At 68.8% G+C, this 50,416-nt stretch carries 74 protein-coding genes and 1 pseudogene; 15 read left to right on the top strand and 60 right to left on the bottom strand.

The window, feature by feature from the left end; all coding sequences use genetic code 11:
• The 44 genes and pseudogenes from V7Q42_RS05090 to V7Q42_RS04875 form a co-directional block, all read right to left on the bottom strand.
• A pseudogene (locus tag V7Q42_RS05090) lies at positions 1-535 on the bottom strand (hypothetical protein); the annotation flags it as partial.
• Positions 532-828, bottom strand: a complete 297-nt coding sequence (locus V7Q42_RS05085; RefSeq protein WP_333822863.1) for a DUF1799 domain-containing protein — start codon at positions 826-828, stop codon at positions 532-534. The pseudogene V7Q42_RS05090 and the gene V7Q42_RS05085, both read right to left, overlap by 4 nt.
• A gap of 80 nt (positions 829-908) precedes the next feature.
• Entirely contained in the window at positions 909-1,265 is a 357-nt protein-coding gene (locus V7Q42_RS05080) for a hypothetical protein (protein ID WP_333822862.1), read from the bottom strand.
• 10 nt (positions 1,266-1,275) lie between these two features.
• Positions 1,276-2,214, bottom strand: a complete 939-nt coding sequence (locus V7Q42_RS05075; protein ID WP_333822861.1) for a phage tail tube protein — start codon at positions 2,212-2,214, stop codon at positions 1,276-1,278.
• 3 nt (positions 2,215-2,217) lie between these two features.
• The gene (locus V7Q42_RS05070) at positions 2,218-2,460 is read right to left on the bottom strand and encodes a hypothetical protein (protein WP_333822860.1); all 243 of its coding nucleotides are present in this window, start codon (positions 2,458-2,460) and stop codon (positions 2,218-2,220) included.
• Positions 2,457-2,888: a phage tail terminator protein gene (locus V7Q42_RS05065; RefSeq protein ID WP_333822859.1), complete on the bottom strand. Its 432-nt coding sequence runs from the start codon at positions 2,886-2,888 to the stop codon at positions 2,457-2,459. The genes V7Q42_RS05070 and V7Q42_RS05065 overlap by 4 nt, the downstream gene beginning before the upstream one ends.
• Positions 2,888-3,313: a gp436 family protein gene (locus V7Q42_RS05060; protein ID WP_333822858.1), complete on the bottom strand. Its 426-nt coding sequence runs from the start codon at positions 3,311-3,313 to the stop codon at positions 2,888-2,890. Before V7Q42_RS05060 ends, V7Q42_RS05065 begins: the two co-directional genes overlap by 1 nt.
• A 10-nt stretch (positions 3,314-3,323) precedes the next feature.
• Positions 3,324-3,521, bottom strand: a complete 198-nt coding sequence (locus V7Q42_RS05055) for a hypothetical protein (protein WP_333822857.1) — start codon at positions 3,519-3,521, stop codon at positions 3,324-3,326.
• Positions 3,522-3,642: 121 nt separating this feature from the next.
• Positions 3,643-4,578 carry a major capsid protein gene (locus tag V7Q42_RS05050; RefSeq protein WP_333822856.1) on the bottom strand — a complete coding sequence of 312 codons (936 nt, stop codon included), beginning with the start codon at positions 4,576-4,578 and terminating at the stop codon, positions 3,643-3,645.
• Between the two features lie 37 nt (positions 4,579-4,615).
• Positions 4,616-4,981, bottom strand: a complete 366-nt coding sequence (locus V7Q42_RS05045; protein ID WP_333822855.1) for a hypothetical protein — start codon at positions 4,979-4,981, stop codon at positions 4,616-4,618.
• A 3-nt stretch (positions 4,982-4,984) separates the two neighbouring features.
• On the bottom strand, positions 4,985-6,139 hold the full coding sequence (locus V7Q42_RS05040; RefSeq protein WP_333822854.1) for a peptidase: 1,155 nt from the start codon (positions 6,137-6,139) through the stop codon (positions 4,985-4,987).
• Positions 6,140-6,343: 204 nt separating this feature from the next.
• Entirely contained in the window at positions 6,344-6,868 is a 525-nt protein-coding gene (locus V7Q42_RS05035) for a phage virion morphogenesis protein (protein WP_333822853.1), read from the bottom strand.
• A 115-nt stretch (positions 6,869-6,983) separates the two neighbouring features.
• Positions 6,984-8,231 carry a PBECR2 nuclease fold domain-containing protein gene (locus V7Q42_RS05030; protein ID WP_333822852.1) on the bottom strand — a complete coding sequence of 416 codons (1,248 nt, stop codon included), beginning with the start codon at positions 8,229-8,231 and terminating at the stop codon, positions 6,984-6,986.
• On the bottom strand, positions 8,221-9,708 hold the full coding sequence (locus V7Q42_RS05025) for a DUF935 domain-containing protein (RefSeq protein WP_333822851.1): 1,488 nt from the start codon (positions 9,706-9,708) through the stop codon (positions 8,221-8,223). The genes V7Q42_RS05030 and V7Q42_RS05025 overlap by 11 nt, the downstream gene beginning before the upstream one ends.
• On the bottom strand, positions 9,708-11,390 hold the full coding sequence (locus V7Q42_RS05020) for a hypothetical protein (protein WP_333822850.1): 1,683 nt from the start codon (positions 11,388-11,390) through the stop codon (positions 9,708-9,710). Before V7Q42_RS05020 ends, V7Q42_RS05025 begins: the two co-directional genes overlap by 1 nt.
• Complete coding sequence (locus V7Q42_RS05015; protein ID WP_333822849.1) at positions 11,387-11,959, bottom strand: phage protein Gp27 family protein; 573 nt, start codon at positions 11,957-11,959, stop codon at positions 11,387-11,389. Before V7Q42_RS05015 ends, V7Q42_RS05020 begins: the two co-directional genes overlap by 4 nt.
• Before the next feature lie 3 nt (positions 11,960-11,962).
• Positions 11,963-12,268 (bottom strand): hypothetical protein, encoded by a 306-nt coding sequence (locus V7Q42_RS05010; protein ID WP_333822847.1) that lies wholly within the window; start codon positions 12,266-12,268, stop codon positions 11,963-11,965.
• Positions 12,261-12,665, bottom strand: a complete 405-nt coding sequence (locus tag V7Q42_RS05005; RefSeq protein WP_333822846.1) for a hypothetical protein — start codon at positions 12,663-12,665, stop codon at positions 12,261-12,263. Before V7Q42_RS05005 ends, V7Q42_RS05010 begins: the two co-directional genes overlap by 8 nt.
• Positions 12,665-12,934, bottom strand: a complete 270-nt coding sequence (locus V7Q42_RS05000; protein ID WP_333822845.1) for a hypothetical protein — start codon at positions 12,932-12,934, stop codon at positions 12,665-12,667. The genes V7Q42_RS05005 and V7Q42_RS05000 overlap by 1 nt, the downstream gene beginning before the upstream one ends.
• Positions 12,931-13,230 (bottom strand): hypothetical protein, encoded by a 300-nt coding sequence (locus V7Q42_RS04995; RefSeq protein ID WP_333822844.1) that lies wholly within the window; start codon positions 13,228-13,230, stop codon positions 12,931-12,933. The genes V7Q42_RS05000 and V7Q42_RS04995 overlap by 4 nt, the downstream gene beginning before the upstream one ends.
• 173 nt (positions 13,231-13,403) lie before the next feature.
• A complete protein-coding gene (locus V7Q42_RS04990; protein ID WP_333822843.1) occupies positions 13,404-13,583 on the bottom strand; it encodes a hypothetical protein in 180 nt (59 codons plus the stop codon).
• Positions 13,584-13,599: 16 nt separating this feature from the next.
• The gene (locus tag V7Q42_RS04985) at positions 13,600-14,322 is read right to left on the bottom strand and encodes an NlpC/P60 family protein (protein WP_333822842.1); all 723 of its coding nucleotides are present in this window, start codon (positions 14,320-14,322) and stop codon (positions 13,600-13,602) included.
• A 127-nt stretch (positions 14,323-14,449) separates the two neighbouring features.
• The gene (locus tag V7Q42_RS04980) at positions 14,450-14,857 is read right to left on the bottom strand and encodes a hypothetical protein (RefSeq protein WP_333822841.1); all 408 of its coding nucleotides are present in this window, start codon (positions 14,855-14,857) and stop codon (positions 14,450-14,452) included.
• Positions 14,854-15,162: a hypothetical protein gene (locus tag V7Q42_RS04975; protein WP_333822840.1), complete on the bottom strand. Its 309-nt coding sequence runs from the start codon at positions 15,160-15,162 to the stop codon at positions 14,854-14,856. The genes V7Q42_RS04980 and V7Q42_RS04975 overlap by 4 nt, the downstream gene beginning before the upstream one ends.
• A gap of 36 nt (positions 15,163-15,198) precedes the next feature.
• The gene (locus V7Q42_RS04970; RefSeq protein ID WP_333822839.1) at positions 15,199-15,399 is read right to left on the bottom strand and encodes a hypothetical protein; all 201 of its coding nucleotides are present in this window, start codon (positions 15,397-15,399) and stop codon (positions 15,199-15,201) included.
• Entirely contained in the window at positions 15,392-15,982 is a 591-nt protein-coding gene (locus V7Q42_RS04965; protein WP_333822838.1) for a helix-turn-helix domain-containing protein, read from the bottom strand. The genes V7Q42_RS04970 and V7Q42_RS04965 overlap by 8 nt, the downstream gene beginning before the upstream one ends.
• Positions 15,983-16,219: 237 nt before the next feature.
• Positions 16,220-16,873, bottom strand: a complete 654-nt coding sequence (locus V7Q42_RS04960; protein ID WP_333822837.1) for a hypothetical protein — start codon at positions 16,871-16,873, stop codon at positions 16,220-16,222.
• Between the two features lie 48 nt (positions 16,874-16,921).
• Entirely contained in the window at positions 16,922-17,329 is a 408-nt protein-coding gene (locus V7Q42_RS04955) for a gp16 family protein (RefSeq protein WP_333822836.1), read from the bottom strand.
• Positions 17,326-17,529 carry a hypothetical protein gene (locus V7Q42_RS04950; RefSeq protein WP_333822835.1) on the bottom strand — a complete coding sequence of 68 codons (204 nt, stop codon included), beginning with the start codon at positions 17,527-17,529 and terminating at the stop codon, positions 17,326-17,328. The genes V7Q42_RS04955 and V7Q42_RS04950 overlap by 4 nt, the downstream gene beginning before the upstream one ends.
• Positions 17,526-17,744 carry a hypothetical protein gene (locus tag V7Q42_RS04945; RefSeq protein WP_333822834.1) on the bottom strand — a complete coding sequence of 73 codons (219 nt, stop codon included), beginning with the start codon at positions 17,742-17,744 and terminating at the stop codon, positions 17,526-17,528. The genes V7Q42_RS04950 and V7Q42_RS04945 overlap by 4 nt, the downstream gene beginning before the upstream one ends.
• On the bottom strand, positions 17,731-18,180 hold the full coding sequence (locus V7Q42_RS04940) for a hypothetical protein (protein ID WP_333822833.1): 450 nt from the start codon (positions 18,178-18,180) through the stop codon (positions 17,731-17,733). Before V7Q42_RS04940 ends, V7Q42_RS04945 begins: the two co-directional genes overlap by 14 nt.
• Before the next feature lie 125 nt (positions 18,181-18,305).
• The gene (locus tag V7Q42_RS04935; RefSeq protein ID WP_333822832.1) at positions 18,306-18,746 is read right to left on the bottom strand and encodes a helix-turn-helix domain-containing protein; all 441 of its coding nucleotides are present in this window, start codon (positions 18,744-18,746) and stop codon (positions 18,306-18,308) included.
• A gap of 29 nt (positions 18,747-18,775) precedes the next feature.
• On the bottom strand, positions 18,776-19,117 hold the full coding sequence (locus tag V7Q42_RS04930; protein ID WP_333822830.1) for a hypothetical protein: 342 nt from the start codon (positions 19,115-19,117) through the stop codon (positions 18,776-18,778).
• Positions 19,114-19,350 carry a hypothetical protein gene (locus V7Q42_RS04925; protein WP_333822828.1) on the bottom strand — a complete coding sequence of 79 codons (237 nt, stop codon included), beginning with the start codon at positions 19,348-19,350 and terminating at the stop codon, positions 19,114-19,116. The genes V7Q42_RS04930 and V7Q42_RS04925 overlap by 4 nt, the downstream gene beginning before the upstream one ends.
• Positions 19,343-19,624, bottom strand: coding sequence for a host nuclease inhibitor protein (locus tag V7Q42_RS04920; protein ID WP_333822827.1), 282 nt, complete (start codon positions 19,622-19,624; stop codon positions 19,343-19,345). Before V7Q42_RS04920 ends, V7Q42_RS04925 begins: the two co-directional genes overlap by 8 nt.
• A gap of 11 nt (positions 19,625-19,635) precedes the next feature.
• Positions 19,636-20,277 carry a DUF3164 family protein gene (locus V7Q42_RS04915; RefSeq protein WP_333822826.1) on the bottom strand — a complete coding sequence of 214 codons (642 nt, stop codon included), beginning with the start codon at positions 20,275-20,277 and terminating at the stop codon, positions 19,636-19,638.
• Position 20,278: 1 nt separating this feature from the next.
• On the bottom strand, positions 20,279-20,914 hold the full coding sequence (locus V7Q42_RS04910; RefSeq protein ID WP_333822825.1) for a helix-turn-helix domain-containing protein: 636 nt from the start codon (positions 20,912-20,914) through the stop codon (positions 20,279-20,281).
• The gene (locus tag V7Q42_RS04905; protein WP_333822824.1) at positions 20,911-21,168 is read right to left on the bottom strand and encodes a hypothetical protein; all 258 of its coding nucleotides are present in this window, start codon (positions 21,166-21,168) and stop codon (positions 20,911-20,913) included. The genes V7Q42_RS04910 and V7Q42_RS04905 overlap by 4 nt, the downstream gene beginning before the upstream one ends.
• Positions 21,165-21,566, bottom strand: a complete 402-nt coding sequence (locus V7Q42_RS04900; protein ID WP_333822823.1) for a hypothetical protein — start codon at positions 21,564-21,566, stop codon at positions 21,165-21,167. The genes V7Q42_RS04905 and V7Q42_RS04900 overlap by 4 nt, the downstream gene beginning before the upstream one ends.
• The gene (locus V7Q42_RS04895; RefSeq protein WP_333822822.1) at positions 21,563-21,958 is read right to left on the bottom strand and encodes a transcriptional regulator; all 396 of its coding nucleotides are present in this window, start codon (positions 21,956-21,958) and stop codon (positions 21,563-21,565) included. Before V7Q42_RS04895 ends, V7Q42_RS04900 begins: the two co-directional genes overlap by 4 nt.
• A complete protein-coding gene (locus tag V7Q42_RS04890) occupies positions 21,955-22,521 on the bottom strand; it encodes a hypothetical protein (RefSeq protein ID WP_333822821.1) in 567 nt (188 codons plus the stop codon). The genes V7Q42_RS04895 and V7Q42_RS04890 overlap by 4 nt, the downstream gene beginning before the upstream one ends.
• The gene (locus tag V7Q42_RS04885; protein ID WP_333822820.1) at positions 22,521-23,276 is read right to left on the bottom strand and encodes an ATP-binding protein; all 756 of its coding nucleotides are present in this window, start codon (positions 23,274-23,276) and stop codon (positions 22,521-22,523) included. The genes V7Q42_RS04890 and V7Q42_RS04885 overlap by 1 nt, the downstream gene beginning before the upstream one ends.
• A complete protein-coding gene (locus V7Q42_RS04880; RefSeq protein ID WP_333822819.1) occupies positions 23,273-25,201 on the bottom strand; it encodes a Mu transposase C-terminal domain-containing protein in 1,929 nt (642 codons plus the stop codon). Before V7Q42_RS04880 ends, V7Q42_RS04885 begins: the two co-directional genes overlap by 4 nt.
• A gap of 170 nt (positions 25,202-25,371) precedes the next feature.
• A complete protein-coding gene (locus tag V7Q42_RS04875; protein WP_333822818.1) occupies positions 25,372-25,812 on the bottom strand; it encodes a hypothetical protein in 441 nt (146 codons plus the stop codon).
• A gap of 177 nt (positions 25,813-25,989) precedes the next feature.
• Here V7Q42_RS04875 and V7Q42_RS04870 point away from each other — a divergent pair, with 177 nt between their 5' ends.
• A complete protein-coding gene (locus V7Q42_RS04870; protein WP_333822817.1) occupies positions 25,990-26,487 on the top strand; it encodes a hypothetical protein in 498 nt (165 codons plus the stop codon).
• A gap of 171 nt (positions 26,488-26,658) precedes the next feature.
• Here V7Q42_RS04870 and V7Q42_RS04865 read toward each other — a convergent pair whose 3' ends face one another.
• From V7Q42_RS04865 to V7Q42_RS04855, 3 genes are read right to left on the bottom strand one after another with little or no spacing between them, the layout of a single operon-like run.
• On the bottom strand, positions 26,659-27,108 hold the full coding sequence (locus tag V7Q42_RS04865; protein WP_333822816.1) for a hypothetical protein: 450 nt from the start codon (positions 27,106-27,108) through the stop codon (positions 26,659-26,661).
• The gene (locus V7Q42_RS04860) at positions 27,105-27,395 is read right to left on the bottom strand and encodes a hypothetical protein (protein ID WP_333822815.1); all 291 of its coding nucleotides are present in this window, start codon (positions 27,393-27,395) and stop codon (positions 27,105-27,107) included. Before V7Q42_RS04860 ends, V7Q42_RS04865 begins: the two co-directional genes overlap by 4 nt.
• Position 27,396: 1 nt before the next feature.
• Complete coding sequence (locus tag V7Q42_RS04855; RefSeq protein WP_333822814.1) at positions 27,397-27,729, bottom strand: helix-turn-helix domain-containing protein; 333 nt, start codon at positions 27,727-27,729, stop codon at positions 27,397-27,399.
• Between the two features lie 147 nt (positions 27,730-27,876).
• Between V7Q42_RS04855 and V7Q42_RS04850 the strand changes: the two genes are divergently transcribed.
• From V7Q42_RS04850 to V7Q42_RS04840, 3 genes are all read left to right on the top strand, one after another.
• The gene (locus V7Q42_RS04850; RefSeq protein ID WP_333822813.1) at positions 27,877-28,581 is read left to right on the top strand and encodes an XRE family transcriptional regulator; all 705 of its coding nucleotides are present in this window, start codon (positions 27,877-27,879) and stop codon (positions 28,579-28,581) included.
• A gap of 5 nt (positions 28,582-28,586) precedes the next feature.
• Entirely contained in the window at positions 28,587-28,820 is a 234-nt protein-coding gene (locus tag V7Q42_RS04845; protein ID WP_333822811.1) for a hypothetical protein, read from the top strand.
• A gap of 472 nt (positions 28,821-29,292) precedes the next feature.
• Complete coding sequence (locus V7Q42_RS04840; protein ID WP_333822810.1) at positions 29,293-30,459, top strand: vWA domain-containing protein; 1,167 nt, start codon at positions 29,293-29,295, stop codon at positions 30,457-30,459.
• A 67-nt stretch (positions 30,460-30,526) separates the two neighbouring features.
• Here V7Q42_RS04840 and V7Q42_RS04835 read toward each other — a convergent pair whose 3' ends face one another.
• The 5 genes from V7Q42_RS04835 to V7Q42_RS04815 all read right to left on the bottom strand — a co-directional run bounded on the left by V7Q42_RS04835 (position 30,527) and on the right by V7Q42_RS04815 (position 33,834).
• Complete coding sequence (locus tag V7Q42_RS04835; RefSeq protein ID WP_333822809.1) at positions 30,527-30,862, bottom strand: hypothetical protein; 336 nt, start codon at positions 30,860-30,862, stop codon at positions 30,527-30,529.
• A 73-nt stretch (positions 30,863-30,935) separates the two neighbouring features.
• Positions 30,936-31,439, bottom strand: coding sequence for a xanthine phosphoribosyltransferase (gene gpt, locus V7Q42_RS04830; protein ID WP_333822808.1), 504 nt, complete (start codon positions 31,437-31,439; stop codon positions 30,936-30,938).
• An 8-nt stretch (positions 31,440-31,447) separates the two neighbouring features.
• Positions 31,448-32,215 (bottom strand): competence/damage-inducible protein A, encoded by a 768-nt coding sequence (locus V7Q42_RS04825; protein ID WP_333822807.1) that lies wholly within the window; start codon positions 32,213-32,215, stop codon positions 31,448-31,450.
• Between the two features lie 115 nt (positions 32,216-32,330).
• On the bottom strand, positions 32,331-33,533 hold the full coding sequence (locus V7Q42_RS04820; RefSeq protein WP_333822806.1) for an FAD-dependent monooxygenase: 1,203 nt from the start codon (positions 33,531-33,533) through the stop codon (positions 32,331-32,333).
• A 52-nt stretch (positions 33,534-33,585) separates the two neighbouring features.
• Positions 33,586-33,834, bottom strand: coding sequence for a zinc-finger domain-containing protein (locus V7Q42_RS04815; RefSeq protein WP_333822805.1), 249 nt, complete (start codon positions 33,832-33,834; stop codon positions 33,586-33,588).
• Between the two features lie 272 nt (positions 33,835-34,106).
• Here V7Q42_RS04815 and V7Q42_RS04810 point away from each other — a divergent pair, with 272 nt between their 5' ends.
• Positions 34,107-34,868, top strand: a complete 762-nt coding sequence (locus V7Q42_RS04810; protein WP_333822804.1) for an alpha/beta fold hydrolase — start codon at positions 34,107-34,109, stop codon at positions 34,866-34,868.
• Positions 34,869-35,262: 394 nt separating this feature from the next.
• On the opposite strand, the gene V7Q42_RS04805 is transcribed toward V7Q42_RS04810, so the two are convergent.
• Complete coding sequence (locus V7Q42_RS04805; RefSeq protein WP_333822803.1) at positions 35,263-36,093, bottom strand: enoyl-CoA hydratase; 831 nt, start codon at positions 36,091-36,093, stop codon at positions 35,263-35,265.
• Positions 36,094-36,256: 163 nt separating this feature from the next.
• Here V7Q42_RS04805 and cysE point away from each other — a divergent pair, with 163 nt between their 5' ends.
• Entirely contained in the window at positions 36,257-37,078 is an 822-nt protein-coding gene (cysE, locus tag V7Q42_RS04800; RefSeq protein ID WP_333822802.1) for a serine O-acetyltransferase, read from the top strand.
• Between the two features lie 363 nt (positions 37,079-37,441).
• Positions 37,442-37,654, top strand: a complete 213-nt coding sequence (locus V7Q42_RS04795) for a DUF3126 family protein (protein WP_333822801.1) — start codon at positions 37,442-37,444, stop codon at positions 37,652-37,654.
• Between the two features lie 97 nt (positions 37,655-37,751).
• Here the strand turns inward: V7Q42_RS04795 and V7Q42_RS04790 are convergent, their stop codons facing one another.
• Positions 37,752-38,408 (bottom strand): hypothetical protein, encoded by a 657-nt coding sequence (locus tag V7Q42_RS04790; RefSeq protein ID WP_333822800.1) that lies wholly within the window; start codon positions 38,406-38,408, stop codon positions 37,752-37,754.
• Positions 38,409-38,548: 140 nt separating this feature from the next.
• On the opposite strand from V7Q42_RS04790, the gene V7Q42_RS04785 reads away from it, so the two are divergent.
• From V7Q42_RS04785 to V7Q42_RS04775, 3 genes are all read left to right on the top strand, one after another.
• Positions 38,549-38,878: a DUF6949 family protein gene (locus V7Q42_RS04785; protein WP_333822799.1), complete on the top strand. Its 330-nt coding sequence runs from the start codon at positions 38,549-38,551 to the stop codon at positions 38,876-38,878.
• A gap of 196 nt (positions 38,879-39,074) precedes the next feature.
• The gene (locus V7Q42_RS04780) at positions 39,075-40,442 is read left to right on the top strand and encodes a methyl-accepting chemotaxis protein (protein ID WP_333822798.1); all 1,368 of its coding nucleotides are present in this window, start codon (positions 39,075-39,077) and stop codon (positions 40,440-40,442) included.
• A gap of 104 nt (positions 40,443-40,546) precedes the next feature.
• A complete protein-coding gene (locus V7Q42_RS04775) occupies positions 40,547-41,074 on the top strand; it encodes a gamma carbonic anhydrase family protein (protein WP_333822796.1) in 528 nt (175 codons plus the stop codon).
• A 501-nt stretch (positions 41,075-41,575) separates the two neighbouring features.
• On the opposite strand, the gene V7Q42_RS04770 is transcribed toward V7Q42_RS04775, so the two are convergent.
• Positions 41,576-42,190, bottom strand: coding sequence for a PilZ domain-containing protein (locus V7Q42_RS04770; protein WP_333822795.1), 615 nt, complete (start codon positions 42,188-42,190; stop codon positions 41,576-41,578).
• Positions 42,191-42,277: 87 nt separating this feature from the next.
• Positions 42,278-42,973 carry a PAS domain-containing protein gene (locus tag V7Q42_RS04765; protein WP_333822794.1) on the bottom strand — a complete coding sequence of 232 codons (696 nt, stop codon included), beginning with the start codon at positions 42,971-42,973 and terminating at the stop codon, positions 42,278-42,280.
• 320 nt (positions 42,974-43,293) lie between these two features.
• Here V7Q42_RS04765 and V7Q42_RS04760 point away from each other — a divergent pair, with 320 nt between their 5' ends.
• Positions 43,294-43,989, top strand: coding sequence for a rhomboid family intramembrane serine protease (locus V7Q42_RS04760; RefSeq protein WP_333822793.1), 696 nt, complete (start codon positions 43,294-43,296; stop codon positions 43,987-43,989).
• Positions 43,990-44,216: 227 nt separating this feature from the next.
• Positions 44,217-44,648 (top strand): CBS domain-containing protein, encoded by a 432-nt coding sequence (locus tag V7Q42_RS04755; protein WP_333822791.1) that lies wholly within the window; start codon positions 44,217-44,219, stop codon positions 44,646-44,648.
• A gap of 176 nt (positions 44,649-44,824) precedes the next feature.
• Here the strand turns inward: V7Q42_RS04755 and V7Q42_RS04750 are convergent, their stop codons facing one another.
• The 3 genes from V7Q42_RS04750 to folE form a co-directional block, all read right to left on the bottom strand.
• Positions 44,825-45,805 (bottom strand): patatin-like phospholipase family protein, encoded by a 981-nt coding sequence (locus V7Q42_RS04750; RefSeq protein WP_333822790.1) that lies wholly within the window; start codon positions 45,803-45,805, stop codon positions 44,825-44,827.
• A gap of 144 nt (positions 45,806-45,949) precedes the next feature.
• Positions 45,950-46,435: a phosphoribosyl-AMP cyclohydrolase gene (gene hisI / locus V7Q42_RS04745; protein WP_333822789.1), complete on the bottom strand. Its 486-nt coding sequence runs from the start codon at positions 46,433-46,435 to the stop codon at positions 45,950-45,952.
• A 156-nt stretch (positions 46,436-46,591) separates the two neighbouring features.
• Positions 46,592-47,221 (bottom strand): GTP cyclohydrolase I FolE, encoded by a 630-nt coding sequence (gene folE, locus V7Q42_RS04740; RefSeq protein ID WP_333822788.1) that lies wholly within the window; start codon positions 47,219-47,221, stop codon positions 46,592-46,594.
• Between the two features lie 211 nt (positions 47,222-47,432).
• On the opposite strand from folE, the gene V7Q42_RS04735 reads away from it, so the two are divergent.
• The gene (locus V7Q42_RS04735) at positions 47,433-47,864 is read left to right on the top strand and encodes an iron-sulfur cluster assembly scaffold protein (protein ID WP_333822787.1); all 432 of its coding nucleotides are present in this window, start codon (positions 47,433-47,435) and stop codon (positions 47,862-47,864) included.
• A gap of 32 nt (positions 47,865-47,896) precedes the next feature.
• On the opposite strand, the gene V7Q42_RS04730 is transcribed toward V7Q42_RS04735, so the two are convergent.
• Positions 47,897-48,523 carry an HD domain-containing protein gene (locus V7Q42_RS04730; RefSeq protein WP_333822786.1) on the bottom strand — a complete coding sequence of 209 codons (627 nt, stop codon included), beginning with the start codon at positions 48,521-48,523 and terminating at the stop codon, positions 47,897-47,899.
• On the opposite strand from V7Q42_RS04730, the gene yidD reads away from it, so the two are divergent.
• Both yidD and V7Q42_RS04720 read left to right on the top strand, forming a co-directional pair.
• On the top strand, positions 48,522-48,986 hold the full coding sequence (yidD, locus tag V7Q42_RS04725) for a membrane protein insertion efficiency factor YidD (RefSeq protein WP_333822784.1): 465 nt from the start codon (positions 48,522-48,524) through the stop codon (positions 48,984-48,986). The genes V7Q42_RS04730 and yidD overlap by 2 nt on opposite strands.
• 196 nt (positions 48,987-49,182) lie before the next feature.
• Positions 49,183-50,416, top strand: a 1,234-nt coding sequence (locus V7Q42_RS04720; protein ID WP_333822783.1) for a threonine--tRNA ligase, incomplete at its 3' end; no start/stop codon positions are given.

Raw genomic sequence — 50,416 nt, 5'->3', positions numbered from 1 at the left:
GGGTCGCCGCGAACAGCGGGTCGTATTTCGCCTGGAGCCGATCGAGCTCCGCCCCGTAGGCGGCGATATCGGTGCCGCGGTCGGGGACGATGGTCTGGCGGGCGACGATCTGCTCGGCGCCCCGCTTCATCGCCGACGCGCGTGCCGCCGCGGCCGACGTCGTCCGCTCGAAGGCGAGCTTCAGCTCCGCCTCGCGCTGGATCAGGAGTTGCCCGCTGATCGCCCCGACCTCGTGAGCCCGGCGCAGCTCGGCGAGCTCCTGCTGGTACGTCCGGGTCGCCGCGAACAGCGGGTCGTATTTCGCCTGGAGCCGATCGAGCTCCGCCCCATAGGCGGCGATGTCGGCCGAGGCGACGGCGGCGGGCCGGCCACTCGACCGGAGAGAGCGGTCGATCTCGCCGGCGAGCGTCGTCATCGGCCGGGTCGACCGCGTCGCCGCCTCGCCGATCGACGAGACGTCGCGCGCCGCCTCCCGCGCCCCGGCGGCGAGGTTGCCCTTGTCGAGGGAGAGCCGGACCCCGAGCTGCAGCGTCATTCGGTCACCTCGTTGAGGATCGGCAGCGCCACGGCCGCCAGCTCCAGCACGTCGAAGAACACCCGGTCGGCCTCGTCCTCGGCGATGCGGTGCCGGCGGATCATCGTCTCGACCCGCTCGACCGGCAGCCCGATGTGGATCGCCCGCGTCCACACCCCGACCACCTCCCACTGGTCGGCGAGATCGACGAACACCGCCAACGCCGGCCAATTGACGGCCCAGACCTCGACGGTGCCGTCGTCCTGCGGCCGGTCGGCCGGGATGACGATGCCGAGAGCGGCGCAGTCGGCCACGGTCCGCGCGTCGATCGCCGCCAGCCGGTCGGGATCGGCCCGGCCGGTCCGGGCATAGGCCCAGGCCCGGCCGGCGGCGGTCAGTTTCCCGCCCGCGCCCCCGTCACCGCCTCGATATAGCCGCGGATGATCGCGGTGCGGACCCACGCCCAGCGGCAGGCCTCGTCGAGAGCGGCCTCGGAGAAAGGCAGCTCGGCACCGCCGGCATCGACGACGTCGCGCCAGTCGCGACAGATGCGACGGATCTGTCGCATCTCCTCGTCCGCGCCCGCCTCGAGCGACCGGCCGGCGGCGGCCATCGCCGCCTCCGACAGGGCCATCGCCTCGTCGCTCGAAAGCGCTTCGAAGCGCATCTCGAAAGTCGCCGGTGCGGCTTCGCCGGGCACGGCGACCTTCACGGGCGCCCAGAACAGGTGTTCGGCCGTCATCTTGAACATCGGCGCGCCCTCACTTCACCACGATCGACAGCTCGTCGTTGCCGGAGGCGGACGACGGACAGAAGACCAGCGGCAGGGTGACGTTGAGGATGTTGTTCGACGAACCGTGGGTCGGCTTGCCGATCTCCACCGCCGGGGCGGCGATCTGGATGATGTTGCCGGCGGTGAGCCCGTGGGTCACCGCCAGCGCGGCGCGGGTTCGCGCCGTCGCCTTGCTCATCCAGTCGACACCAGCGACCTGATCGGCCTGGACCGTCGCCGAGCCGATGACGGCCCGGTCGACGTGTTCGATCGATTCCGAGCCGATCAACAGCCGCGGCTCGACCTTGTTGCCGAGATCGATCGAGAAGGCCTCGACCACGGCCGAGTAGCTGTGGAGGCTGAAGGTCGGGGTGTTGGTCTTCGACGGCGGCAGCGGCTTCGGCGGCGTCGGCAGGGTGGTCGCCGGCAGGGCGACGTCGGTGACCGTGCCGAGCAGGCCGGTGAGGGTGAACTTGAGGGTCGGGATCTTCTGCGCATCCATCGAGAGCGAGAAGGTCCCCCGGGCGCCGAGCAGCACATGGCGCGTCCCGTCGAGATTCCACCAGATGGTGGCCGATTCCTGCCCGGCAGAGACCGGCGCATAGGTGACCGAGGTCGCGGCCACCACCGTCTCCGACATGGCGCAGGCCCGCGCCAGCACACCCCAGAACGGCGCGGTGCCGGCCGTGCCGGACCCGGCCAGCTCCACTTCGAAGTCGATCTTGCCGTAGGTGCCGGCGAGGATGACACCCAGCGAGCCGAAGTACGGCATGACGAGATCGCGCTGGATCTCCTCGCCCTCCAGCGGCGTGATGGTGACGTTCTTCACCAGCATGGCGTTGGCGGCGCCGGTCGGCGTCGCGTCGGTGCCGTAGGTGGTCTCGATCTTCGCCAGCAGGGCGAGCTTCTGCATCTTGCGCGCGGCCATGGATCAGTCCTTCCGGATCTTCTTGACGGGAGAGGAAGCGTCGGCATCGCCGGCGGCGGGGGCGGCGGGGGCGGCGGGGGCGGCGTCGGTCGCCGCAGCGGGTTCGCTCGCCAGCGCGCCCTCGACCAGAACCGCGGACTCGGCCGACGGCGCCGTGCCACCGCGCTCGACCAGGTCGAGGGCACCCGTCACCGGATCGAACACATAGGAGCCGCCCTCGGCGGGCGGGATGAAGCTGCGGGTCATGACGAGCCCTCGATGGTGCGGGCCGTGGCCCAGGTGGAGACGTGCCAGAGCACGCCGTTCTTCGCCGGTTGGGAGCGCACACCCACCAGGGTCACCGGGTCGTGGTCGCCCGGCGGCACCCAACCGAGGAGCGCGCCCTCGAGCGCGGCGTCGATCGCATCGGTCGCAGCGATCCTCGCTTCGCCCTTGGCGTCGCCGTGGCGGCGGACACAGACCGCGACGAGAAACGTGATGGCCAGGGTCTGAAGCGGCGGTCCGTTCATCCGCTCGTTGGGGCTCGCCACCTTCGAGAACGGCAGCACGAAGGCGGCGTGATCGCCGGGGGCGGTGCCCTCGGCCAGCGCCGCGAGATCCTCGCCGCCGGAGATCGACGTCAACGGCGGCGTCGCTGCGCTCTTCAGTCGATCGGCCACCGCTGCGAGAAGCATCAGAGGAACCCCCCCATTCGGTCGGACGTGAAGACGGTGCCGTCGGTCGCCACACCGATGCCGCTCGTCGAAGCGGGTGCCGGAACGGCCCCGGTGACGGACGGCAGCGACAGCCGGCCGGCCGCGGCATCCTTGAGCGCGGCGAGGGCGTCGCGTTGGTCGCGGACGACGTGATCGGGCGCCCCGTCGCGATGCAGCAGGTAGCGGGCGATCGACACCGCCCAGGTGACGACGATCGCCGGAACCGGAACGAGCGGTAGGGCGAACCGGCCGGCGAGATAGGCGTCGATCTGATCGCCGGCCGAGCCGATGGCGGCGTCGATCACGGCCGGGTCGGCGATGCCGTCCATATCCCGGTCGGCGACCTGGAGGATCTCGGCCTCGCCGGCACGATCGATCAGGTCGGCGAGGGCGCAGTAGGGCATCGCTGAACCCTCACACCGCCTCGACCGCGCCGCTCGCCGTCAACGCGGCGGCCTGCGCCTCGGTGATGGCGTCGGCGGCGATGACGTCGCCGGGCGCGTAGCGCTTGCCGTCGTGGGCGATCGGCCGCGTCGCCTTCCACCCTTTCGCCTTCTTCGGCTCGGTCGAGGCGGCCTTGCCCGCGGGATCGGTGGGTTTCGTTTCGGCCATGTCGTCAGCTTTCTTACGGGAGGAGGATCGCCGGACTTCCGCCGGCGCGAGGGGTGGGCGCGGCGATCACGGCCGCCGCACCTCGACGCTTTCCGGGGCCCCTTTCGCCCCGTCTCGCGCGTCAGGCGACGTCGGTGAACAGGAAGCCGGCCTCCGGCGCCGAGATCAGTTCCTTGACCGAATGACCGGAGCGAACCCGGATCGACCCGCGCAGGCCGATCTTGGGTTCGGGGATCTGACCGGCGACACGAGTGCCGAAGGCCTGGGTCCAGCCGAAGGTCATCACCCGGCCGTTGGGGGCGATCGACGGCGCCCGATAGAACAGCGCGGCGTGGTTGCCCCACACACGCTGGCGCACAGGCGCCTGGCCGCGGCGCTGCAGGTTGATCCATCCCTCACCGACGATGATCTCCGGGATCTCCAGCGCGTCCTGCGCCTGGGCGAGGCTGAGCGCGCCCTGATCGGTGCCGGAGATCGACGTCGCCTTGAGCAGCTTCGGATGACGGCGCAGCTTCGACCAACCGCCACGGCCGATGACCATGCAGTTCGGCCGGGTCACCATCGAATCGGCGGCGTCGCCGATCGCCGCGGCGGGATCGCTGTCGGGATCCGACCACTGCGACGTACCGGAGAGCGTCAGCTTGTTGGCGGCCGGATAGGTCGCCGGATCGAAGACCATGCCGGCGACGCGCTTCTCGCGCACCAACAGCACCCGATCGGTGAGCATCTCGGTCGCGAACGAGAGCGGATCGAACCCCTTCGGAGCATTCGTCACGTCGTCGATCGGAACCAGGTCGTCGAAGCCGAAATCCTCGGTCGAGGCGGTCGCCTCGGTCATGCCGTATTCGACCTCGTCCGGCGCGCTCTTGCGGCCGACGCGGCCGTCGCTGTCGACGGTGATCGCCTCGTCGAAGTCGAACTTGTTCCACTTGAACTCGCTCTTGTCGATCGGCGCGGAGGCGAAGGGCAACACCCGGTCGGCGACCATGGCGGCGTTCTTGTGGGCGAGAGCCACACCCGTGAGGACGGGATCGATGGGGAACGGCGTACCGGTCATGGAAGGTCTCCTGTCGCCTCGCGGCGGATGGACGAGGTCAGCCCTGGATCACGCCGGGCGCGACGAGCGTGCGGATGAAGTCGCCGGCGGTCGTGGTCACCTCGGCGACGCCGGCGGTGAAGGCGTTCGCCCCGGTGGCCGGAGCGGCGGCGACGGCGGTACCGTTCGCGCCGGCGGTGAAGGCGGCGCCGCGGGCGACCACGCCGCCGAACTCGACGTCGGCGAAGCCGAGACGGACGACGTCGACCCGCGCGTCGGCATCGGCGCCGCCGGGGCAGTCGGTGACGCCGATCACCGCATCGGTCGCGGCGGTCGCGTGGGCGACGGAGCCGTCGGCGGTGAACTTGACCAGACGGCGGTGCTCGACACGCGCCGAGGCGACGTAGCTCTTGACGATGTTCATGGCTCAACGGTCCTTGATGCGCGCCGCGGCCTGGGCGGCGGTGATGGTCTCGCCGCGGCCGGCGGCCTCGGAGATCTCGGTCTCGATCGCCTCGCGCACGGCTTCGGGATCGGCGAAGTCGACGGGCTCGCCGCCGGCGATCTCGCCCGGCGCGACCGGCAGCGGGATCGCCTTCAGGAGACGCGTCAGCAGCTCGCGCGGCGCGGTGGCGACGACGGCGCCGTCTCCTTCGGCGAAATCGACGGAGCCGAGATCACCGGTCGCCGCGAAGAGCGCATCGGCCATCGGCCGCAGCGTCGCCGGCAGACGTCCTTCGGCGATCAGCGCGTCGAGGACCGAGGCGTCCTCGGCCCGGCGCCGGGTCGCTTGCGCCTCGGCGAACTCGGCGGCCCGGGCATCGAGCTGGCGCGCGCGCTCCGCCAGCGCGTGCTCCTGTTGTTCGACCGCGGCGCGGCGCGCTTCGAGCTCGGTGGCAGTCGTCATCGATCGGTCCTCTTCGCTTCGATCGGCGTAGGCGATGACGGGCGCGCCCGCATCGGCCGAGATCTCGGCGATCCGTTCGCCGAGGCTTTCGATTTCCCAATCGGGCAGCACGCGATCGGCGGCGTCGACGCCGTCCTTGCCGATGATCCAGTCGCGCAGCCCGCGCATCAGCCGGCCGACCGAGCGCAGCGCCGAGGCGGACGACCAATCGGCGAATTCGAGAGTGAGGCAGGCATCGTCGTCGCCGAACTCGACCGGCTTCAGCCCCTTGACCGCCGGCGGCTGAGCGCCGAGGAACCCGACGTGCCGCAGGTAGAAGGACCCGGGCTTCGGGTTTCCGGTCTGGTCGGGGCGATAGAACGACGCCGAGATTTTCTTGAACGACCCGGCGCGGACCATCTCGGCGAACGCGGCGTCGACCTGGATCGGCGACGCCAGCAGCCGGTCCTTCTCGACCGCGAGGCCGCCGATCCAGCCGTAGGCGGGCGCATCGAGCGCCGGGTGACCGACGACGATCGGGGCTTCCGACAAGGCCGGATCGTAGGCCGCGGCGATCGCCGCGAGATCGGCCTCGGCGAAGGAGATCGCCTCACCGACCATCGGCCGATGGGTCCCGGTGCGAAAGATCTCGAAGGGCTTCGCCTCGGCGAAGTCGATGGGGGCGCGTCTGGTCATGGCCCGACCGTCGCAGGTCGGAACCATGAAATCCTGTCGCACGGGGGTGCGATCGATGTGGAAATCGCGATGTGGGGAGCAGCCGGGAGTCTATCTCCCTGCGGCCGATCCGACCAGTGGGGATCGGATCGAGGTCCGATGGCATCTTAGAAGCGGTTTCGAAGCCCGTACGCGGGCTCTCTCCCCCTTCCGCCTAGCTCCCACTCATCTTCCTGGCGCCGCGCCCCCTGCGCCTCCTGCGAGGTCCGCAAAGAAATCGTCGGCGAACTCGACGATCCTTTCCCGATCCTCGGTCGAGACGCCGAGGAAAGGTCGCGCCGGCACCGTCACCGATTTGGCGCGGATCGTCTCGCCACCCATGGAGAAGACCAGCGCCGCCCCGCTCTTGGGAACGATGGTGGCGCCGAACTGGTGGACGCGGGCATGTGGCCGGTTGGTGCCGACGACGAGCGCCGACTCGGCTATCTGGTAGACGATGGTGGACGCGAGTTGCCCGGATGCCTCGAGGATCTTGGTCCCTGCCTTCTTTCCCGCCGCATAGAGCGGGTTCAGCGGTGCCCAGGGTTTTCCCTCGGGATCGGTCTCGGTGCGGAAGCGCTCCCGGGTCGACTTCAGGAGGATCTCGCCGATGTTCTCCAGAAAGCCGTGCGGGTTGTCGCCGGCGGCGCCGAGCCGCGCCAGAGCATCGATCACGGCCGCGTCGTCGACCTCGATCAGGACACCGGTCATCTTGCACCTCGCCGTCGTCGCGCCTATGTTTCCGTCATCGTCTGGAGATCGGGTGCCCGGCCCGCATCTCAAAGTCTCCAGGGGGAAGCGCTCTCGGCCGGTTGGGGGCGCTTCGTCATTTCCGGATCCAGAGCAACGCTCCCGACCGGTACTGCTCCAGATAGCGCGGGTTCGTCTGGAAGGCGGTGACGCCGGTCCAGCCGGCCTTGGTCCACTGGAAGCGGAGGAACAGCGACCGCCCCTTCGGCAGCAGGATGCGCCGCAGGTACGAGCGGCGCAGGACGACGCCGGTCGCCGTTTCCGCCCAATCGACCCAGATCTCGTCGGGATCGAGGATCGTCTGCGCCAACTCGCGCACATAGACCTCGCGGCCGAACTTGGTGACCTTCAGCGGTGGCGGAACCGTGCCGTCGCGCACTTCGAAGAGGCTCCGGTCCACCGTCACGATGCCGCCCGACCTGTCGCGGAAGACGGCCGGGCGATCGAGCGTCGCACCGAACTCGGCGAGAAAGGCGGCGACGTAATCCTCCTCCGGCAGGCCCTGAGGCATCAGGCGATCGGGAGCGACCGGGGTCGGGGCGGGAAGATCCGGCAGTTTCGTCGGGCGTCGCACCGGCTCGCCATGAGCGGGCAGAGGCGACGCCAGCTCCGGCGGCACCGTGCCCGCCATCGACGCTTCGCCGACGTTGTGGTCCCAGCCGCGATCGACGCCGGGATGACGGATCTCGGCCGCGCCCGTGCGCGGGTCCTTGCCCGGATAGACGTCGTCGAGCGGAGCCTCGTCGGGACCGGACTTGCCGAGGCGGACGAGATCGCGGGCGCTCAATGTTTCGACGTCGCACCGGCATCCCCAGCCGTTCGGCGGGAAATGCACCTTCCACCAGGGATCGTCGTGGCGCAGCACCGTGCCGTCCCACTTCACGTGCAGCGGACGGGGAAAGCGCACGTCGTTGTGGCGATAGCGCCAGTACGGCCGGAACCTCGTCACCGCCGGGTCGGTCATCTGCCTGAAACGGCCGGCCATGTAGGCGGTGCGGACGTTGGTGTTGAAGATGATGCCGGCGCGCCAGGCGCGGCGCTCCTCCTCGGTCTGGCCCCGCGCCTTGAACTTCCAGCCGGTCCGGTCGACCACCTCGTCGAACACCTTACGGAAGGAGGCGAGGTCACCGCCCTGCGTCAGCGCCCGATCGATCTCGGCGCGAAACGTCGCGAGGATGTCGTCGCGGGTGACACCGGCGACGGTGAAGGCGCGAGCGTGCGCGGCGCCGAGGAGATCGTCGAAGCGCTCGGTCGGCAGGTTCACCTTACGGCGAAAGTGATCGATCGCTTCCTGGAACGGCAGGCCGAAGCCCTCAACCGCCATCGTTCGACACCTCCACCGAGGTGATGCCGCCGAGGGTGGCGACGGTCAACGCTTGTTCGAAGACACCGGCGAGATCGTCGATCGCGAGGTCGCCGGAGAGGATCAGCAGCCGCGTGGCGAAGTCCTCGAGATTGGTCGCCGCCTCGGCCTCGGCGCGGATCCGCGCGATCATCTCGTCGATCGGCGCCTCTGCCGCGCCGGCCAGCCGATCGACGAGCGGCATCAGCGGATCGGCCACGACCGCCTCGGCGAAGGCCGCCGCGATCGCCGCCTGCGCCGAAGACGCCTCGGCGCTGCCGGGCGGTGTGCCGGAGGCCCTGGTATCGACCCACTCACCGCCATAGGTCTCGTTGATCTGGTCGACCGATTTCGCCCGGTAGCCCATGCGATCGAGCGCCACGTCGCGATCGGCGCGGGCCTTCAGGTCCTCGGGCTCGGCGAAGTCGCGCCACACCGTCGGATAGGCGCCGCCGAGAGCATTGATGTCGACGATCCACCTCACGAGACTTTCGTTGATCGTCGCAGAGAGAAGATCGGCATCGGCCTTGGCGATGGCGAGGCGGACCTCGTTGTGGACGTCGCCGAGGGCGCGCGAGCCGCTCGCACCGACATTGGTCGACAGTGTCTCGCCGAGCACCGCCTCGCTCATCAGTTCGTCGAGATAGCGCGACAGCGCACCGAGTTGCTCGCCGCCCCCGGCGTTCTTCGCCTCGAGCAGTGCCGCCGTGACCGAGGCGGGCAGCGCCATCACCTTGTTGCCGGCGCGCTCCGCGGCCGCCGCCAGCAGCTTCTTCTCCAGCTCGGCGTCGTGTTGGCCTTCGTAGGTGAGGGTCAGATCCGGTTCGGCGTGGCGCTCGGTGGCGCGCAGCCAATGACCGAGCACCTGACGCTTGAACCACGCCGGCCAGAACAGCACCGAGCCGAGGCCGAGCCCGTAGGGGTCGTCATCGGTGTGATCGAGCGAATACCGGTGGACGATGAATTTCCGGTCGGGGACGGCGATGCCGTCGAACCCGGCCTCGCGGGTGAGGAGCCGCAGCTCGCCGTCGACGGTGAAGCGGAAGCGCCGCTGACGCCGTACCTTGATCTTGTCGGGCAGCCACAGGCCGTCGACGACGGTCCACATCGCCTCGGCGACCGCAAAGCCGTAGAGCACCGCGCCGAGCAGACCGCGGGTGAGCCGGTCGAAGTCGATGCGCTTCAGCCCCGTCTCGACCGCCTCGGCGGCACGCCGGTCCACTCGCTTGTCGGAGGCCGGATCGACCCGCCATTCCCGCGCCGTCACCTCGAGGGCGCGCTTCTGCAACACCGCATGGGCGTGCGGATCGCGGCGGATCTCGTCGTAGAGGGCCACGCCCTTGTGCGATGCCTGGGCGAGGGTCGGATCCTGGGGCGCCAGCACCGACTGGAACGCGGCGATCCAAGGGTCGCGCGCCACCGAGGCGACCTCCATTCGAAGATCCTTCGAAGCGGCCATCACCACCATCTCCCCATGAAGCCGTCGAGCACCTCGCGCACCGACAGACCGAAACCGAAGCCCTTCAGGGCCGACGGTTCGTCCCGCGGCGTGTCGAGCACGTCGAGGCGAACTTCGCCCCAAGGCTGCTCCGACGCGAAGTGCGCCAAGGCCCCGGCGATCGCGGCGTCGCCGTGGCGCTTCTTCGTCTTCGAGCCGAGGGCGCCTTCGCCCTTTTCCCTCGTGCGGGTCGCCGGCAGACGGGCTACGCCGTCGACGATCTTGACGAGCGTATAGTCGGCGCGGGTGTCGGCGTCGCGCGGCAGCGACATGCCGCCGGCCTCCAGCGTCCGCTTGAACGGCGGCATGTTCAGCCGATACCAGTCGACCGAGAACTTCACCTGTTCGATGATGGAAAAGCCGAACTTCTGCGCCGTCTTCTCGGCCAGCGCGGCGCCGTTGCCGCCGGCGTCCATCGCCCCCTTGACGAGGCGCGGCAGCCGCCCGGCGAGGGCGAACACCACCTGTTCCTGCTGGTCGAAGGGGATGTTGCGCATCTCGACGACGAAGGGCGTCCGCTTGAAGAGCGACGGCTCGATCTGGACCGGGTGGAAGACCGAGAGGTCGGCGACGCGGCCGAAGTCCATGCCGAAGGCCGAACGCAGCTCCGGATCGAGGCGGTCGTAGAGCGGTTCGACATGGGCCTTCAGCCACGCCTCGCAGACGGCGCGGCGCACCGCCTCCGGCTGGGCGGCGAACTCGGTCGGCATCTCCCATCGGACGACGGGGACGTCGGCGCTCATGCAGTGGTCGATCACCGTCGGCAGGATCCACGTCCCCGATCCGTCGGTCGGGATGCAGAACAGCTCCTCGTCGGCCGCCTCGCCGTAGTCGTCGACGACGCCCTGACGCCACTCGGCCTCCGTCTCGATCGACCACACTTTGCCGGTGCGCTGGCAGATGCGCTGATAGAGCCCTTCGCGCAGCGCGTCGTCGAAATCGATGCGGACGAGCCCGTATTTGAGCCGGCCGGCGCGGATGTCCTCGATCTTGCGATTGAAGACGTTGGCGCGGCCGTCGTGGGTGGAGATCACCACCACCATGCCGCCCCATATGGTCAACGCGATCGCCGCCTTGAGCAACTCCTCGAGATCGTCGTGGAATGCCGCCTCGTCGATGACGACGTAGCCGGCCTTGCCGCGCAGCGAGCGCGGTTTCGACGGCAGCGCCACCACCTCGAAGCCGGAGGCGAAGGCGACGCGGAACGCCTTGATCTGGCGGGTCTCCTTCGTCTTCGGATCGTAGTCGTCGAAGACGAATTCGCCGACCTCGGCCGCGACGCCGGCGACGAGCTTCGCCCACATGCCGACCACGTCGACGAACTCGCGCGCCATCTCGAGGTTGTAGCCGATGTACCACGTGTCCATGCCGCCGGCCTTCAGCTCGGCGGAGGAGACCATCACCGCGTCGAGGGCGAAGGCCCAGGTGAGGCCGGTGCGGCGCGACTTCTCGATGAACGTCACCGAATAGGCGAGCCGTGTCCGGATCGCCCGCTTCTGGTAGGGCAACAGCACATCGGCGGCCGGCAGCGCCGCCAGTTCCGGCGGCAGGCCATAGAGCGATTGCCGGCGCAGCTCCTCCCACTCGGCGCGCGAGATGGCACGGCCGACGGCGAAGCTCTTCTCTTCGGGCAGGGCGCTCATGGCGCGCCCGCCGCGGGCTTGTCGATGCCGAGTTCGGCGCGCAGATGGGCGATCAGATTGCCGGTGACGCCGGCCTTCGACGCGGTTTCGACGGCCTCCTTCACCCGTTCGGTCTTCGCCCGCTCGGCATCGAGCAGCTTCTTCAGCTCGATGGCCCGCGATTGGTCGACGCGTGCCGCGCCGACGAGGTTCTTGATCGTCGCCGAGACGAACATCGCCTCCTGCGGGTCGAAGCGGGCGGGTTCGCCGTCTTCGCCGCGCATCAGCTCCATCAGCGAGGCATGGAGCATCTGGATGTTGAGCCGCGCCACGCGGTCGTCGGCGCCGGGATCCTCCAGGCGCGACATGATCGCCTCGGCCGCCGAGCGGCTGTCGTGGAGGCGCGCGGCGACCGCATCCCATTTCTTGACCGCCCGACCGAGCCCGGTGCGCGAAACCTGTTCGGCGTCGACTCCGAGGCTGCGCAGATGGGCGAGGATCTCGTCGATGGTGTGGCCGTCGCGGCGCAGCTCGCCGATGCAGTCGCGGATCTCGAGCGGCAGACGGTCGACCTTCGACAGGCGCCCCATGGCTCAATCCTCCGGATATTCGATGCCCGGCACCGGATCGATGTGGCGCTTCAGGAAAGATCGGCCGCGACGGGTGATCTCGAGGGTTCTCACGCGGCCGTCGTAATGGTCGATGTCGACGAGACCGGCGGCCTCCAGCATCCTGGCGTCGTCCTTCAAGGCTTCGTCGGTCTGCTGCCGACCGCGGAACCCGAGAAGATGCAGCGCGCGCCGCAGCACGCTTTCGTTCGCCGCACCTTCGTTCTCCTCGAGGACGCGCAACGTGGCGAGGCGCCGGGACTTGGCGATGTCGTCGACGAAATCACTCACGGCCGACCCCCTTCATCAAGCTGGATTCGATCCGCGTCACCGATCGCGAGATCGACTGCATCTCGCGTTCGAGGCCGGCGACCCCGGCCTTCCAGCCGGCGAGTTCCTGCTTGATGCCGGCGATGTCCTCGCTCGACGGCAGATGGCGGATCTCGGTCTCGATCACGATGGTGCGCTGCGCAGCCTTCTCCTGGCTCGCCTCGATCTCGTCGAGCCGGCGGCCGATGTCACCGGCCAGCGTCTCGATGGCGCTCTGCCGCGCCTTCTCTTCCGCCTTCGCGTGATCGTCGAGATCCTTCTTGGAGGCGAGACCCATGCGGATCGCCCAGCCGGCGGCGCCGAGGACGAGAGGGGTGAGAAGACCGATCACCGGCCAATAGGGCATCAGATCGGGCATCATCTGGTTTCCGTGGTCTGCAACTGTGCGATGGCGTCCGGCACGGTTTCCCCGCCGATCGGCGCGACGGCGGCGCGAACCAGCGGGTCGGCGCGCTGGCGGTAGGGCGGAAGGACGACGGACACCCGCCGGCCGGCCGTCGCGCCGGCGGGTGCGAGATCACGCGGTTTCGGCCGCAGCGACGTCGCGGCGCCGAGCGCGACGAGACCGGTGAGCACGAAGACGAAGAGGAGGACCGCGGCGATGGCGCCGGCGACGATGCGGATCACGGGGCACCTCCGCGGCACACGGCCGACTGGCGGTCGAAGAGATCGAGGCGACGGACGACGACGAGCGCATCCGCGTGGCGTTCGACGAGATCGGCGGCGGCGCGCAGCTCGTCCGGCGTCATCGTCGCCGGACAGACCCGGGCGATCTGCCGAGCGATCTCGGCGCGGCGGACGGACGGTTCAACCGCGGTCGCGGTCAGCGCCGCGCTCGGCGGCGTCCGCGCGCTCTCGCAGCCGGCGAGCGAGGCCGCCGCCATCGTCGCCGCCAGGATCCGCAGCAGTGCGGGCTTGAGCATCGGCGATCTCCCCGATCGTGTCCTGTGTCTCGGCCGCGGCCTCGGCTCGGGCCCGCCCCTTCGCATCGTCTCGCGCCTTTTCCGCCGCCCGCCAGTCGAGAACGAGGCGGGCGAGGCGATCGAGGAACTTGTCGACGAGGGCGGCGAAGAGCGCCGAGGCCCAGGCCATGACCTCACTCGGCCTTGCCGACCGGCGTGTCGGTGAAGAAGCGCAGCACCGTGTTGGCGACACCGAGGCCGGTGACGACGAGGCCGGCGGTCGCCGGCGAGGCGAGCGACGTCCAGTCGGTGGCGATCAGGACGCCGAGCGCGGCGGCGGCGAGATTGAGCGCGAGAGTGCGATAGCCCTTCATGGGACGGGTCCTTTCGTCAGACTTCACGACCGGCGGTCGCGCCGGGGCGGATGATGGCGGGGACGTGACCGGTCTTCGGCAGCGGGACGGACTTCGGCCACCAGTAGCCGACCAGCCGAGAGGTGCCGTAGGCCGCCGCGCTGACTTCATCGTTCTGGTTGCCGCCGACGCCGACGTTGCGACCGTCGGCGGTCTGTCCCGCATATTCGTAGACGTGGCCGAGACCGCTCGACTTCGAGCCCCGCCACATGGTGACGATGGCGCCGAGCGCCGGGCCGTCGAGGCGGACGAAATTGGGATCGTGCTCGATCGCCCGCGCCATACCGGAGCGGGGACTACGGACACCAGCCGTCTCGAGCATGGCGCAGACGAAATCGCCGCACCACGGCCGAGAGCCGTCTTCGGTCGACGTGTCGTCGGTGGTCTTGCCGAGGATGCGATAAGCGATGATCCGGCCGTTGCTGTCGCGCCCGGCCTTCTCCTTGACGCCGATCTCGGCGAGCGCGTTCTTCAGCCACGGCGGGATCTCAGCCGGTGCGGCCGGCGCCAGCTCGGCGACGCGGTTCGGCCACAGCTGCATCCGAGTGAGTGGCCCGACGATGCCGTCGGCGACGAGGCCGCGGGCGCGCTGGAACTGCTTCACCGCCGCCTTGGTGAGGTCACCGTCCTCGCCGTCGATCGGACCGGGGTCGTAGCCGAGTTCGGCGAGGCGGGACTGGATGGCGCGGATGTCGGACATGAGGGACCTCGTCCGACGCCGGTTTCGAAGGGTGTTCGACGGGATCTTGCGGCGGCGTCGATCTCGGCTCACAGTGCCGGTGATCGCAGCATTTTCCCCGTCGCACGGAGGTGCGAGGGATGACGCCTCAGCGGTTTTCCAGCCAATCGATAAGATCGCCCTGCCGCGCCTTCTGTGCGGCGATCGCCTCGCGCCGCGCCTCGCGATCGGCGCGCAGCGGCTTGAGCCAGCCGCGGACCGTCTTGTCGGTGGTGTGCAGCCGGCGGGCGATCTCGATCACCGCCAGACCCTGATCGGACCAGACGGCGGCGATCCACGGCTTGGCGACGGGAACGCGGTCGATGCGCGGGCCGAACTCGGCGACGAGGGCGGCGAGCCCGTCGGCGCCGATCACCGGGACGATGCGGTTTTCTCGGCCCGGCCGCTCGGCGAGATAGGCCGGCGCGCCGCCGAAGGCGATGAGGAAGGCGACGGCGCGGGCCTCGCCGAGAGCCTCGACATAAGGCGCGACATGGGCGGGCGCGCGAACCGTCATGACCGCCGCCTCCGTTTCGGTCTGCGGACGGGTGTGATCCCCTGTAGGGAGACGATCGCCTCGGCGAAGGCGTAGCGGTCGGGCCGCGATTCCGATGCGTCGCGCGGATAGACGGTGACGACGCGCCCTTCGTAGACGATCAGTTTGCCGCCGGGCACCACCACGACACCGGCGCCGTGCTCGACGCCGACCGCGCCGGCGCGGCCGATCTCGGCGCGCAGGGCCTCGACATCGAACCCCTCGACGCGCTCCAGCCAGCGGAGTACGGCGTGGTCGGTCACCGGGATCGGGCGGCGTCGGCTCATGCCCGGCCCTCCCGAAAGAGGGCCGGGACAGGATCGTCAGGCCGCGGACGAGCGGCCTTCGGCGAAGAGCGCGGCGGTGCTCGCCTCGATCTCGTGGCGCAGGAGATCGAGCAGGGTTCCGAGCCGGTCGGCCGAGACCTCGTTGAGATTGTTCCGCCCTGCGGCGCAGAGCAGATCGCAGACGGCGCCGAGGGCCGAAGCCGCCGTCTCCAAGCGGTCGATCGGGCGCTCATCCATGGCGGCGTGCCGCGTTGCGGATCATGCTGACGGTGGACGTCGCCCGTCCCGTCCGCCGGCCGATCTCGACGTTGGTGAGGCCCTGGGCGTCGAGCCGCACGATCTCCGCCTTCTCCTCCTCGGTGAGCGGTCGATTGGCCACCCGTTTCGGCTTCGGCCGCGACCAGCCCTCGAGCAGAGCGATCTTGGAGCGCAGCAGGTCGATGTACTCGTCGGTCGACACCTCGATCGAAGTCCGCCGGCCGGCGATCGACGCCTCGCCGTGGCGCACCTCCATGTAGAGGGCGATCAGCGCCGCTCGCACGTCCGCCGCCCGCGGCGCACGCGACAAGGTCGCCACGCAGATCGCCTGCGGCTCGGTGAGGAGGTATTCCGTACCGGGCCGACCGCCCTTCGGGGAGGTTTCCGGGCGCCGCCCGGAAACCGGTCCAAAGCTCTCGATCTCGGCGAGGTTCGCGCGGATCAAGCGCCGAATATCGTGCGGATCGGCCATGCCGAGCCGGTCGGCCAGCACGAGATCGGGAATGCGCAGCTCGCCGTCGTTCAGATCGACGAGATCGCGCGACGTCAGCAACGTCGTCATGGGTCTCTCCTGTGGTACGCCCGGTGTCCGTCGCCAAACGGGGTGGCCGGGCAACAACGGGTTGGCGAACCGTGCACAGGTACACGGCAGACCCGAAGGTCTCCCATTGCGCCCGACCATAGAAAAACGCGCTCGTGGAGAGCACGGCGCGTCGGGCGCCTGTGACAGACGGGTCGCCAAACCCGACTTCGCCTTTTTTGCGAAGCACGGTCACGATGGGCCGATTTGCCGGGAAGATCAAGATGGAGGCGCGGACCTCAGCTTTCGCGGAATGAATCGGATGTCCGTCGAGTCTCCGGGAAAGAACGGTGGCATCGGAGCTTCGAGCGACGGGTAGAGCGCTGCGAATGCATCTCGATGCGGATCCACGAACAACTCGGCGATCGCAGCCGGCTCGTCGCTCCGGAGCTCGAAAGACCCGCCCATTCGGCGCAGGTACGACAGAAATCTCGCGTCGTCTCGCTGTTGCCGATCGCGCTCCGTGAAAGCGAATTTGAAGATGGTCTGGGTCAGGAGACGGATGGCATTCTCCTCGATCTCCTGGATTTCGGCGCGCCGCAGATCCTCGCGCTCGCGAGAGGTCTCGGCCTCGGGGAAGTCTCGTTCGAGGCGATAGACCGCCCTCGACGTCGAGCCCCATTGGCACGGCCAAGCCCGCATGGCGGAAAATCGATCGAACCACTCGCGATGCCACGGCCAATCCCAGTGGCTGCGCAACAAGTTGTCCCTCAATGTCCGCTCGATGCGCCGCGTCTCGCGCCCCTCGGCGAAGGCGTCGATCCACGGCCTTCGGGCGATCGCCAATGTCTCCTCCGCGCCGGAAATCTCCGATGCCACCCGATCCCATGCCGTTTCCAGCATCGACCGCATTCCCTCGACGTAGGCGTCCATGACGCGCCCCCCCGCTCTCGCGGGGAGCAATTCTATGGCGAACGGCGCTCATCGTCTCGCCTCCGCTCGCCGGATCATCGCCTTGAGCCCTTCGGAGACCTTGTTCGCCTCGGATGGCGAGCAGAATTCCGGCGCGTCCTTGCCGGTCTGGCGCGCGACGAAGGCCCTGAGAGCCTCCTTCGAAGCGTTGTCGATCGCCCCGACGACGCCGGCCTCCCGCCACAGCGCGTAGATCTTCCGGACGTGCGGCTTGTCGAAGCCCGAGCCGCCCTTGCCCGGCTTCGGTTTCCAGCCGAGCCGCCGGAACTCGGCGAGCAGCGCGACGAGCTGGGGCTCGGAGCAATCGGCCGAGGACTCGCGCCCGGTGATCCGGACGAGGATCGCCCGGTAGTTCTCGTCGGAGAGGGCGAGGTCCTTCTTGGCGATGTGGACCTTGGCGAGGAGGGCGCGGGTCATCGGACATTCCCGAAGGTTCGAAGCATGAGCGCGAAATCCGGGCAGGCGACGGCGTCGCGCCGGGTCTCTCGATCGCGGAAAAGGCAGACGCCGAGATCGTCGTCGCCACCGTCCCAGCCGCAGCACATGGCGCAGCGTGGCATGTGGACGGCGCGCTGACCGTCGGCCGGCGGCGGAGTGTTCGGCGAGAAGATCGTCATGCGTCACCTCCGGTGGTCAGGGTGAGGATCTGCCGGGTGAGGCCGGCGATCCGCTCGCGAATGCGCATCTGGCGACGGGTGCGCAGTCGGGGGCGGATCTGCCGGAGGAGCGCCGCCCGCTCGGCGGCGAGGCGCTCGATCTCGGGCGGCGGAGGCCGCGGCGCCGGAGGCGGGTCGTCCGGCTCGGGCGGGAGGGAGCGCTCAATCCACCGCATGACGGCCTCCGAGCGGCGCCCAGCGGACCCACACGCCGTCGAACAGGATCTCGCTGTCGACGATCAGCTCCCGGTGGGTCGTCCACCAGAACCGAGCCATCTCCGCGCTGTCCGTGAAACCATCGCCACGTGCAAAGTCGTCGAGGGCGATGCGCCCACCGATGGAGTGGGAGAAGATCTCCCCCTGTCGGCCGAAATACACGGTGCGGAGGGATGGCTGACCCAGCCAATGTATGACGGTGATCCGGATCGGATCGACCGAGCTACAGAAAGCCTTGCCCAGCAGCCGGCAGTGCTGCGTCCGCTGGCCGACGTAGAGTTGGAGCGTCTCACCGGGGCGAGCATGGCGGCGGCGACCGATCGCGCGGATCGTGCCGGACTTCGCTCCCGAGAGGATCGGGGCCTCGAAGCGCGGGTTGAACGAATAGGCGACCATCAGCCGACCCTCCGCTCGAGATGGTCGGTCGGGGGCAGGAATTCGTCCGCGGTCAACGCTTCGATGGCCATTTTCACCTCCCTCGGAAAAAGGCCGCCGGCCGCACGGGCCGGCGCGCCGTCTGGTCACTCGGCCGCTTGGCGCAGCTCCGCCTCGTCCTCGTCGTCACCGGCGAGCGCGGCCACCAGCTCCACCACCTTGCGGCGCAGCTTCGGGTCGGCGATGCGGATGAAGGCGCGGTTGAGCCGCACGCCCTCGGACGTCGACAGGAAGTCGACGAGGACGGACGTCGCGGTCGGGTCGAAGCCCTGGTCGCCGGCGATCGGCGTCACGCCCGGCGCGTCTTCGAAGAAGAAGGCGACCGGCACCTTCAACACCCGGGCGATCGCCTGCATCCGGCTGGCGCCGATCCGGTTGGTGCCCTTCTCGTATTTCTGGATCTGCTGGAACGTGATGCCCAGGTGCTCGCCGAGCTTGTCCTGGCTCATGCCGAGCATCATGCGGCGCAGACGGACGCGGGATCCGACGTGGACGTCGATCGGGTTTGGGGATTTCTGCGAGGCCATGGTGGTACTCCTCATGGGGTGGGTGGAATTCAGGCTCGGCCGATGGTCGGGGGAGCCGGCTGCGCATCGTCCAGGGCGGCAAAGGCCGCCTGGAGAGATCGAAGGGCATCGTCGAGATGAGGCAAGGCGCGCCCGCCCGAGCCATCGGCGAGGCCGCGGGCCCGCACGATGGTCTGCTCCAGCAGGAAGGTCGCGATCTGGTGCAACGCCAGTGTCGACACCGGCGTGGTGCGCAGCGCGAGCCGCTCGGCGACGTCGCCGTCGCCGTCGCCGTCGAACTCGATCAGCACCATGACGACGCCGTGTCCGGCGTCGAGCGCCTCGGTGAGAGCCGGCACCAAGTCGGTCGCGGTGGGCGGGAAGACGCTCATGCGGCGCTCCTTTCGCGGTCGGCGGCGACCGATAGCGCCCAGCGGCCGCCCGTGTCGTCGACGAAGATCGCCTCCTCGCCGTCGTCGGCGGTCTCGAAGGCGGCGACCGTCGCGACGATCTCGATCGCCACCGCGCCGCGCAGGGCGACGGTGATCACGTCGCCCGGCTCCGGCCGGCGATCGCCGTCGACGAGAGCGTAGGCGGTATGGGCGAGGCGGACGGGGTCAGCCATCGGCTCCCTCCTCGGCGTAGAGGGCATCGAGCGAACGGAAGACGCGGTCGCGGAAGGCGAAGAGCGCGTCGAGCTTCTCGTCGCCCTCGCCCTCGCCCTCGGGGATGCCGGGGACGAGCCACGTCTCGTTGTCGTAGGCGAGGCGGGCATTGGCGGTGACGACGCGGTGGACGTCGGCGTCCGGGCCGTCGACGATCGGCAGAGCACCGTTCGGCACCCTCGGCCCGAACTCGATCTCGCCGCTCTGAAAGCAATAGGCGTAGGTGTGGGTCATGGTCCCCTCCATCACAGCGCGGCGATGTCGAGGGAGACCGGCTTCCACTCGGCCTCGGGAGAAGCCTTGGTGTGGAACCGCACGTATTCCTTGGTTCCGGCGATGCGCATGCTGTCGCGGATCGCCTGCATCGCCCGCTGCCAGCGCGGGTCGGTGATCTCGAGCCGGAGGAGACCGAACAGCTCGGCGCGGTTGATCTGCCCCTCCCGATCGACGTTGAAGGCGCGCATGACGATGGCGCGGATCTCGTCGCGGCCGTCGGCCGACCATTCGAGGAGGCACTCGTCGATGATCTTCTTCGCGACCTGAAGCTCCGGCCCGAAGACGATGTTGTCGGCGACCTGGACGGTGATCTTCAGCAGGCCGTCGAAGCTGGTGAAGGTGACGTTGCCCTTCGGCCCGCCGCGCTTGGCGTCGTACTCCTGATCGAGCAGCTCGTTGAACGCCCGCAACTCGGAGAAGCACTCGGCCTTGAAGGCCGCGAGCCGGCCGGCGAGGAGGCGGGCGTCACCGATCAGCTTGCGGACGGTCTCGTCCATCAGCAGGTCCTGCACCTTGATCGCGGAGATCGGCACGAGCGCGCCCTTGGGGTCGGTCATGTAGGCGACGCCGTTGAGTTCCTGGGCACCCTCGGGGATGTGCTGGTCGGTCATTTCAAGCGTCCTTCAATGAGCTGTGGAGACGGGCGAGGCGATCCCAGGTCGCCTCGAATGCATCGCGGGCGCCGCGCTCGCCGCGCGTATGTTCGGCTTTCGCAAGGGTGTCGCGAGCCGCGACCAGGGCGCCGACCGCCTCGATCAGGGCGCCGCCCGCCTCGCGCGCCGCTGCCTCGTCGGCGGCTTCGAGCGCCCGGACGTGGCCGACGAGGCAGCACGCCATGGCGACGATGTCGGCGGTGGCGATGTCGGTCGGGCGCATGCGTCCCGCTGCGACGGCGAGCGCGACCTCGAGCACGTCGCGATCGGCGCCGATGGTGGGTGCCAGGAGATCGCGCTCGACCACGCTGGTGACCGTCGCCGTGATGACGTCGACCGCCTCGCGCAGGCCCGGCTCGCTCGGCAACAGCCGCTCGATCTTCTCGGCGCCATAGGCGACCGCCCGGTGATCGAGACCGCCGAGGGCGCGGCCGATCTGACTGTCGGTGGCCGAGGTCAGCCGACGGGAGAGCGCCTGCGCCAGATGGCGGGCATCGGCGACGTGGCGAGGGCGCGTCGGGACCTGGAGCGCGCCGGGGACGAGCTCGCAGTAGCCTTCGACGGCGGCGATGACGGCGCGGAGCGAGACGTTCATGCCGCACCCCCTTCCGGATGGCGGATCCGACGCGAGATCTCGCCGGCGATCGCGACTTGCGCGACCATGATCGGCCCCATCGGCGTATCGTCGCCGGGCGCTTGGTCGTAGTCGTCGGCAATGGCTGCACAGCGTTCGCGCTCGGCAGCGATCGCACGGGCGATGTCCTGAACGTCGACTTCGTCGAGGCAGGAGAACGAGCCGTCGGCAATGGCCAGCGCCGTGATCAGGATGTCGGCAGGGAGTTCGGTCATGCCGCACCGCCTTCCGGCCCGATCTGCCGGCCGACCTGTTGCCCAGGCAGGGCGCTGCGGATGTCGACGATCTCACACGGACGACCGATCCGCGGCACCCTGACGCGCATTCTCGGCCCGTCGACGAGATCGCGGGCCACGAGCTGCAGCTGGAGCCGCTCGATCTCGGCCCGGGCGATCGCCAGCTCGCGACACAGCCGATCGGCGACGTCGCGGCTCTCTTCCAGCACCTCGACCTCGCTCGCCACGTCGGCGAGTGCCGCGATGGCGAGGACAATTCCGGAGCGGGCGATCTCGATCGTGCCGATCGCCGGCTGGGCGACGATCTCCACCTCGAGCATGCGGCGGATCTCGCGCAGCACGGCGGATGGGAGCAGGCGGGGGGTGGTCGGACTCATGACTTCACCTCGCGATTGGAGCAGGTGCGGCAGGCCTCGTGGAGCCGAGCCGCCATCGGGCTGGACGATGAAAACGGGCGCTTCTGCTGGTCGCGGCAGCGGTCGGCGCCGATGATCCGGGCGTAGCCGGGGCATTGGACCGTCTCGCCGAGAAGGTGGGCGCGCGCCGCCCGCTCGACTCGGTCGAGGTTGCCCTTCGCATAGGTGTTGGAGATGACCTGGGAGATCACGGACTGCGAGTAGCCGAGGATCTGGCCGGTCGCCTTCAGGCCGATCCGAGAAGCCGACTCGGCGATCGCCTGCACGAAGTCGCGCAGATCATCTCCCCAGGCCGCGCGGGCCTTGGCCACATGATCGAATTTCACGCCGCCGGGGGCGGGTCCGCGGTTCATCTCGCTTCTCCTCGAAACTCACGTCGGTTGGGATCCCAGATCCGGCCGTCGGCCTTGATCGTCGGCGTCGCCGGACCGGGATCATCGATCAGCACCCAGCGCTTGAAGCCGTTCGACGTCGGTGCTTCGCCCGGTCGACGGCGCAGCTCGGCGAGGTAGCCGGCGCGTGAGAGCGCCGCCACGAAGCGACGGGCATTGGCGATCGACGCCCCGGCGATCTCTTCGAGCCGGCCGAGGTCGAACTTCCGGGCGATGCGGATCGCCGTCCACATCTTGTCGGCGATGGTGCGCCGCTTCGGCCGCCGCGCCCGGACCGTCAGGGGGCCGATCGGCCCACTGGTGATCGTCTCTCCGCTCGCGAGCGCTCTCCGACCCTCCGGCGATAGGGTGAAACATCCCTGTTCCAGCCGGTCGACCCAGCCGCGTCGCACCAGGGCGGCGCAGGCGGCGGCGACGGCGCGGCGTGGATGGTCGGTTCGGCCGACCATCTCGTCGAGGGTCAGGCACGGTCCCGGCTCCAGGAGCCGGGCGACGTCCATCTGGCGCGATCCCTCGCCCGCCATCACGCCGCCCTCACCGTCATCGCTTTGCCGGTGGCGCGGTCCTGCAACAACACCTGACCGTCCATGTCGGCGAGGGTCACCGCGCGGCCGAGCCGTCGGCCGACCCGCTCGATCGAGCCGATGCCTTCGACGATCTCGCGGGCGTAGCCGCCGGCGGCCTTGTGCAGGTGCTGGACGAGATCATCGGCAACCTCGACATCGGCCCGCCCGCCGACGAGCTTGCGGGTGTCGTCGAGGGTCAGCGCGTGGAAGCTCACTTTCGCCGAGATGCGCGACGAGATCTGTTTGTAACGGGTCAGCGCCTTGGAGAGCTGGCCCATGCCGACCAGGATGAAAGGCACCTCGACCGCGTCGGTGATGTCGCGGATCGTCTCCATCATCTTGGTCGAGTGGACGATGTGGTCGGCCTCGTCGACGATCACCGCATAGGGCCGTCCGTCGTTGCGCGCCGCTTCGTTGCACAGCGCCAGACGCCGCACGATCTCTCTGTACATCTCCTTGAAGGTGCGATCGGGCGCCGAGGCGAGACAGTCGAGCAGGTCCTCGACCAACCAGCGCGACGACCACTCGCGCTTGGCGCGGATGAACGGCAGGTCGTGCTGGACGGCGAACCATTCGGCCGCCGTCGTCTTGCCGCGACCGGGCTCGCCCTCGACGGTCATGAAGCACTTCTCGGTCGCGGCGCGGGCGTCGAGCCGCTCGAACCCCTCGAGGAACGCCTGCGCGTTCGAGGTCATGACGAAATCCCTGTTCACGCTTCGATCTCCTGTGAGGCGATGGGTTTGAGCCGGCCGGCGAGCGCCGACGGATCGATGCCGTCGGCGGAGAGGCGCAGCCGGAAGATCGACGATTGCAGCCGTTCGACGAGGTAGCGGGCGTCGTGACCGCTGATCTGCTCGGGGTGAGCGAGAAGCCACCGGGCCATGTCGACGTCGTCGCCGAAGTTCGGCCGCTTCTCGGGCGCCGGCGGCTCGGTCGCGGTCGCGGCGATGACCGTCAGCACCGGCGGCGCCACCGGCTCGGCCGGGGTCTCGGTCGGCGCCGGCTGCGACGAGGCGATGAGCAGCATCGGCGCCTGACCCTCTTCGGCGACGGCGAGACGCTTGCGCTCGACCCGCTTCAGCCGGTTCTCGACGCGCTTCTCGTGCGCCTGCTCGACCACCGAGCGCGGGAAGTAGGAGACCGAGTTGCCGAACCACGTCGCGACGCAGATCAGGCGCTGGTCGAGCGTCGACACCCACACCGTCGAGGCGTCGTGGATGTCGTAGGCGACCAGCACGTCGCAGTCGTGGAACTCTTCGAGCTCGATCGCGAAATAGCGGTTGGTGAAGAGCTGGATCTCGCCCCGCGCCGTCCGTCGCTTCTCCTGCGGCCGAAAATCGGCGTCGTCGGCCTCGACGAGGTCGGGCGACCAACCGCGATCGAGCCACCCCTGCCACACCTCGTTCGGCGAGAGGTTGCGGCGCTTCCCCGTCGCCGGGTCGATGATCTTCTCGAGCGACGAGTGCGGCCGGTCGTTGTAGGCCGCCGCCTCGTCGCGGAGCCATGCGACGAAATCCGGCCATGACTTGAGCGCCGGGCTGGCGGCGCGCTCGGCGAGGTCGGCGGCGACCCGCTTGTCGATGCGCTTGCGCGCCTCCGCGTCCATGTCGACGCCGACGTAGCCGATCTGGGTCCTTGCCGCCTCGATCCACGTCTGGTGGAAGCGCTCGATCACCCCGCGCGCTTGGCTTCGATACGGCAGCGACGTGTGTTTCTCGACGTCGAAACGGGCGAGAAGCCCCATCAACCCGTCGTCGAAGACCGCATTGTTGAAGCCGGAACCGCGATCGACGTACCAGATGTCCGGAACGCCCGAGGTGGTGAAGGCATGGCGCAGCGCGTCGATCGTGCCCCAGGTGGCCTCGGCCAGCGCCACCGACCAGCCGACGAGCCGCCGCGTCACCACGTCGATCGTCGCGGTGATCTCCGGCCGGAACGGCTTTCCCGTCAGCGGATGGGCGACCATCGCATGGTGGGTGTGGCCGTCGGTGACGTAGATCGCCGTCGGCCACAGGCCGGAGACGTCGCGCCGCACGAAGGCGCGGATCTGCCGCAGCGCCCGCGGTCCGAGCCGCCCCCGCGCCCGTTCGATCGCCGGCATCCGGTGGACGTGATGCTGGATCGTCCGCAGCGGCGGCAGCGCCACCTCGGGCCGATGCTTCGACAGCTCCGCCGCCGCCCGCACCACCGACGGCTTCGACGGGATGGCGTAGAAGTCGAGGAAATCGGCGAGCCATGCCGGCGGCAGGTGCTGCTCGCGAGGGCTGGGCTCCGGGGCGAGCGCCAGACGATCCTCACCGGCCGCTTCGAAGGTGTCGAGCCAGCGGCGCAGCGAGGTCGACGACAGCGCCGCGCGATGCCCCTTCTTGGCGTTGGCGGCGTCGGCCGCCCGTTGCAGCTCGGGGGCGAGCGTCCCGGCGTTGCCGGCCGCGACCACCTGCTCGATCGCCCGCATCTTGCCGCCGAGCCGGGCGAGACGGGCGACCTCGCGCACCAGGGCGAGACGGGCGTTCATGATCGTCCGTTGCCAGTCCTTCAGCTCGGCGAGGCTCTGGGGATGCGGTTCCGCCACCGGCGCCGGCGGGTCGATCGGCTCCACCGGGACGAGGTCGCCGCGCGAGCCGAGCGCCCGCGCCACCAGCGCGTCGCGGACGTCGCCGGGGAGGTCGGCAGGGGCGTAGAGGCGGGGGGCGCCCTTGCCGGTGCCAACAGTGAATGTCCAAGTTTCGCGCTCGGCCCGCCTATTCGCTGACCGCTCGGTTACCGATGTCGCTTCGGCAATCTGTCGGATCGTGACCCGGTCATCACTCATCGCCCACCTCCGAGCAGCGCATGCAGGCGGCGTTGCGCCTCCTTCAGCTCGCGCTGCGCCCGGCCGATTTCGGCGTCGCGGCCGTCCTTCGGCGTCATGATCAGCGCGCCGCGCTTGCGGGCGAGCAGCAGCTGCAGCGCCTGACTGCCGGTCGCCACCTCGAAGGCGGCGGCGTATTCGAACGGGAAGCGCCAGCCGTCGGACGACCGTGAGGTCCACTTGTTGAGCATGTGCTCGGAGATCGCCTCGCCGGTGAGATCGCTCATCCGCGCCGCGATCTCGGCCCGCGACAGCGGGCAGTCCTTGATCGCCCGGGCGAGCGCCGCACACACCTCCGGCGCCATGGCGAGGCTGCCGTCCGCCGGATGGTCCGGCTGCTCCACCGCCTCGAAGGCGGCGAGCAGGCTGGTCTGTCGGGGATCGTCGGTGCGGATCATGGGACGCCGGTTCGAAAGAGTGTTCGAAGGCCCCTGAAAAGGCCCCGGGGATCGTCGGGCGATCGCCCGGGGCAGGTCAGGGAGGTAACGCGGGTGGCCCCCGCCAACTCACCACTCGACGCAGGTGACGCGTGTCCTCAGACTTGGAGTGCAACCAACCGAGTCGGAGGAATGGGGATGGATCTCGCGGACATCTGGATCTGGTACGTCGCGCAACGCCTTGGGGCGGACCCCGTACGTGAGGACTTCGCGGACATCGGACCGTGGAGCACTCTCGAGCTGCTATGGGGATTCCACCCGCTCTTCACCGCACGGTGGGACGCGATCGCGGCGACGCCGTACTCGACCGAATTCGACGCCGAGGCGGATGGGGCATTGGCGCGGCTCGCGATCGACGATGCGACCGGCAGTTGGGATGGACTGTCCTCGGGCGCGTGGCGCGTCCTCCAAGAACGGCTCGCATTTCTCGAAGTCGTCGTCGTTGCCAATGAAGCAGCGGGCACGAAGGTGTTCACGGAAGCACCTCGTCTTCTCGATCGGACGAAGCAGGCGAGAACAGTGCTTCTACGGATGCTCTTAGGTCCTGCGCGGACAATCGACCGGCGATTGCTTCCTCCGTCAGCCCCCGGAGCTGCTCCGCCTTTTCCGGCGACAACATCTCTGCGGCGACAGTGAAGGCATTGGTGTGAGCCTCGTTCAGGCGTTGGCGAACAGCGTCGCGCCGCCACCAACCCCGCATGGCTGCGGATCGCGACCAGGGCGAGGAGCAGACCGGCTCGATGAACCACAGCAGCACGCGGCCGACCGACCGACGGAGGTGGAGGAGAAACCGAAGGACCGACGGCATCACCCCCTCCCCACCAGCGCGTCGGCCAACAGCACGACCATGGCGACGAAGGCGAAGAGCGCGGCCACCTCGAGGGCGTCGCGCAGGACGGTGAAGAGGGCGGAGGGAGCGGGGCGTGTCGTTCCCTCCGCGATCGCGCGGCGCACGGCCCGTCGGCCGTGGCTCGGGTATTGCCGCGCGATGTCGGTGATCGAAGATCCGGTGGTCGAGATCGGGGTCATGGCGACCTCCTCGTCGGAGAGGGTGAGCAGGCGGTCGCACTCGGCCTGGATCAGGTCGGCGCGCTCGAAGCGGTCGGCCGTGCGGCCGATCTCGATCATCCGGGCGGCGAAGCGGCGGGGAACCTCGCGCCCGTCCCGACGGACGGCGGCGGCGAGGTCGCGCTCGAAGCGGCGGCCGAACTCGGGGCCGCAGTCGCCGATGGGTTTGCGCGCGGTGGACATGGTCATTCACCCCGTCGCACGATCGCCGCGGCGGTCTCACGCCGCACCCGGTCGATATGATCCACGGTGATGCCGCCGTTCGACCGGAACCAATCGAGCGTCCCCTCGCGCACCAGACCCATTCGTTCCAGCCTGAGGACCATGCTCATCGGACCGACGCCGAACATGTCGGCGAGAAGGATCGCGGCGCGGCGGGTGAAGACTTCGGCGTCGCCGACGACCGAGGCGAAGGCGTCGCGGAGAGCGCGCTCCTCGAGGACGGCAATGGCGTCGGGACGCGCCGGGGTCGCCATGTCAGGCCACCTCGCGCGAATAGACGTTGCCATTCTCGTCGCCCGGCCTACGCTGGCGTTGCGTTGTACGTGCAAGGGGAATGCGCTCCCCCTGCTCGTCGTAGTGCTCGGGGAAGAGGTCGACCGGCGACACGCCGATCTTGGCGGAAATCGCCTTTTCGACCTCGAACGCCGGGCGCCCGGACGCCGCCCAGGCCACCGCCTGGTAGGACACGCCGATCTCGCGGCCCAGGGCAGAGAAACTGCTGCCCTGGACCTTCAGCTGGAAGAGGATCCAAGCCTTGCGCTCGGTGGCCCTCTTCGGGATGTCTGAGGTGTTGGTTCGCTTCGACATGCCTTCATGAGTGACACATCATAAACAACCTATCAAGGCCAAAAATAGCGTCCTGGAACGAGAAGCCCTCCGCGTTCGATATGTTATATTTAACACATTGAAAGATATGTGTTATTTTCGAACTAGGACGCACCTCGATTTCGGGACATGAACGTCCTGGAAAAGCGAAAAATGAGCGAAGCGACCTCCACTTTCTCGGACAGGCTGAAGAAGTGGCGCGAATCACAGGGCCTGACCCAGTCCGACCTAGCTCTTCGCGTTTCTGTCTCGTTGAGCACCATTCAGAGATGGGAGAGGGGAGATTTGCCCAAGAGTGCGGAGCTGTTGGCGCTCGATGCGCTCGGCTTCGACCCCACTTGGGCGCTGACAGGCCGTGAAAGCGGAAAGCTGCCGGCATCGTTGCAGACGATCGTCGGTCAGACCGCATCGGTGGACACGGTCTCGATCCCCCACTACGCGGTGCAGCTCTCGGCCGGAAACGGCCGTTCGACCGCAGATTTCAACGAGTTGGAGCGCTTGGTGCTGCCGGCGGACTGGGTCCGCCGCGTCTTCGGCCGACCGGCCGCCCACCTCGTCCTCGCCGGCGCCGCCGGCACTTCGATGGAGCCGACCATCCGCGACCGCGACCTCCTGGTCGTCGACACTGCCGATCGCCGCCTCGCCGCTGGCCGCATCTATGCTCTCGTCGTCGGCGACAACCTGCTCGTGAAGCGCATCGACCGTACACTTCGCGGCCAGATCCTGCTACGCTCCGACAACCCGGCCTTTCCGCCGGAAGAGCTGACCGAGGACCTCACCGACACCGTCCGCGTCCTCGGTCAGGTGATCTGGCACGGCGGGTCGCTGGAGTGAGTGTGATGAAGATCTTCATCGGTATCGTGGTGGCTCTCCTCGTCGGCCTCGCCATATTCGGCATGCCGTCGTCTTCTTCGACGCCAGAGGAGTTCATCGCTCGCACCGATGCGGCCTGTCGCAAGGAATATCCTTACGACGAATTCAAGATGAACAATTGCAAGATCGCCATCATGACGAAGCGGGTTCTCGAACAGGAACGAGCGAAGATGCAGCGCGCCTACGACGCCGCCCGCTGATGCCGACCGACGTTGCGCGTCGACGCTCGAAGCCGTTTCGAGTGCCATTTGAACCGCCTTCGCCGATTTTTCCCGCCGCCCCGCCTTTCGCCCCGGTTTTCCGCCCCCGATCCCACTTGCGCCCGCTCAATCCCGCCCATTCCCGCATTGCCCAATAGATATTGCGGGTCACAGTGACGGCAGGGGTGCGGAAGGCCGGTGCGCCGGGACGGAACGCGCCCGCCCGGGCTCGCGGGGCCGCGCAAGACCGGTGGATTTCCCCTTCCCGCGCTCCGGCCAAGTCCTTCGCAACTGCGAGACATTTCACGACATGGGTCCGCTTTCGCCGCGCTTCCGCCACGGAAGCGTCGAAGGGCGACCGCGATCGGGTCGGAGGTTCGGGGCGATCGAAGGTGTGCGCCGGTCGGCGGACATGGGGTTCGATCCGGCAGGGCGCGAGGCGCGGCCGAGGTGTGAGAGGGGAGAGGCGACGATGAACCGGTGGATCCTGGTGAGCGGACTGATGACGGCGCTGTTGGTGTCGGCGGTGCGTCCGGGCTGGAGCAACGACCCGCCGCGGGCGCCGGTGGCCCCGGCCACGACCTCGGCGGCGACGCAGGCGCTGCTCGCCCCGGCTTCTCGGATCGAGGTCGCCTTCGTCCTCGACACCACCGGGTCGATGGGCGGGCTCATCGACGGCGCCAAGCGCAAGATCTGGGGCATCGCCGACGAGATCCGCAAGGCCAACCCGAAGGCCGAGATCCGCATCGGTCTCGTCGCCTATCGCGATCGCGGCGATGTCTACGTCACCGAGAAGACCGATCTCTCCTCCGACATCCACGCCGTCTACGGCAAGCTCCTCGACTATCGCGCCCAGGGCGGCGGCGACTGGCCGGAATCGGTCAACGAGGCACTGTCGGTGGCGGTCAACGGCCTCGACTGGACGAGGACGCCGGACACCCGCCGCATCGTCTTCCTGGTCGGCGACGCGCCGCCGCACATGGACTATTCCCAGGACGTGCCCTTCTCCGACACGCTGAAGATCGCCGAGCGCGAGCACATCGTCGTCGACGCGGTGCAGGCCGGCGGAGCGCCGGACACCGAGACGATCTGGCGGACGATCGCCAGCCTCGGCCACGGCGACTACGTCAAGATCCCGCAGACCGGCGGCGTGGTGACGATCAGGACGCCCTACGACCAGGAGATCCTCGAGTTGCAGCTCCGGCTCAACCGCACCGTCGTTCCCTATGGCGACCAGAAGCGGCAGGCGATGGTCCGGGCCAAGACCGAGATGGCGGCCAAGGCGGCGCCGACCGCGGCTTCCGACATGGCGAGCTACAACGTGCGTGCCGCCGCCCCGGAAGCGCGGACCGTCGTCACCGGCGACGGCGATCTCGTCGCCGACGTCACGGCGAAGCGCACCACGCTCGACAAGGTGAAGCGCGAGGATCTGCCGAGCGAGTTGCAGACCCTCTCCGCCGACAAACTCGGTGCGGCGATCGCCGCCAAGGCGACGGAACGCAGCAAACTCCAGAGCGATCTCGCCCGCCTCGTCGAAAAGCGCGACGCGGTGATCGCGGCGAAGAAGGCTGAAACATCGGACGGCAAGGACGGGTTCGACCGGGTGGTCGAGGAGATCGTCCGCAAGCAGGTGATGTGAGACGCGGTTCGGACCGAGCCGAACCGATCGAGGAGGGGTCGGTGATCGGCGGCCCCTCCTCGATTCGTCACTTCTCCTCGTCGCCGGCCTCGAGCGCCGCCCTGGTCTCGGTGAGGAAGTCCTCGGCGCCCTTCTTGGCTTCGCGGACGAGGTCGGCGACATCCTTGCCGAGGCGGTCGAGAGCCATGCGCAGGCCGCCGACGGAGGGCTTGTCGACGCTCATGACGTAGCCCGACATGGCGATCGACAGGGCGATCTCGATCAGGCCGAAGACGGCCGTGCCCTCGTCGACCTCGTTCTCGTCGAGGTAGTCGAGCACCATTTCGCGGATCGCTTCGGCATGGGCTTCCTGTTCGTCGTCCCAGCTCTCGAGTTCGCGGTCGTCGTCGCCGCCGTTGATCATGGGGGCCTCTCGGTCAGTTCGGGGATGGGAAGGCGCCGCGTCGAACGGGCCGGACGGAGTTGTCGGCGACGGCTCAGGCGCCGCCTTCACGGATCGGCGGCTGGAACTGCCAGCCCATGTCCCAGGGGAAGTAGATCCAGGTGTCCTGCGACACCTCGGTGACGAAAGTGTCGACCAGCGGACGGCCCTGCGGCTTGGCGTAGACGGTGGCGAAATGGGCTTTCGGCATCATCTCGCGCACGACGCGGGCGGTCTTACCCGTGTCGACGAGGTCGTCGATGATCAGGATGCCGGCGCCGTCGCCGCCGCCCAGTTCGAGCAGGTGCGGCTGCACCGTCTTCAACACCTTCAGCTCACCCTGGCTGGTGTAGTCGTGATAGGAGGCGACGCAGATCGACTCGATCAGGCGGATGTCGAGTTCGCGCGCCACGATCGCCGCCGGCACCAGCCCGCCGCGGGTGATGGCGACGATGGCCTGCCACTGGCCCTGACCGGAGAGCCGCCAAGCGAGCGCCCGGGCGTCGCGGTGGAACTGATCCCAGGAAACGGGAAAGGCCTTGGGCTGGGGACCGGTCATCGGAAACCTCACGGATACTTGGCTCGAACTTCGGCGATCATCGCTTCGACGTCCGCGACGGCGGCGTCGAGAGCGGCGGTGTCACGGGCGCGTACGACGATGTTGGTGGCGTAGCGGCCGTCGCGCTCATAGGGGTAGGAGCCGATGACCGTCGTCGGATGCGCCTTCTGGATGGCGGCGAGCGGGGTGGCGACGAGGCCCTCGCCGCGTTCGGCGTCGAGGGTCTTCGACAGCATCGGGCGGCCGCCCTTCAGGGTGCGACAGACCTCGGTCATCATCGCTTCGAGCACCACCGGCACGCCGGCCATGACGTGGACGTTGCCGAGGCGGAAGCCGGGCATACCGTTGGCCGTCTCGATCAGATCGGCGCCGAAGGGGATGCGCGCCATCCTGAGCCGCGCCTCGTTGATCTCGGCGCGCCCGGCGAGGCGGGCCTTCAGGATCTCCACCGCACGCGGGTGATGATCGATGCCGACCTCGAAGGCCTTGGCGACGGCGTCGGCGGTGATGTCGTCGTGGGTCGGGCCGATGCCGCCGGAGGTGAAGACGTGGGTCCAGCGCGCCGACAGCGCGCGGACCGCCTCGACGATCATGTCCTCGTCGTCGGGAACGACGCGCACTTCCTTCAGATCTATGCCGATGGCGGTCAGCTGCTCGGCGACGAAGCCGATGTTGCGGTCCTTGGTGCGGCCGGAGAGGATCTCGTCGCCGATCACCACCATGCCGGCGGTGACGATGTCGGCGTTCACGGTCGGAGGCGCTTCGTCGTCTGCCATGTCGTCCCGCCTCCTCCGGCGCCACGGACCGCGCCTCGCCGGTCAATAGATCAAACCGATGCGACCCTCAAGGCGAGCGCTCATGCGGGCGGGAGAAAAGGCGCGCGACGTCGGCTCACTCCGGGTGATCGACGCGCCAGCGGTAGATCCAGTCCATGCGGTCGAGAAGCTGATGGCCGACGCCCCACTTCAGGGCGGCGTCGCGGAAGAGGGCGAGGCCGTGGGGCAGGTGATAGAGCCGGCCGTTCGACACCGCCTGTTCGACGATGGCGCGGGTGCGCGGCTTCCTCAGCGTCTCGTAGGCGCGGAAGGCGGCCGGCAGGTTGGGGGCGCCCACGAGCACGTGGGCGAGCACCGCGGCGTCCTCGATCGCCATGCCGCCGCCCTGGGCGGCGAAAGGCAGGGTGGCGTGCGCGGCGTCGCCGAGCAGGGTGACGGCACCGGACGACCAATCGAAGTCGGCATCGAAGCCGCACAGCGCCCATTTGGTCCAGGTCTCGGGCAGGTCGAGCAGGCGGCGTGCCGCCTCCGGCCAGCGCGATCGGCCGGTCAGGCCGAAATGGGTGGCGAATTCGGCCTTGGAGGCGGGGACCGACCAGCTCTCGTCCTGCCATGTGTCCTCGACCACGGCGACGAGGTTGAACTCGCGCCCGGCGCGGATCGGGTAGTGGACGAGATGGGCGCGCGGCGACAGCCACATGCCAGTCACCTCGCGGAGGTCTTCGGGGACGCGCTCGATCGGCACGGTGGCGCGATAGGCGGTGCGGCCGGTGTATTTCGCCGGCGGGCCGCCGCGCAGCTTGGTGCGGACGCGCGAGCGCACGCCGTCGGCGCCGACGAGGCCGTCGGCGCCGAAGTCGCGCGTCTCACCGGCGACGGTGGCATGGACGGTGATCGAGTCCGGTGTCGGGCTGGCGTCGCGGACGCGGGCGTCGAGTACCAGCTCGATCCGCGGATCGGCGGCGACCGCCTCGGCGAGGACGGCGAGCAGATCGGCGCGATGGATCACCCAGAACGGAGCGCCCCAGCGTGCTTCGACGGCGAGGCCGACCGGCGTGCGCGCCACTTCGCCGCCGCTGCGCGACGAGTGCACACGGATCTCGCGTGGGGTGACGGCGCCGCGCGCCAGCGCACCGCGCAGACCGAGATCGACGAGGACGCGGGAGGCGTTGGGGGAGAGCTGGATGCCGGCGCCGACCTCGGCGAGAACGGGCGCCTGTTCCAGCACCGTGATGCGGCAGCCGGTGCGCGCCAGCGTCAGCGCGGCGGTCAGACCGCCGATCCCGCCGCCGGCGACGATGAGGTGATGGTTCGCCATGATGGCCGACCGTTGCGGTTCGCCGCGTGGCGGGAAGGTGGAGAGCGCTCGCTCACTCGGCGGCGGCGGGGTGCCAGACGGCGTCGGCCGGCTCGGCCGCGCCCGCCTTCAGAGAGGCGTCGTAGACGTAGAGGGTGCCGCAATAGGGGCAGAGCTTCTCGTCACCGGCGCCCATGTCGAGGAAGACGTGGGGGTGATCGAAGGGCGGCTTCGCCCCGACGCACATGAATTCCCGGGCTCCGATCCGGATCTTTTCGATGCCGTGGTCGTTGGCGAAATGGGGAACGGCAGCGTCCGCCATGGGTTTTCCTCGTGCTTCTCGGTTGGCGCGGCGAAGATACTCGGCGGGGTCGGGGATGGGTAGTGGGGAAAAGGGATGAAATGCCGGTTCGCATCACCCCGCCCGATCGGCGGGCGGATCACTCCGCGGCATCGCGAGCGGCGGCGAGTTCGGTCGGGGTGACCTCGCGCCATCGGCCGAACGGGCCGGTACAGATCGGCCGCGACATGGGCTAGGAAAGGGGCATGAAGATCGTCTCGCTTTCTCGGTCCCCAGCAGCAGCCCGGAGCCTCATGTCCAGCTTCCTCTCCGACGGCGTCCGCATCGCCTTTCTCGACGAGGGGCCGCGCGACGGAACCTCGATCGTCCTCGTCCACGGCTTCGCCTCCAATTCGAAGGTCAACTGGGTCACGACCGGTTGGGTGGCGACGCTGGTCGAGGCCGGCTACCGGGTGATCGCGCTCGACGTCCGCGGCCACGGAGCCTCCGAGGGGCCGCACGATCCGGCGCTCTACGGCACCGCCACCCACATGGCGGAGGACGTGCGGCGGCTGATGGATCATCTCCACATCGAGCGCGCCGACGTCATGGGCTATTCGATGGGCGCCTGGATCACCGGGCATCTGGCGGTGGCCCATCCCGAGAGGCTGCGCTCGGCGATCTTCGGCGGGCTCGCCCACGCCATGGTCGAGGGGATTTCCGGCCAGGAGACGATCGCCGCGGCGCTCGAGGCGGAGAGCGATGCGGAGGTGACGTCGCCCAAGGGGCGGGCCTACCGGGCCTTCGCCAAGCAGACCGGATCGGACCTCGTGGCGCTCGCCGCCTGCATGCGCGGCTCGCGCCAGCCGGTGCCGGCCGACGGGCTCATGCAGCTCCACATGCCGGTGCTGATCGCGGTCGGTACCCGCGACGACGTCGCCGGGTCGGTGGAGGACCTCGCGGCGCTCATTCCGGGGGCCGAGGTCCTGCCGATCCCCGACCGCGACCACATGCTGGCGGTCGGCGACAAGGTCTACAAGAAGGGCGTCCTCGCCTTCCTCGCCGCACGCCCGTGAGGGGCGAGAAAAGCCGAGTCGCGAGAATCGCTCGGCGCCGACGGTGAAGACGGTGATTCACCCGGACGTCGCCGGCGGGCGGCGGTTCGGATCGGGAGCGGCGAATTAGCGAGTCGCGAGAATCGCTCGAGGCGAAAAGCCGAGATGGCGCCCGCGGTGTCCCGGCGCGCGTGGTTCGCCACATGAAGTCGGCCGAATTCGTGAGTCGGTGGAATCGGTTGCGGGTGGATCCGCGAGTTCAGATTCCGATTCATCGTGGTCGTCGCCGTTCTGCTCGTACCGGCGTTCGGGCGGGCGGCGAAAACCGAATCGCGAGAATCGTTTGACGTCGGCTCTCGAGATCGAGAGTCCGCGGCGCGCCGGTCGTGAGCGTGCCGGCTCGCCGCGGCGGGTCTCAGGCGCCGTGGAACTTCGCTTCGCGTTTCTCCAGGAAGGCGGTGCGGCCCTCGGCGAAATCGGCGGAGGCGAAGCAGGCGTCGGTGAGGGTGACGAGGCGCTCGCGCTCGCGGACGAGCGTGCCGGCGGTGACGGCGTCGATCGCCGCCTTGGCGGCGCGGATGGTCAGCGGGGCGTTGTGGGCGATGGCGAGCGCCAGATCGATCACCTCGTTCTCCAGCGCTTCGACCGTGTGGACGGCGGTGACGAGGCCGATGTCGAGGGCCTCCTGCGCGGCCATGCGGTTGGCGGTGAAGAACATCTCCTTGGCGCGCTGCGGGCCGACGGCGGCGACCACGTCGGCCATGCAGTCGGGCGGATAGCCGACGCCGAGGCGGGCGGCGGGGATGCCGAAGACGGCATCGTCCGAAGCGACGCGCAGATCGCAGGCGACCGCCAGTCCCATGCCGCCGCCGAGACAGAAGCCGCGGATCATGGCGATGGTCGGCACGGCGACGTGGCGGACGGCGGAGAAGGCCTCGGCGTTGGAGGCTTCGTAGGCGCGGGCGGAGGCCGCGTCCTTGCGCACGGTGGCGAACTCGGAGATGTCGGCGCCGGAGACGAAGGCGAGATCGCCGTCGCCGCGCACCACGATCACCCGCACGTCGGGATGCGCCTCGAGGGCGGCGATCGCCGCGGGAATCGCCCTCCACATGTCGAGCGAGACGGCGTTGCGCCGCGCCGGATTGGCGACGATCAGGCGGCCGATCGGCCCTTCCACCTCGGCGCGGATGCGCTCGTCCGGGGTCGGCAGGACGGTGACGGGGAGGGGGGCTGCGGTGTCGGACATGTCGGGCTCCGGGGCGAAGGAGGGCTCTCGAGAGGTCACAAAAGGGCGAGATGTTTCCCATTTCGTCAACCCGTTCGAACGCGGCGTTGGGCGAGCGTCGGAAACGCGCTATGTTGGTTCTCCATCGTCCCGGGCCTTGAACCCGTGGAGGAGGAGGAGATTCATGGGCAAGACCATCCAGGCCGCCTCGGCCGTGACCACCGAATTCGACCCGATCTGGAGCCGGGTGCGCGACGAAGCCGCGGCGATGTCCGCGGCCGAGCCGGCCCTCGCCAGCTTCATCTGGGAGACCGTGCTCAACCACGACCGGCTCGAGGACGCGATCGTCCACCGCGTCGCCGAGCGACTCGGGCACACCACCGTCAAAGAGGCGTTGATCCGCCAGACCTACGAGGAGGCGCTCGCCGACGAGCCGCAGCTCGGCGAGGTCTTCCGGGTCGATCTCCAGGCGGTCCACGATCGCGATCCGGCCTGCGAGCGGCTGATCGAGCCGATCCTCTACTTCAAGGGCTTCCACGCCATCCAGACGCACCGCCTCGCCAACTGGCTGTGGCGGCACGGTCGGCGCGACTTCGCGCTCTACCTGCAGAGCCGGGCGTCGGAGGTGTTCCAGACCGACATCCATCCGCAGGTGCCGCTCGGTCGCGGCCTGTTCTTCGACCACGCCACCGGCATCGTCATCGGCGCCACCGCGGTGATCGACGACGACGTGTCGATCCTGCAGGGCGTCACGCTCGGCGGCACCGGCAAGGAATGCGGCGATCGCCATCCGAAGATCCGCGCCGGCGTGCTCATCGGCGCGGGCGCCAAGGTGCTCGGCAACATCGAGGTGGGCACCTGCGCGCGCATCGCCGCCGGGTCGGTCGTGCTGCATTCGGTGCCGCCGCGCACCACGGTGGCCGGCGTGCCGGCCAAGCCGGTCGGCGAGGTCACGACCTGTTCCGAGCCGTCGCGGGCGATGGATCAGATGCTCGACGACGAGTGATAACGGGCTCATGAAATTCGGACTCGTCCGAGTTTCATGAGCGTCACGGCCCGGCCGGCCGACGCCCGTTCGGGCTTGCCTTCGCCGACGATGTTTCGAAAAGGTCGAAACTTCGTCGGCTCGGTATGATCGGCGCCGCGCGAGCGCGGCTTCGCGCCGGAGTTCGCGGGTCCCACCCTCGATCGGGCGACCGCCGCAGGAGGTGGCGCCCGAGGTGTCCCGGCGTCCCGGGCGAGTGGTGAAATCGCGGAAATCCGGCTTTGACCGACGGTCGGCTTCGTGTCAAAAGCGGCGCGAGCCGGTGTTCGCGCCCAGTCGCGGACGCATCGCCCGTCGATCGCCAACCGTTATCGGAGGACACCCTTGGACAAGACCGAACTCGCCAAGCTGCAGGCCTATCTCCGGCGCAAGTTCGACCTCGACACGATCAAGGTCGTCGCCCGCCCGAAGAAGAAGGACTCGGCCGAGGTGTTCATCGAGGACGAGTTCGTCGCGGTGATCTACCGCGACGAGGAGGACGGTGAGATCTCGTGGAACCTGCAGATGGCCATCCTGGAGATGGACCTCGAGGAGTGATCTTCGCCGCGAGGCGCCGTATCCGACTTGCCCCGAACGCCCCGGTCGCCCACGGCCGGGGCGTTCGTCGTTCCGCGAGGCGACGCGGCGCCGTCGCTCAGCGCACCTCCACGCCCCAGTCGGCGAGACGGCCGTCGAGGGCGCCGTCGATCTCGCGCCACCGTTCCAGCAGTGTCACGGGGAAGCGCAGGGTGACGATCAGACTGCCGTGGACGACGTCGCGCAGGCACATCTTCGGCGGTTCTCCGGCGGTCAGCGGGAAACAGCGGGCGACGAAGGGGCGCACCGCACCCGGCTCGAGCCAGATCATCTCGTCGGCATAGCCCGATTTCGGCGACAGACGGCGGCCCTGGAGGCCGGTGGGTCCCTCGAGCGGATCGCCGATGAAGAAGCGTGCATAGACCGCCGCGAGGCGGGTGGCGCTGTCCCAGGCGTCGCGGCGCGGCTGCAGCGTCAGATGGACGATGTCGGGGGCGTAGTCGGGTGTGTCGAAGCGGGCGGCGGTCGCCTCGGTGCGGCCTGCGAGTTCGGGCCAGGAGAGGGCGAGGTCGACGCGGGTCTGCGGTCCGGCGACGCGCTGGCCGGCGAAGCGGATGGCGTTCGCGGGAATGGTCAGCGGCCGGCCGCCGAGTTCGATGCGCACCGGAGTGGGCGAGGTCTCCGGCCGTCCGGCGCCGTCGTCGCGCCACATCGCCACCGCGACCAGGGCGGCGGCGGCGGCGAGGCCGATCAGGACCAGGGTCCGCAGCGACATGCGATTCCCCCCGTTTGGCGGTGATGTCCCGAATTAACCATCAGGGCAGACTTGGCAAGCCGGAAGCCACGCAGGTGCTGCGACGGCGGGCGCGACATGCTATTCGTTAAGAAAGCGTAAACGGGTTCGGGGCATTCGCCATGTTGTTCGAATTGGCCATCGCCGCCTATGCCGCGGCCTGCGGCTTCGTGGCGGCCGGAGTCCTCGCCTCGCTCTACCAACTGGTGACCGATCGACCGGCGCGGTTCGCCATCGATCTCGAGACCATCGGCAAGGGTCTCGCCGGCATCCTCCTGTGCGCTTTCGCCGGCCCCTTCATCATCATGCGCAACGCCATTCGCGGCCGTACGATCGAGAACCGTCCGGTCGGCTGGCTGGTCGCCTCCACCGCCATCGCCACCGGGTGGAGCCTGTGCTCCGGCATCGTCGTGGTGCAGTTCGCGTTGGCGATGCGCGCGGGCCTGATCTGAGCGTGGGGTGACGCAAGGTCGCAGCGGCCGATCCGAAGCCGGCGACGAAGGCCCGGAGGGCGGTGAAGAACCGCCGGGTCTTCTGATTCGGAGATGAATCCACCACCGTAAAGAAACCAATCCGAAACGTTTTTGTTCAGGAAGCCTTAAGATAGTCCGTTGAGATTTCAGGCGTCCCCGCGAGCACGAGGTCGCCATGTTCTTCTCTTCCCGCGTCAAGGCCGAAACCCCTGTCGAAAAGCCGGATGCGCCCGCCTTCGAGGTCATGGCGTTGGTGACCGGTCTGGCCGCGGTGGCGGCGCGCCGCGAGGTGCCGACGAACGGTCTGCCGCCGATGGTGACGGAGGCGATCCGCAGCCTCGACACCGCACTGGCGACCCGGGATCGGTCGATGCTGGAGAGTGCGGTCGCCTCGTCGATGAAGGCGAGCGAGGCGATGGCGGCGACGGCACGGATCACTGGCGGCGTGCGCGAGAGTTCGGCTCAGGCGCAGGTCATGGCGGCGGGGGTCGAGGAACTCACCGCTTCGATCGGCCAGATCGCGTCGACGGCGGAAGCGGTGTCGATGTCGATGGATCAGGCGGCGCGTGCGACCCGGGAAGGGGTGGAGGCGACGCGGGCGGCGACCGACGCGAGCCTCGCCATCGGCTCGTCGTTCGAACGCATGGATACGGCGGCGGATCATCTGAAGGTGGCGGCCGAGCAGATCGGCACCTTCGTCGCCACCATCGAGGGCCTGGCGCAGCAGACCAATCTCCTGGCGCTCAACGCCACCATCGAAGCGGCGCGCGCCGGTGAGGCGGGACGCGGCTTCGCGGTGGTGGCGCAGGAGGTCAAGACGCTCTCGGGCCAGACCCAGAAGGCGACGGACGACATCCGCGCCCGCATACAGCGGCTCGAACAACATGTCGCCGAACTCACCGAGAGTATCCATTCGGTGCGCGACCTCGTCGAGGTCGCGGCGGCGCGCTCCGACGGCGCGCGCGAGCGCATCGACACGGTGCGGGCGGCGGTGGAGGACGGAGCGGGTCGCATGCGCGAGATCGCCGGTCTTCTCAGCGAGCAGAGCGCGGCGGTGGGCGAGCTCTCCACCGGCATTCTCGCCATCGAGCGTCACACCTCCGAAGCCTCCGAACATGCGGAGGAGGTGATCGTGGCGGTGGGGTCGTGCGAGGCGACGATCGAGCGGCAGTTCACCGATGCGGAAGCGTACGATGTGCCCGATCTGGTGCTGCACCGGGCGAAATCGGATCACTTCATGTGGAAGAAGCGGCTCGCCGAGGTGTTGGTCGGCCTGAAGTCGCTGAAGCCGGAAGAACTCTCCGATCACCGCCACTGCCGCCTCGGCAAGTGGTACGACGCGGTCACCGACGAGGCGATCCGCCGCCATCCCGCCTTCGTGCGGATGTTGCCGATCCACGAAGCGGTGCACGTCAACGGCCGCCTGGTCGCCGAACTCGTCGCCGGGGGCGACAGGGTCGGGGCGGCTCGCGCCTATTCCGAGATGGAGACCGCCTCGGGCCGGGTGGTGGAGTGTCTCGACGAGCTCATCCGCCGGCGCTGAGCAGGTCTCTCCGTCTCCCGTCGGTCTTGCCAAGGTCGATCGAGATCGTCTTCTTGGGGGCGACGAAGCCGCTTCGGTGAACGACGCGGCGAGGAGGCGACGACATGGCGATCTTCGAACTCGACGGGATCCGGCCGGAATTCCCCGACGACGGGGCGTGGTGGGTGGCGCCGAGCGCCGATCTCGTCGGCCGGGTGCGGTTGAAGCGCGACGCGAGCGTCTGGTTCGGTGCGGTGCTGCGGGGCGACAACGAGTGGATCGAGATCGGCGAACGCTCGAACATCCAGGATCTCTCGGTGCTGCACACCGACATGGGCTTTCCGCTGACCATCGGGCCGGGCTGCACCATCGGTCACAAGGTGACGCTGCACGGCTGCACCATCGGCGCGAACACGCTGATCGGCATGGGCGCGACCATCCTCAACGGCGCCAGGATCGGCGCCAATTCGCTGGTCGGCGCCGGGGCGCTGGTCACCGAGGGCAAGGAGTTTCCGGACAATTCGCTGATCGTCGGATCGCCGGCCAAGGTCATCCGCACCCTCGACGAGAACGCGGTGGCGCGGATCTCGGGCTCGGCCGAGGTCTATGTCCGCAACGCCCGCCGCTTCGCCGAGGGACTGAAGGCGGTCTGAGGCTTCCTCGCCGATCTCGATCGCTCCGCGAGCACCGACAACGAACAAGGCCGGCGCCAAGGGCGCCGGCCTGTTCTGCGAACCCGATCCACTGGGGACGGGGAGGGTGGGGACGCGACCGGGTTCGCGAAACGGATGCCATCCTCGTTCTGTCCGGCCGGTACGGGGACCGGCGGTTCGGTCGGCGGGTGACAGGGGGCTTTCTTCCGCCGTCGATGGGATCAATCTGACAGAGGCGACTTTCGCCGCGGTCAAAGAAGCCGTTCGACTTCGAGTCGAATTTTCCGACAATTCGCATCGAATGCGACCGATCCCCCGGCGTGGTCCGAAAGCCACACGAAAACAATGGCTTGTGCCGGAAGATCGGGAGGCTGCGGCTTCCGCGACCGATCGACCGTTTCCGGAGAGGGTTAGGGAAGTTCTGCGGCGATCGCAGAAATTCGGGGGAACGCGAACGGCCGGCCCGATGGGCCGGCCGTCGCGCTCTCGTCGGCGAGAGGATCAGGAGAAATAGGACTGCAGCGTCTCGCTGGAGTGGACGATGGCGAACTCGATGGCCACGCCCTCGTCGAAGCGGCGGACGATGCGGCCGCGCATGACGCCGAGCGACACCGGGGTCCCGACGGCGGGCTTCGGGTCGATCTGGACGGCGGCGCCGGAGGGCGAGACGTCGAGGATGCGGCAGCGCAGCTCGGTGCCGTCGGGCAGAACGAGTTTGGCGAAGGGATTGCGCGGCACGAAGCGCTCGTGGCGGCGATCTTCGGGCAGATTGAGGATGTGGCGGTTGGCGAGCCAGGTGAGCTGGGCGGCGAGCTTGTCGCGCTTCCTCGCCGACATGGTCATGTTCATGGCGAAGCCGCCGTCGATGAGACGGACGAGGCGGCCCTCGATGCGGCCGATGTGGTCGACATAGGCGACGACGCGCTCGCCGACGCGTCCGACCACCGGCACGACCATCGCCGCGCCGCCGGGGGACATGTCGATCACCTGACAGGTGAATTCACGCCCGTCCTCGAGCATGCAGCGGCCGAGGAGGTTCACCTTGACCCGCTGGTGCATACGCCGATCGGCGGCTTTGGCCGGCGCGACGACGAGGGGCTTTCGGGCAAGTGACATCTGAAACCTCGAGGACCATCAACTCGTCCCCGAGACTAACGAGGGTTGGTTAATCGGACGTTGCCCGAACGGAACATCGCCTCGCGTTCAGTTGTTTTTGCCACCGTCGAGAACGACGAGGTGACCGACGCGGCGGTTGGGGTGTCCCGTCCAAGGATGGAGCGGGATCGGGCGGACCGGAACGCCGGGCCGCGGCGTGGCCTCGGAGCGCGGGGCGGGCGGGGCGGTATCGACGACGGGGATCGCTTCGATATCGAGGTCGTCGCCGCGCCGCAGGAAGGTCGGGCGTTCGTCCGGCCAGATGAGGCGGAGGCTGGAGATCGTCTGGGACAGGATCGGGTGGATGCCGATCCAATAGGGATCGCTCATCGGCGCGAGAGAGCCGAGGATGCGGGTGTAGCCGCCGCCCTTCTGGCGGATCGGCAACAAGAGGATCTCGCAGGCGAGGTCGCGGTCGTGGGCGGAACGGCCGCTCATGCCGACGACGGCGGCGGCGGCGTCCTGCGAGACGGCGGCGAGCAGGGTGGCGATCGCGTCGCGGTCCTTGCCTTTCCAGAAGGCGAGGAAGTCCTTGCCCTTCAGTTCGCGCCCGTAGAGCGCGCAGACCCGGGTACCGGCGAGACGGAAGCGATAGTCGTCGCGTGACGCCACCTCGAGGATGAAGGTGTCGCCGAGGATGCGGCGGATGTCGGAGGGCTCGATCTCGGTACGCTCCGGGGCGGGGCGCGAACCGCGTAGCCGCTGCCAGTAGTCGTAGAGTTCACGTGTCGACGGATGTTTCATGACCCCGAGCCCCATTCTCGTTCCTGATCGAGCGCCCCGTTTCGGCACGATCGGCCTCTTCCGGGACGTCCACGCCCGGTGATCGGGCGCTGGTGGAGACGCCGCTTTTCCGGGCTCGTCGCGGCATCGGTCGGAAAGACCGTGCCGAAATGGGACCGAAAGGGGCGATGCGTCTTCATTCTTCGTCAAGAAATGCCAATTCCGTGCCGGCCTCGGACGCGCCGAAACGAGACGTGGACTTCGGCCGCCGGTGCGGGCACCCTGCGCGCGTCGGACGCTTCGCCGGAGCGGGCGCCGGCGAGAGGGACGAGAGGTCGGGTTTGGACAATCGCAGCCGGAGCGCCACGAGAGAGCCGATCTTCGACCTGCCGGGCGTTCTGGTCGGGCTCGTCGGGCTCCTCCTCGCCGTGCATGTTCTACGCAGTTTCCTGTCGCTCGAGAGCGACGACGAGGTGCTGCTGCTCTTCGCCTTCATCCCGGCGCGCTATCTGCCGATCATCGATTGGCCGATCTATCCGGGGGGATGGGGGGCGGTGGTGTGGACCTTCGTCAGCCACGCCGTCCTCCACGGCGGTTGGGCGCATCTCCTCTTCAATTCGGCGATGTTGGCGGCGGTCGGCCGACCGGTCGCGCTGCGGCTGGGGGCGCTGCGCTTCCTCGTCCTCGTGCTCACGTCGGCGGTCGGCGGGGCGATGGCCCACCTCGTCTTCGAGTGGGGGTCGCAGGCGCCGATGATCGGCGCTTCGGGCGTCGTCTTCGGCGTCTTCGGCGCAGCGTTGCGCTTCATCTTCGTGCCGGCGTGGCAGCCGCTGCCGTCGATTCGATCGGCGCTGAGACTGCCGCGGGTGCAGCGTTTCATCCTCGCCCTGGTGGCGATGAACCTGCTCCTCGTCGTCGTCGGCACCGCGCCCTTCGGCGGTGACGGCGAAGGGACGGTCGCTTGGGCCGCGCATCTCGGCGGTTTTCTCGTCGGCTTCTTCGCCTACGAGAAATTCGAGCGGCCGTGGCGGAGCTGAGCGTCGAACCGCGTCGCTGCGACCGGCGGGATCGACGGTCGGGCGAGCGATCGAAACTCGTCCCTAGTAGGTTCGTCGAGGTGGCGCACGGGCGGCTTGCGCATGCCGTCGGGTGGAAGCATCATGACCATCGAGCCTGCGGCAGAATGACACGAATCCGATCCTCGAGGTCGGCGCCGCACCGGTCGAACAGCCACGACGAACACGAGATCTCGGGAGGATCCGCCATGACTGTCGCCGCCATTCTTTCGCAGAAGGGACGCCAGGTCGTCACCATGGGGCCGAAGCAGGCCCTGCGTGAGGTCTGCGAGACCCTCGCCACCCACAAGATCGGCGCGGTGGTGCTGATCGATGCGCACGGCCGCATCGCCGGCATCCTGTCGGAGCGCGACATCGTGCGGGCGCTCGCCGCGCACGGCGGCAAGGCGCTCGACGAAGCGGCCGAGGACTACATGTCCGCCAAGGTCGTGACCTGCAACGAAACCGAGACGACCGATCAGGTTCTTGGTCGGATGACCGCCGGTCGCTTCCGCCACATGCCGGTGGTGCGCGAGGACCGTTTGATCGGCCTCATCTCGATCGGCGACGTGGTGGCGCGGCGCATCGAGCTGGCCGAACGTGAAGCGGCCGAGATGCGCGCCTACATCGCTTCGACCTGAGGCGGGGTGGCGGATCGATCCGAGACGCCGATTCCGAAGTCTCCGAGAAGTGCCTGTAGGGGCGTACTTTTTCGAAGAGCGAATTGCGACGACGAGGAGACGCGCGCGAGGAGACCCGCGCGCGTCTCTTCATGTCGGCGGTTCCCCGCCGGCGACCGCGCCGCCCCAGGGGGAGGTCAGCGGGTCATCTCCGCCACGAGCGAGCGGATGTCGGCGACGGCGCGATCGGTGGCGGTGGCGCCGATGTCGATCGCCTCGTCGGCGCGATGGAAATCGAACAGGCCGATGTGACCCAGCCGCGGCGCGATGGTGACGTCCGGCGGATCGCCGGCGAGGCGCGAGCGGGTGATGCGGTCCTGGATGATGTTGAAACTCTCCATCATCACGCCGGTGAGGCCGGGGCGACCATCATCGCCGTCGAAGAAGCGGCGGAAGAGGCCGCGGCCGACGCGGTCGGCGAGGCCCTCGTGGCGAGTGTCGTTCGCCGCGGCTTCGGCGCGCAGCGTCTGGACGACGGTGCCGTGGGCGAAGGTGTCGGTCGACAGATTGACCGCGATCACCAGCTCGGCGCCGAGCGCCCGGCACACCGAGACCGGCACCGGATTGACCAGGGCGCCGTCGACGAGGATGCGGCCGGCGACCCGCACCGGTTCGAAGACGCCGGGCAGGGCATAGGAGGCGCGCAGTGCCTCGATCAACCGGCCGGAGTTCATCCAGATCTCGTGGCCGGTGGCGAGCTCGGTGGCGACCGCGGTGAAGGGGCGCTTCAGGTCTTCGACACGGATGTCGCCGAGACGTTCGGTGAGGAGGTTGGCGAGGCGGGAGCCGTCGATGAGGCCGGAGCCGCCGAATCGGAGGTCGAGGAGGGAGAGCACCCGGCGCGGGGTGAGCTCGAGGGCGAAGGTCTCGAGACAGCCGAGCCGGCCGGCGAGGTCGCAGGCGCCGACGACGGCGCCCATCGAGGTGCCGGCGACGACATCGGGGACGATGCCGGCCTCGTGCAGCCGGCGGACGACGCCGATCGCCGCCCAGCCGCGCGCCGCGCCGCCCCCCAGCGCGAGGCCGACCTTCGGTCGTCGCAACCGCTCGCGGACCCCGATCTCGTCGTGTCCGACCGCATTCGCGCCGAAGATGCGCCGTGTCACGCCCTCGAGCATGTGATCCTCCCGGATCTCGCCTCAGGACGGCATTCTCAATCGATTGAATCGAATAAAATGTGAACTTTCGTGCCGGCGCACGGACATGGTGAACGAACGGTTGACGGTCGGCGTCGATGCCACGCGTCGCCGGGATCCCGGCGTTCAGCCCTTCGAATGGTCGTGGCCGCAGCCGTAGACCGTTTCGGGGTCGAAGGCGGGGTCGGTCTCGACGAAGTCGAGGCGGGTCTCGGGGGTGAGAGCGGTCCCCACCGGCACGGCGCGGTAGAAGCAGGAATGGAAGCCGCGGTGGCAGGAGGCGCCGTGGCCTTCGACCTCGACCTCGAGCAGCACCGCGTCCTGATCGCAGTCGACACGCAGGCGGCGGACGAGCTGGCGGTTGCCCGAGGTCTCGCCCTTGACCCACAGGCTCTTGCGTGACCGGCTCCAATAGGTGGCGACGCCGGTCTCGATGGTCTCGGCCAGGGCTTCGGCGTTCATGTGGGCGAGCATCACCACGTCGCGGGTTCGCACGTCGACCACGACCGCGGTGACCAGGCCGCCGGCGTCGAAGCGCGGCGCCAGGATGCGGCCCATCTCCTGGGCGTCGTGATCGGGGAGGGCGGCGAAGAGCGGGGTGATGTCGGTCATGGCGGATGGTTAGGCCGGGGCGGGTCGGCGGTCAACGGCGATGGCGCGGGAGGAGACCCGCGTCGGAGGGAAACCGTCACCCGTTCCGGCTCCGCCGAAAAAGAAAACGCCGGCCTCGCGAGGGGCCGGCGTCGTCGTCGGAACGGGTGGCGCGTCTCAGCGCATGCCCTTGACCATCATCATGAAACGGGCCTGTTCGGCCGGGTCGTCGCGGAAGACGCCGGTGAACTCGGTGGTGATGGTCGAGACGCCGGACTTCTGGACGCCGCGCATCGACATGCACATGTGCTCGGCGTCGATCAGCACCGCGACGCCGCGCGGTTTCAGATGGTTGTCGATGGCGTTGATGATCTGCGCCGTCAGGCTCTCCTGGGTCTGGAGGCGACGGGCGTAGACGTCGACGAGACGGGCGAGCTTGGACAGGCCGACCACCCCGGCGGAGGGGTAGTAGGCGATGTGCGCCTTGCCGACGAAGGGCACCATGTGGTGCTCGCAGTGCGAATAGAAGGGAATGTCGCGGACGAGGACGATCGAGCCGTAACCCTCGACCTCTTCGAAGACGCGATCGAGCACGTCGCTCGGATCGTCGCCGTAGCCACGATAGAGTTCCTCGAAGGCCTTGATCACGCGCTTCGGCGTGTCGATCAGACCCTCGCGGTTCGGATCGTCGCCGGCCCACAGGAGCAGGGTGCGAACCGCCGCTTCGGCCTCTTCGCGGGTGGGGCGGGCCGGCGGCGCGAGCTTCGCGCTGCCCGTCTCGCGACCGGCGTCGACGATGGCGTCCATCGATGATTTCTCCCGTGGGTCGAGCACGTCTTCCAAATCTACGGTTCCGTTCTGGTCGCGGATCACCGGACTTGGAGATCCCAGTGGGCGCGCCGGGTTCGACGTCGGTCGGCGTTGTGACGGTAACATGCGACGCCCCCAGATCCGTCCTATATAGTGCAAGCGGACGCATCCGTCAGGGGGCGACGTGTCACGGGACGGTGAAAGCGGAATGATCGACGACGTCTACAACAAGCACATCCTCGAACTCGCCGGCAACATCCCGCGGCTCGGCCGGCTCGACCACCCGCAAGGAAGCGCCACTGCGCACTCGCGCCTGTGCGGCTCGTCGATCACCGTCGATCTGGTGATGGACGGCGACCGGGTCGCCGATTTCGCCCACGAGGTCAAGGCCTGCGCGCTCGGCACGGCGTCCGCCTCGGTGCTCGCCCGCCACGTCGTCGGCGCCAGCGTCGGCGAGATCCGCGCGGCGCGCGAGGCGGTGCGCGCCATGCTCAAGGAGAACGGCGCGCCGCCCGAGGGCCGCTTCGCCGACATGAAATATCTGGAGCCGGTGCGCGACTACAAGGCCCGCCACGCTTCGACGCTGCTGCCCTACGACGCGACCATCGCGGCGATCGAGAAGGCGGAAGCGGGGGGCTGAGACCCTACGTTCGCCGGCCGCGCCTCGCGTCCTCACGGAATGTCCTCACGCTCGCCGTCGACACGGCCGTAAGCCGCTTCCGCCACCGCATGGGCCTCGCGGAAGAGGCGCTCGAGCAGCGGATCGACGGGCCCGCAGGCGTCGACCACGGCCTTCGCCCAGACGACGTAGTGGAGCAGGCGTTCCTGCGTCCAGCCGACCGGCGGGGTGCGCACGAGGGCGCGCAGGTTCGAGGTCTTGTCGGCGAGCTTGATCAGCTTGGCGTCGTGGTCGAGGTGCGGCGCGTGCTCGATCTGCAGCCACTTGCGACGGTCCTTCGACAGCGACTTGTCGTCGGTCACCGCCATGACGAGGTCGGCAACGCGCCGGCCGAACTCGGCCACCAGCTGCGCCTCGGTCACGTCGGTGTCCTCGACGGTGTCGTGGAGGAGGGCGGCGATCACCACTTCGAAGTCGCCGGGCACCTCGGCATGGGCGACGAGTTCGGCGACCTCGAGCAGGTGATTGACGTAGGGCTCGGCGTCGATGCCCTTCCTCTGCTGCGCCTTGTGGGCGCGGCCGGCGAAGTGGGCGGCATGGGTGAGGCGCGCGATGGCGTGCGGCGTCGTCGGGTGCGATGTCGCAGAAGGTTGGGCGGGGGTCGTCGGCGGGCTCGACATGACTTATGTGTTCCTCGTCTCGACGAGAAAACTGACGCGAACCAAGCGCATGTGCAATCGCTGTTCAGCCCCCCGCGGCTTCTACGCACAGGACGAACGTTCCGCCGCCGCCGACGGCGCGGCGACGGGCGGGCGCGTCCACAAGCCGATCCTGGCGGAATGGAGACGGCCGCACGTGATGCTCGCGCGCGCCCTGGTGCGCGGCTACCGCTACACCTTCTCGGCCTTCATGGGGCGCACCTGCCGCTATTTCCCGTCGTGCTCGGAATATACCGAGGAGGCGATCGAGACCCATGGGCTGTGGGCCGGGTTCTGGATCGGGCTCGCCCGGATCCTGAGATGTCACCCCTGGGGGGCATCGGGATGGGACCCGATCCCGGAGGAATTGCCTCGCGATTCCCACTGGTATATGCCGTGGCGCTACGGTCGCTGGACGGGTCGACACATCACGTCGTCGCACTGATGCCAAAGGCCGGAGGTGCTGGTGCACCCGGCCTTTGAAGACACGCGAATTTCTCATTCGCATCAGAGGCCTGAGAAATTCGCGTCAGGAATACCATCGGTCGTCTTCGACGCCCGACGGTATGGTCCCGACCGCACATCCCCCCTCGCTTACCCGGGTCGTTGCCGGGAGTGAGCCTCACGAGGAGCGCAGACGCATGATCTCGATCACCTTTCCCGATGGCGCCAAACGCGAGTTCGAAGCCGGTGTGACCGGTCTCGACGTGGCCACTTCGATCGCCAAGTCGCTCGCCAAGAAATGCCTCGCCATGGAACTCGACGGCGTCGAGACGGATCTCGGCGATCCGATCACCCGCGATTCGCGCCTGCGCTTCATCACCAAGGACGACGGCAAGGAAGCGCTCGAGCTGATCCGCCACGATGCCGCGCACGTCATGGCCGAGGCGGTGCAGGAGCTGTTCCCGGGCACCCAGGTGACCATCGGTCCGGCGATCGAGAACGGCTTCTACTACGACTTCTACCGGGTCGACGCCGCGGGCGCCCCGCATCCCTTCACCGTCGACGATCTGCCGGCGATCGAAGCCAAGATGCGCGAGATCATCGGCCGCAACGCCGCCTTCACCAAGGAGGTGGTGCCGCGCGAGGAGGCGAAGCGTCGCTTCGCGGCGATGGGCGAGACCTTCAAGGTCGAGCTGATCGACGCCATCCCGGGCGACGAGCCGATCAAGATCTACAAGCAGGGCCAGTGGTTCGACCTCTGCCGCGGCCCGCATCTGCCCTCGACCGGGCTCGTCGGCACCTCCTTCAAGCTGATGAAGGTGGCCGGCGCCTATTGGCGCGGCGACGCGAAAAATCCGATGCTGTCGCGCATCTACGGCACCGCCTGGACCAACGACAAGGATCTCGCCGCTTACCTCACCATGCTCGAGGAGGCGGAGAAGCGCGACCATCGCCGGCTCGGCCGCGAGATGGATCTCTTCCACTTCCAGGAGGAGGGGCCGGGCGTCGTCTTCTGGCACGCCAAGGGCTGGTCGCTGTTCCAGTCGCTGACTTCCTACATGCGCCGCCGCCTCGCCGACGACTACAGCGAAGTCAACGCGCCGCAGATCCTCGACAAGGTGCTGTGGGAGACCTCGGGTCACTGGGGCTGGTATCGCGAGAGCATGTTCGCGGTGCAGTCGGCCGGCGACGAGGCCGAGGACAAGCGCGTCTTCGCCCTGAAGCCGATGAACTGCCCGGGCCACCTGCAGATCTTCAAGCACGGGCTGAAGTCCTACCGCGAGCTGCCGATGCGTCTCGCCGAGTTCGGCGTCGTCCATCGCTACGAGGCATCGGGCGCCATGCACGGGCTGATGCGGGTGCGCGGCTTCACCCAAGACGACGCCCACATCTTCTGCACCGACGCCCAGATGGCCGAGGAGTGCATGAAGA

This window comes from Pinisolibacter sp. (assembly GCF_036782435.1).
Classification (GTDB): domain Bacteria; phylum Pseudomonadota; class Alphaproteobacteria; order Rhizobiales; family Ancalomicrobiaceae; genus CALBKH01.
Note: the sequence above shows the minus strand (reverse complement) of the source record. Positions and strands in the feature narration are given on the sequence as shown.

Bases quoted from the DNA above. Each gene is read 5' to 3' on its own strand.
- V7Q42_RS04955 (WP_333822836.1), bottom strand. From the start codon at position 17,329: ATGACCCGCGCCCTCCTCGCCAAGGTCCACATCGCCAAGAAGGACCTC.
- V7Q42_RS04975 (WP_333822840.1), bottom strand. From the start codon at position 15,162: ATGAGCCGACGCCGCCCGATCCCGGTGACCGACCACGCCGTACTCCGC.
- V7Q42_RS04895 (WP_333822822.1), bottom strand. From the start codon at position 21,958: ATGAACCGCGGACCCGCCCCCGGCGGCGTGAAATTCGATCATGTGGCC.
- V7Q42_RS05040 (WP_333822854.1), bottom strand. From the start codon at position 6,139: ATGACCAGACGCGCCCCCATCGACTTCGCCGAGGCGAAGCCCTTCGAG.
- V7Q42_RS04820 (WP_333822806.1), bottom strand. From the start codon at position 33,533: ATGGCGAACCATCACCTCATCGTCGCCGGCGGCGGGATCGGCGGTCTG.
- V7Q42_RS04985 (WP_333822842.1), bottom strand. From the start codon at position 14,322: ATGTCCGACATCCGCGCCATCCAGTCCCGCCTCGCCGAACTCGGCTAC.
- V7Q42_RS04765 (WP_333822794.1), bottom strand. From the start codon at position 42,973: ATGAAACATCCGTCGACACGTGAACTCTACGACTACTGGCAGCGGCTA.
- V7Q42_RS04780 (WP_333822798.1), top strand. From the start codon at position 39,075: ATGTTCTTCTCTTCCCGCGTCAAGGCCGAAACCCCTGTCGAAAAGCCG.
- V7Q42_RS04970 (WP_333822839.1), bottom strand. From the start codon at position 15,399: ATGGATGAGCGCCCGATCGACCGCTTGGAGACGGCGGCTTCGGCCCTC.
- yidD (WP_333822784.1), top strand. From the start codon at position 48,522: ATGACTTATGTGTTCCTCGTCTCGACGAGAAAACTGACGCGAACCAAG.
- V7Q42_RS05075 (WP_333822861.1), bottom strand. From the start codon at position 2,214: ATGGCCGCGCGCAAGATGCAGAAGCTCGCCCTGCTGGCGAAGATCGAG.
- V7Q42_RS04770 (WP_333822795.1), bottom strand. From the start codon at position 42,190: ATGTCACTTGCCCGAAAGCCCCTCGTCGTCGCGCCGGCCAAAGCCGCC.
- V7Q42_RS04755 (WP_333822791.1), top strand. From the start codon at position 44,217: ATGACTGTCGCCGCCATTCTTTCGCAGAAGGGACGCCAGGTCGTCACC.
- V7Q42_RS04890 (WP_333822821.1), bottom strand. From the start codon at position 22,521: ATGGCGGGCGAGGGATCGCGCCAGATGGACGTCGCCCGGCTCCTGGAG.
- V7Q42_RS05025 (WP_333822851.1), bottom strand. From the start codon at position 9,708: ATGGCCGCTTCGAAGGATCTTCGAATGGAGGTCGCCTCGGTGGCGCGC.
- V7Q42_RS04870 (WP_333822817.1), top strand. From the start codon at position 25,990: ATGGATCTCGCGGACATCTGGATCTGGTACGTCGCGCAACGCCTTGGG.
- V7Q42_RS04920 (WP_333822827.1), bottom strand. From the start codon at position 19,624: ATGACCCACACCTACGCCTATTGCTTTCAGAGCGGCGAGATCGAGTTC.
- V7Q42_RS05070 (WP_333822860.1), bottom strand. From the start codon at position 2,460: ATGACCCGCAGCTTCATCCCGCCCGCCGAGGGCGGCTCCTATGTGTTC.
- V7Q42_RS04775 (WP_333822796.1), top strand. From the start codon at position 40,547: ATGGCGATCTTCGAACTCGACGGGATCCGGCCGGAATTCCCCGACGAC.
- V7Q42_RS04855 (WP_333822814.1), bottom strand. From the start codon at position 27,729: ATGTCGAAGCGAACCAACACCTCAGACATCCCGAAGAGGGCCACCGAG.
- gpt (WP_333822808.1), bottom strand. From the start codon at position 31,439: ATGACCGGTCCCCAGCCCAAGGCCTTTCCCGTTTCCTGGGATCAGTTC.
- V7Q42_RS04835 (WP_333822809.1), bottom strand. From the start codon at position 30,862: ATGATCAACGGCGGCGACGACGACCGCGAACTCGAGAGCTGGGACGAC.
- V7Q42_RS05020 (WP_333822850.1), bottom strand. From the start codon at position 11,390: ATGAGCGCCCTGCCCGAAGAGAAGAGCTTCGCCGTCGGCCGTGCCATC.
- V7Q42_RS04785 (WP_333822799.1), top strand. From the start codon at position 38,549: ATGTTGTTCGAATTGGCCATCGCCGCCTATGCCGCGGCCTGCGGCTTC.
- V7Q42_RS04845 (WP_333822811.1), top strand. From the start codon at position 28,587: ATGAAGATCTTCATCGGTATCGTGGTGGCTCTCCTCGTCGGCCTCGCC.
- V7Q42_RS04990 (WP_333822843.1), bottom strand. From the start codon at position 13,583: ATGAAGGGCTATCGCACTCTCGCGCTCAATCTCGCCGCCGCCGCGCTC.
- V7Q42_RS04730 (WP_333822786.1), bottom strand. From the start codon at position 48,523: ATGTCGAGCCCGCCGACGACCCCCGCCCAACCTTCTGCGACATCGCAC.
- V7Q42_RS05005 (WP_333822846.1), bottom strand. From the start codon at position 12,665: ATGCCCGATCTGATGCCCTATTGGCCGGTGATCGGTCTTCTCACCCCT.
- V7Q42_RS04875 (WP_333822818.1), bottom strand. From the start codon at position 25,812: ATGATCCGCACCGACGATCCCCGACAGACCAGCCTGCTCGCCGCCTTC.
- V7Q42_RS04810 (WP_333822804.1), top strand. From the start codon at position 34,107: ATGTCCAGCTTCCTCTCCGACGGCGTCCGCATCGCCTTTCTCGACGAG.
- V7Q42_RS05035 (WP_333822853.1), bottom strand. From the start codon at position 6,868: ATGACCGGTGTCCTGATCGAGGTCGACGACGCGGCCGTGATCGATGCT.
- V7Q42_RS05060 (WP_333822858.1), bottom strand. From the start codon at position 3,313: ATGCCCTACTGCGCCCTCGCCGACCTGATCGATCGTGCCGGCGAGGCC.
- V7Q42_RS04965 (WP_333822838.1), bottom strand. From the start codon at position 15,982: ATGACGACGTTGCTGACGTCGCGCGATCTCGTCGATCTGAACGACGGC.
- V7Q42_RS04950 (WP_333822835.1), bottom strand. From the start codon at position 17,529: ATGACGATCTTCTCGCCGAACACTCCGCCGCCGGCCGACGGTCAGCGC.
- V7Q42_RS04925 (WP_333822828.1), bottom strand. From the start codon at position 19,350: ATGGCTGACCCCGTCCGCCTCGCCCATACCGCCTACGCTCTCGTCGAC.
- V7Q42_RS04980 (WP_333822841.1), bottom strand. From the start codon at position 14,857: ATGACGGTTCGCGCGCCCGCCCATGTCGCGCCTTATGTCGAGGCTCTC.
- V7Q42_RS05065 (WP_333822859.1), bottom strand. From the start codon at position 2,888: ATGCTTCTCGCAGCGGTGGCCGATCGACTGAAGAGCGCAGCGACGCCG.
- cysE (WP_333822802.1), top strand. From the start codon at position 36,257: ATGGGCAAGACCATCCAGGCCGCCTCGGCCGTGACCACCGAATTCGAC.
- V7Q42_RS04805 (WP_333822803.1), bottom strand. From the start codon at position 36,093: ATGTCCGACACCGCAGCCCCCCTCCCCGTCACCGTCCTGCCGACCCCG.
- V7Q42_RS04865 (WP_333822816.1), bottom strand. From the start codon at position 27,108: ATGACCATGTCCACCGCGCGCAAACCCATCGGCGACTGCGGCCCCGAG.
- V7Q42_RS05055 (WP_333822857.1), bottom strand. From the start codon at position 3,521: ATGGCCGAAACGAAACCCACCGATCCCGCGGGCAAGGCCGCCTCGACC.
- V7Q42_RS04910 (WP_333822825.1), bottom strand. From the start codon at position 20,914: ATGAACGTCTCGCTCCGCGCCGTCATCGCCGCCGTCGAAGGCTACTGC.
- V7Q42_RS04815 (WP_333822805.1), bottom strand. From the start codon at position 33,834: ATGGCGGACGCTGCCGTTCCCCATTTCGCCAACGACCACGGCATCGAA.
- V7Q42_RS04850 (WP_333822813.1), top strand. From the start codon at position 27,877: ATGAACGTCCTGGAAAAGCGAAAAATGAGCGAAGCGACCTCCACTTTC.
- V7Q42_RS04915 (WP_333822826.1), bottom strand. From the start codon at position 20,277: ATGACCGACCAGCACATCCCCGAGGGTGCCCAGGAACTCAACGGCGTC.
- V7Q42_RS04945 (WP_333822834.1), bottom strand. From the start codon at position 17,744: ATGCGGTGGATTGAGCGCTCCCTCCCGCCCGAGCCGGACGACCCGCCT.
- folE (WP_333822788.1), bottom strand. From the start codon at position 47,221: ATGGACGCCATCGTCGACGCCGGTCGCGAGACGGGCAGCGCGAAGCTC.
- V7Q42_RS04930 (WP_333822830.1), bottom strand. From the start codon at position 19,117: ATGAGCGTCTTCCCGCCCACCGCGACCGACTTGGTGCCGGCTCTCACC.
- V7Q42_RS04825 (WP_333822807.1), bottom strand. From the start codon at position 32,215: ATGGCAGACGACGAAGCGCCTCCGACCGTGAACGCCGACATCGTCACC.
- V7Q42_RS05030 (WP_333822852.1), bottom strand. From the start codon at position 8,231: ATGGCGGTTGAGGGCTTCGGCCTGCCGTTCCAGGAAGCGATCGATCAC.
- V7Q42_RS04995 (WP_333822844.1), bottom strand. From the start codon at position 13,230: ATGCTCAAGCCCGCACTGCTGCGGATCCTGGCGGCGACGATGGCGGCG.
- V7Q42_RS04790 (WP_333822800.1), bottom strand. From the start codon at position 38,408: ATGTCGCTGCGGACCCTGGTCCTGATCGGCCTCGCCGCCGCCGCCGCC.
- V7Q42_RS04735 (WP_333822787.1), top strand. From the start codon at position 47,433: ATGATCGACGACGTCTACAACAAGCACATCCTCGAACTCGCCGGCAAC.
- V7Q42_RS04900 (WP_333822823.1), bottom strand. From the start codon at position 21,566: ATGAGTCCGACCACCCCCCGCCTGCTCCCATCCGCCGTGCTGCGCGAG.
- V7Q42_RS04940 (WP_333822833.1), bottom strand. From the start codon at position 18,180: ATGGTCGCCTATTCGTTCAACCCGCGCTTCGAGGCCCCGATCCTCTCG.
- V7Q42_RS04905 (WP_333822824.1), bottom strand. From the start codon at position 21,168: ATGACCGAACTCCCTGCCGACATCCTGATCACGGCGCTGGCCATTGCC.
- V7Q42_RS04960 (WP_333822837.1), bottom strand. From the start codon at position 16,873: ATGGACGCCTACGTCGAGGGAATGCGGTCGATGCTGGAAACGGCATGG.
- V7Q42_RS04935 (WP_333822832.1), bottom strand. From the start codon at position 18,746: ATGGCCTCGCAGAAATCCCCAAACCCGATCGACGTCCACGTCGGATCC.
- V7Q42_RS04860 (WP_333822815.1), bottom strand. From the start codon at position 27,395: ATGGCGACCCCGGCGCGTCCCGACGCCATTGCCGTCCTCGAGGAGCGC.
- V7Q42_RS04840 (WP_333822810.1), top strand. From the start codon at position 29,293: ATGAACCGGTGGATCCTGGTGAGCGGACTGATGACGGCGCTGTTGGTG.
- V7Q42_RS05050 (WP_333822856.1), bottom strand. From the start codon at position 4,578: ATGACCGGTACGCCGTTCCCCATCGATCCCGTCCTCACGGGTGTGGCT.
- V7Q42_RS05080 (WP_333822862.1), bottom strand. From the start codon at position 1,265: ATGTTCAAGATGACGGCCGAACACCTGTTCTGGGCGCCCGTGAAGGTC.
- V7Q42_RS04750 (WP_333822790.1), bottom strand. From the start codon at position 45,805: ATGCTCGAGGGCGTGACACGGCGCATCTTCGGCGCGAATGCGGTCGGA.
- V7Q42_RS05015 (WP_333822849.1), bottom strand. From the start codon at position 11,959: ATGGGGCGCCTGTCGAAGGTCGACCGTCTGCCGCTCGAGATCCGCGAC.
- V7Q42_RS05045 (WP_333822855.1), bottom strand. From the start codon at position 4,981: ATGAACATCGTCAAGAGCTACGTCGCCTCGGCGCGTGTCGAGCACCGC.
- hisI (WP_333822789.1), bottom strand. From the start codon at position 46,435: ATGACCGACATCACCCCGCTCTTCGCCGCCCTCCCCGATCACGACGCC.